General features: G+C 59.7%; 54 protein-coding genes (1 of these 54 cut by a window edge). 36 read left to right on the top strand and 18 right to left on the bottom strand.

Annotation, left to right across the window (positions count from 1 at the left end; translation table 11 throughout):
• From JFT44_RS05305 to JFT44_RS05280, 6 genes are all read right to left on the bottom strand, one after another.
• Nucleotides 1-174, bottom strand: the 5' portion of a protein-coding gene (locus JFT44_RS05305) for an MFS transporter (protein ID WP_057957887.1). Its footprint begins 1143 nt before the window's first position; 174 of the gene's 1317 nt are visible here — the first part of the coding sequence; the start codon lies at nt 172-174; the stop codon falls past the left edge of the window.
• 150 nt (nt 175-324) lie between these two features.
• Nucleotides 325-1473, bottom strand: a complete 1149-nt coding sequence (gene dgoD / locus JFT44_RS05300) for a galactonate dehydratase (RefSeq protein WP_032857121.1) — start codon at nt 1471-1473, stop codon at nt 325-327.
• A 46-nt stretch (nt 1474-1519) separates the two neighbouring features.
• The gene (locus JFT44_RS05295; protein ID WP_057957886.1) at nt 1520-2140 is read right to left on the bottom strand and encodes a 2-dehydro-3-deoxy-6-phosphogalactonate aldolase; all 621 of its coding nucleotides are present in this window, start codon (nt 2138-2140) and stop codon (nt 1520-1522) included.
• 1 nt (nt 2141) lies between these two features.
• Nucleotides 2142-3107, bottom strand: a complete 966-nt coding sequence (locus JFT44_RS05290) for a 2-dehydro-3-deoxygalactonokinase (protein WP_057957885.1) — start codon at nt 3105-3107, stop codon at nt 2142-2144.
• Between the two features lie 163 nt (nt 3108-3270).
• On the bottom strand, nt 3271-3597 hold the full coding sequence (locus JFT44_RS05285; RefSeq protein ID WP_057444830.1) for a DOPA 4,5-dioxygenase family protein: 327 nt from the start codon (nt 3595-3597) through the stop codon (nt 3271-3273).
• 31 nt (nt 3598-3628) lie between these two features.
• A complete protein-coding gene (locus JFT44_RS05280) occupies nt 3629-4579 on the bottom strand; it encodes a choline sulfate utilization transcriptional regulator (protein WP_057439276.1) in 951 nt (316 codons plus the stop codon).
• A gap of 103 nt (nt 4580-4682) precedes the next feature.
• Between JFT44_RS05280 and betC the strand changes: the two genes are divergently transcribed.
• The 3 genes from betC to JFT44_RS05265 all read left to right on the top strand — a co-directional run bounded on the left by betC (nt 4683) and on the right by JFT44_RS05265 (nt 8778).
• A complete protein-coding gene (gene betC, locus JFT44_RS05275; RefSeq protein WP_198830409.1) occupies nt 4683-6197 on the top strand; it encodes a choline-sulfatase in 1515 nt (504 codons plus the stop codon).
• Nucleotides 6198-6216: 19 nt separating this feature from the next.
• On the top strand, nt 6217-7134 hold the full coding sequence (gene choX / locus JFT44_RS05270; RefSeq protein WP_057957883.1) for a choline ABC transporter substrate-binding protein: 918 nt from the start codon (nt 6217-6219) through the stop codon (nt 7132-7134).
• 81 nt (nt 7135-7215) lie between these two features.
• Nucleotides 7216-8778 (top strand): SulP family inorganic anion transporter, encoded by a 1563-nt coding sequence (locus tag JFT44_RS05265; protein ID WP_120731119.1) that lies wholly within the window; start codon nt 7216-7218, stop codon nt 8776-8778.
• A 47-nt stretch (nt 8779-8825) separates the two neighbouring features.
• On the opposite strand, the gene aroE is transcribed toward JFT44_RS05265, so the two are convergent.
• Together aroE and hemF are read right to left on the bottom strand one after the other, a co-directional pair.
• Nucleotides 8826-9650: a shikimate dehydrogenase gene (gene aroE / locus JFT44_RS05260; protein WP_057439279.1), complete on the bottom strand. Its 825-nt coding sequence runs from the start codon at nt 9648-9650 to the stop codon at nt 8826-8828.
• Complete coding sequence (gene hemF / locus JFT44_RS05255; protein ID WP_198830408.1) at nt 9650-10582, bottom strand: oxygen-dependent coproporphyrinogen oxidase; 933 nt, start codon at nt 10580-10582, stop codon at nt 9650-9652. The genes aroE and hemF overlap by 1 nt, the downstream gene beginning before the upstream one ends.
• Before the next feature lie 159 nt (nt 10583-10741).
• Between hemF and JFT44_RS05250 the strand changes: the two genes are divergently transcribed.
• On the top strand, nt 10742-11719 hold the full coding sequence (locus JFT44_RS05250) for an NADPH:quinone reductase (protein WP_057439281.1): 978 nt from the start codon (nt 10742-10744) through the stop codon (nt 11717-11719).
• A 122-nt stretch (nt 11720-11841) separates the two neighbouring features.
• Here JFT44_RS05250 and JFT44_RS05245 read toward each other — a convergent pair whose 3' ends face one another.
• Both JFT44_RS05245 and dprA read right to left on the bottom strand, forming a co-directional pair.
• Entirely contained in the window at nt 11842-12399 is a 558-nt protein-coding gene (locus tag JFT44_RS05245) for an L-threonylcarbamoyladenylate synthase (RefSeq protein WP_057957880.1), read from the bottom strand.
• A gap of 54 nt (nt 12400-12453) precedes the next feature.
• The gene (dprA, locus tag JFT44_RS05240; RefSeq protein ID WP_198799694.1) at nt 12454-13548 is read right to left on the bottom strand and encodes a DNA-processing protein DprA; all 1095 of its coding nucleotides are present in this window, start codon (nt 13546-13548) and stop codon (nt 12454-12456) included.
• Between dprA and JFT44_RS05235 the strand changes: the two genes are divergently transcribed.
• From JFT44_RS05235 to JFT44_RS05210, 6 genes are read left to right on the top strand one after another with little or no spacing between them, the layout of a single operon-like run.
• Nucleotides 13549-13824, top strand: coding sequence for a hypothetical protein (locus JFT44_RS05235; protein ID WP_128593095.1), 276 nt, complete (start codon nt 13549-13551; stop codon nt 13822-13824).
• Nucleotides 13812-14318, top strand: coding sequence for a peptide deformylase (def, locus tag JFT44_RS05230; protein WP_005783383.1), 507 nt, complete (start codon nt 13812-13814; stop codon nt 14316-14318). Before JFT44_RS05235 ends, def begins: the two co-directional genes overlap by 13 nt.
• A gap of 57 nt (nt 14319-14375) precedes the next feature.
• Nucleotides 14376-15326: a methionyl-tRNA formyltransferase gene (gene fmt / locus JFT44_RS05225; protein WP_198830407.1), complete on the top strand. Its 951-nt coding sequence runs from the start codon at nt 14376-14378 to the stop codon at nt 15324-15326.
• Nucleotides 15326-16636: a 16S rRNA (cytosine(967)-C(5))-methyltransferase RsmB gene (rsmB, locus tag JFT44_RS05220; protein WP_198830406.1), complete on the top strand. Its 1311-nt coding sequence runs from the start codon at nt 15326-15328 to the stop codon at nt 16634-16636. Before fmt ends, rsmB begins: the two co-directional genes overlap by 1 nt.
• Before the next feature lie 23 nt (nt 16637-16659).
• The gene (gene trkA, locus JFT44_RS05215) at nt 16660-18033 is read left to right on the top strand and encodes a Trk system potassium transporter TrkA (RefSeq protein ID WP_057957876.1); all 1374 of its coding nucleotides are present in this window, start codon (nt 16660-16662) and stop codon (nt 18031-18033) included.
• Between the two features lie 18 nt (nt 18034-18051).
• Nucleotides 18052-18363 carry a tetratricopeptide repeat protein gene (locus JFT44_RS05210; RefSeq protein ID WP_057439283.1) on the top strand — a complete coding sequence of 104 codons (312 nt, stop codon included), beginning with the start codon at nt 18052-18054 and terminating at the stop codon, nt 18361-18363.
• 136 nt (nt 18364-18499) lie between these two features.
• On the opposite strand, the gene JFT44_RS05205 is transcribed toward JFT44_RS05210, so the two are convergent.
• Complete coding sequence (locus tag JFT44_RS05205) at nt 18500-19387, bottom strand: lysophospholipid acyltransferase (RefSeq protein WP_198830405.1); 888 nt, start codon at nt 19385-19387, stop codon at nt 18500-18502.
• Between the two features lie 40 nt (nt 19388-19427).
• On the bottom strand, nt 19428-19985 hold the full coding sequence (locus tag JFT44_RS05200) for a DNA-3-methyladenine glycosylase I (protein ID WP_169960447.1): 558 nt from the start codon (nt 19983-19985) through the stop codon (nt 19428-19430).
• A gap of 81 nt (nt 19986-20066) precedes the next feature.
• On the opposite strand from JFT44_RS05200, the gene glyQ reads away from it, so the two are divergent.
• The 4 genes from glyQ to JFT44_RS05180 all read left to right on the top strand — a co-directional run bounded on the left by glyQ (nt 20067) and on the right by JFT44_RS05180 (nt 24463).
• The gene (gene glyQ, locus JFT44_RS05195) at nt 20067-21020 is read left to right on the top strand and encodes a glycine--tRNA ligase subunit alpha (RefSeq protein ID WP_003213601.1); all 954 of its coding nucleotides are present in this window, start codon (nt 20067-20069) and stop codon (nt 21018-21020) included.
• Nucleotides 21017-23071 (top strand): glycine--tRNA ligase subunit beta, encoded by a 2055-nt coding sequence (gene glyS, locus JFT44_RS05190; RefSeq protein ID WP_057439286.1) that lies wholly within the window; start codon nt 21017-21019, stop codon nt 23069-23071. The genes glyQ and glyS overlap by 4 nt, the downstream gene beginning before the upstream one ends.
• Complete coding sequence (gene gmhB, locus JFT44_RS05185; protein WP_169960480.1) at nt 23071-23610, top strand: D-glycero-beta-D-manno-heptose 1,7-bisphosphate 7-phosphatase; 540 nt, start codon at nt 23071-23073, stop codon at nt 23608-23610. The genes glyS and gmhB overlap by 1 nt, the downstream gene beginning before the upstream one ends.
• Before the next feature lie 82 nt (nt 23611-23692).
• Complete coding sequence (locus tag JFT44_RS05180) at nt 23693-24463, top strand: 1-acyl-sn-glycerol-3-phosphate acyltransferase (protein WP_057957875.1); 771 nt, start codon at nt 23693-23695, stop codon at nt 24461-24463.
• Between the two features lie 155 nt (nt 24464-24618).
• On the opposite strand, the gene JFT44_RS05175 is transcribed toward JFT44_RS05180, so the two are convergent.
• Nucleotides 24619-26937, bottom strand: a complete 2319-nt coding sequence (locus JFT44_RS05175) for a CHASE2 domain-containing protein (RefSeq protein WP_120731109.1) — start codon at nt 26935-26937, stop codon at nt 24619-24621.
• A 6-nt stretch (nt 26938-26943) separates the two neighbouring features.
• A complete protein-coding gene (locus tag JFT44_RS05170) occupies nt 26944-27924 on the bottom strand; it encodes a FecR domain-containing protein (RefSeq protein WP_374067160.1) in 981 nt (326 codons plus the stop codon).
• Between the two features lie 852 nt (nt 27925-28776).
• Between JFT44_RS05170 and JFT44_RS05165 the strand changes: the two genes are divergently transcribed.
• Nucleotides 28777-29496, top strand: a complete 720-nt coding sequence (locus tag JFT44_RS05165; RefSeq protein ID WP_057957872.1) for a response regulator transcription factor — start codon at nt 28777-28779, stop codon at nt 29494-29496.
• A gap of 99 nt (nt 29497-29595) precedes the next feature.
• On the opposite strand, the gene gyrB is transcribed toward JFT44_RS05165, so the two are convergent.
• The 4 genes from gyrB to dnaA are packed head-to-tail and all read right to left on the bottom strand — an operon-like array spanning nt 29596 to nt 35838.
• Nucleotides 29596-32013 (bottom strand): DNA topoisomerase (ATP-hydrolyzing) subunit B, encoded by a 2418-nt coding sequence (gene gyrB, locus JFT44_RS05160; RefSeq protein ID WP_057957871.1) that lies wholly within the window; start codon nt 32011-32013, stop codon nt 29596-29598.
• Between the two features lie 4 nt (nt 32014-32017).
• Nucleotides 32018-33121, bottom strand: a complete 1104-nt coding sequence (recF, locus tag JFT44_RS05155; protein WP_029290195.1) for a DNA replication/repair protein RecF — start codon at nt 33119-33121, stop codon at nt 32018-32020.
• 20 nt (nt 33122-33141) lie between these two features.
• Nucleotides 33142-34245: a DNA polymerase III subunit beta gene (gene dnaN, locus JFT44_RS05150; protein WP_057439291.1), complete on the bottom strand. Its 1104-nt coding sequence runs from the start codon at nt 34243-34245 to the stop codon at nt 33142-33144.
• A 39-nt stretch (nt 34246-34284) separates the two neighbouring features.
• Nucleotides 34285-35838: a chromosomal replication initiator protein DnaA gene (dnaA, locus tag JFT44_RS05145; RefSeq protein WP_198830404.1), complete on the bottom strand. Its 1554-nt coding sequence runs from the start codon at nt 35836-35838 to the stop codon at nt 34285-34287.
• Nucleotides 35839-36423: 585 nt separating this feature from the next.
• Here dnaA and rpmH point away from each other — a divergent pair.
• The 21 genes from rpmH to glmS all read left to right on the top strand — a co-directional run bounded on the left by rpmH (nt 36424) and on the right by glmS (nt 56717).
• Nucleotides 36424-36558, top strand: a complete 135-nt coding sequence (rpmH, locus tag JFT44_RS05140; protein WP_003213577.1) for a 50S ribosomal protein L34 — start codon at nt 36424-36426, stop codon at nt 36556-36558.
• Nucleotides 36559-36574: 16 nt separating this feature from the next.
• Nucleotides 36575-36979 (top strand): ribonuclease P protein component, encoded by a 405-nt coding sequence (rnpA, locus tag JFT44_RS05135; protein WP_029290189.1) that lies wholly within the window; start codon nt 36575-36577, stop codon nt 36977-36979.
• A complete protein-coding gene (gene yidD, locus JFT44_RS05130) occupies nt 36972-37217 on the top strand; it encodes a membrane protein insertion efficiency factor YidD (RefSeq protein WP_010465488.1) in 246 nt (81 codons plus the stop codon). The genes rnpA and yidD overlap by 8 nt, the downstream gene beginning before the upstream one ends.
• A gap of 2 nt (nt 37218-37219) precedes the next feature.
• Complete coding sequence (gene yidC / locus JFT44_RS05125; RefSeq protein WP_057439292.1) at nt 37220-38902, top strand: membrane protein insertase YidC; 1683 nt, start codon at nt 37220-37222, stop codon at nt 38900-38902.
• 79 nt (nt 38903-38981) lie between these two features.
• A complete protein-coding gene (gene mnmE / locus JFT44_RS05120; RefSeq protein ID WP_057439293.1) occupies nt 38982-40352 on the top strand; it encodes a tRNA uridine-5-carboxymethylaminomethyl(34) synthesis GTPase MnmE in 1371 nt (456 codons plus the stop codon).
• A 552-nt stretch (nt 40353-40904) separates the two neighbouring features.
• On the top strand, nt 40905-42797 hold the full coding sequence (mnmG, locus tag JFT44_RS05115; RefSeq protein WP_057961240.1) for a tRNA uridine-5-carboxymethylaminomethyl(34) synthesis enzyme MnmG: 1893 nt from the start codon (nt 40905-40907) through the stop codon (nt 42795-42797).
• Entirely contained in the window at nt 42794-43438 is a 645-nt protein-coding gene (gene rsmG, locus JFT44_RS05110; protein WP_057961236.1) for a 16S rRNA (guanine(527)-N(7))-methyltransferase RsmG, read from the top strand. The genes mnmG and rsmG overlap by 4 nt, the downstream gene beginning before the upstream one ends.
• A gap of 18 nt (nt 43439-43456) precedes the next feature.
• A complete protein-coding gene (locus JFT44_RS05105; RefSeq protein WP_005792605.1) occupies nt 43457-44254 on the top strand; it encodes a ParA family protein in 798 nt (265 codons plus the stop codon).
• 9 nt (nt 44255-44263) lie between these two features.
• Entirely contained in the window at nt 44264-45136 is an 873-nt protein-coding gene (locus tag JFT44_RS05100; RefSeq protein ID WP_057439295.1) for a ParB/RepB/Spo0J family partition protein, read from the top strand.
• A 148-nt stretch (nt 45137-45284) separates the two neighbouring features.
• Complete coding sequence (locus JFT44_RS05095) at nt 45285-45692, top strand: F0F1 ATP synthase subunit I (RefSeq protein WP_010565865.1); 408 nt, start codon at nt 45285-45287, stop codon at nt 45690-45692.
• Between the two features lie 16 nt (nt 45693-45708).
• Nucleotides 45709-46578, top strand: coding sequence for a F0F1 ATP synthase subunit A (atpB, locus tag JFT44_RS05090; RefSeq protein WP_049710820.1), 870 nt, complete (start codon nt 45709-45711; stop codon nt 46576-46578).
• A 133-nt stretch (nt 46579-46711) separates the two neighbouring features.
• Nucleotides 46712-46969 carry a F0F1 ATP synthase subunit C gene (gene atpE / locus JFT44_RS05085; RefSeq protein WP_002555987.1) on the top strand — a complete coding sequence of 86 codons (258 nt, stop codon included), beginning with the start codon at nt 46712-46714 and terminating at the stop codon, nt 46967-46969.
• 56 nt (nt 46970-47025) lie between these two features.
• The gene (locus JFT44_RS05080) at nt 47026-47496 is read left to right on the top strand and encodes a F0F1 ATP synthase subunit B (RefSeq protein WP_008439543.1); all 471 of its coding nucleotides are present in this window, start codon (nt 47026-47028) and stop codon (nt 47494-47496) included.
• 12 nt (nt 47497-47508) lie between these two features.
• Nucleotides 47509-48045, top strand: a complete 537-nt coding sequence (locus JFT44_RS05075; protein WP_057439298.1) for a F0F1 ATP synthase subunit delta — start codon at nt 47509-47511, stop codon at nt 48043-48045.
• Between the two features lie 21 nt (nt 48046-48066).
• A complete protein-coding gene (atpA, locus tag JFT44_RS05070) occupies nt 48067-49611 on the top strand; it encodes a F0F1 ATP synthase subunit alpha (RefSeq protein ID WP_029290137.1) in 1545 nt (514 codons plus the stop codon).
• Between the two features lie 50 nt (nt 49612-49661).
• Nucleotides 49662-50522, top strand: coding sequence for a F0F1 ATP synthase subunit gamma (gene atpG, locus JFT44_RS05065; protein ID WP_057439299.1), 861 nt, complete (start codon nt 49662-49664; stop codon nt 50520-50522).
• 27 nt (nt 50523-50549) lie between these two features.
• Nucleotides 50550-51926, top strand: a complete 1377-nt coding sequence (gene atpD / locus JFT44_RS05060; RefSeq protein WP_015886645.1) for a F0F1 ATP synthase subunit beta — start codon at nt 50550-50552, stop codon at nt 51924-51926.
• A 44-nt stretch (nt 51927-51970) separates the two neighbouring features.
• Nucleotides 51971-52387 (top strand): F0F1 ATP synthase subunit epsilon, encoded by a 417-nt coding sequence (locus tag JFT44_RS05055; RefSeq protein WP_057439300.1) that lies wholly within the window; start codon nt 51971-51973, stop codon nt 52385-52387.
• 123 nt (nt 52388-52510) lie between these two features.
• Nucleotides 52511-53878, top strand: a complete 1368-nt coding sequence (gene glmU / locus JFT44_RS05050; protein WP_198830403.1) for a bifunctional UDP-N-acetylglucosamine diphosphorylase/glucosamine-1-phosphate N-acetyltransferase GlmU — start codon at nt 52511-52513, stop codon at nt 53876-53878.
• Between the two features lie 228 nt (nt 53879-54106).
• Nucleotides 54107-54874, top strand: a complete 768-nt coding sequence (locus JFT44_RS05045) for a DeoR/GlpR family DNA-binding transcription regulator (RefSeq protein WP_029290123.1) — start codon at nt 54107-54109, stop codon at nt 54872-54874.
• Between the two features lie 10 nt (nt 54875-54884).
• On the top strand, nt 54885-56717 hold the full coding sequence (gene glmS, locus JFT44_RS05040; RefSeq protein ID WP_057961234.1) for a glutamine--fructose-6-phosphate transaminase (isomerizing): 1833 nt from the start codon (nt 54885-54887) through the stop codon (nt 56715-56717).
• Nucleotides 56718-57268 lie beyond the last annotated feature (551 nt).

Genomic DNA, 57268 nt, shown 5'->3' with positions numbered 1-57268 from the left:
GACATGCACCGGGTCGATGCCCAGCTCACTGGTCAGGGCTGGCGCGGCAATCGACAGGTTGCTGCGGTCCAGGTAGTTGATCACCACCGTGATAAACAGCAGGACCATGATGAAGTAACGCTTGCGGCTGGGCGTGACTAAAGACGCCTGCCCGGTGAGGGTTTCAGGGTGCATGGGGGAGCCTCTTATTATGTTTATTGAGGTCGGTTAACGGCTACCGGGTTGAAAGTGGGAGCTGGCTTGCCTGCGATGGCGGCGGAACATTTAAGATTGCTATCGCAGGCAAGCCAGCTCCCACACTGACCACGTGCCATCAGGTGAAAATCACCACTCGGCAAAACTGCCATCGGCATGCCGCCAGATCGGGTTGCGCCAGCGGTGACCAATGGCCGCGCGCTCGATCACGTATTCCTCGTTGATCTCAATCCCCAGGCCCGGCCCGTTGGGGATCTTCACGAAGCCTTGGTCGTAATCGAAAACTCCCGGATCGCGCACGTAGTCGAGCAGGTCATTGCTCTCGTTGTAGTGAATGCCCAGGCTTTGCTCCTGGATAAACGCGTTGTAACAAACCGCGTCCAGTTGCAGGCACGCCGCCAGGGCAATCGGCCCCAGCGGGCAGTGCAGGGCCAGGGCCACGTCGTAGGCTTCGGCCATGTTGGCGATCTTGCGGGTTTCGGTGATGCCGCCGGCATGGGACGCATCCGGCTGGATGATGTCGACGTAGCCTTCGCTGAGCACGCGCTTGAAATCCCAGCGTGAGAACAGCCGCTCACCCAAGGCAATCGGGGTGCTGGTCAGGGGCGCCAGCTCCTTGAGCGCTTCGTAGTTTTCGCTGAGCACCGGTTCTTCGATAAACATCAACTTGTACGGGTCCAGCTCTTTCATCAGCACCTTGGCCATGGGCTTGTGCACGCGGCCATGGAAGTCCACGCCGATGCCGACATTCGGGCCGACCGCATCGCGCACGGCGGCGACGTTGGCCAGGGCCTGGTCGACCTTGTCGAAGGTGTCGAGAAACTGCAGCTCCTCGGTGCCATTCATCTTCACCGCCGTAAACCCACGGGCCACGGCTTCCTTGGCCGCACGGGCGGTGTCAGCCGGACGGTCGCCGCCGATCCACGAATAGACACGGATCTTGTCCCGCACCTGGCCGCCCAGCAGGTCGCTGACCGACACCCCGAGGGCCTTGCCCTTGATGTCCCACAAGGCCTGGTCGATGCCGGCCAGGGCGCTCATATGAATCGCACCGCCCCGGTAGAAGCCGCCGCGATACAGCACGGTCCAGATATCTTCGATATTGCGTGGGTCTTTGCCGATCAAATAGTCGGACAGCTCCTCGACCGCGGCCGCCACGGTGTGGGCGCGGCCTTCAACCACGGGCTCGCCCCAACCGGTCACGCCCTGGTCGGTTTCCACTTTGAGGAAGCACCAGCGCGGCGGCACGATAAAGGTGGTCAGTTTGGTGATTTTCATCTGCTTATCTCTCTTGTCGGATGCAGCGCCTGGGCGCCAGGCACACTCAGTTCAAGGCGTTCCAGGCAGCGACATACGCCTGGGCACGACTCGCCACCTGCTCGACACTCATGCCGGGCTTGAACAGCCCGGAGCCCAGGCCAAAGCCCTTGACCCCGGCGTCGACGAACACTTGCATGTTGTCCGGGGTAATCCCGCCCACCGGCAGCAGGACCGTGCCGGCCGGCAGCACCGCCAGCCAGGCCTTGACCACCGCCGGGCCCATTTGCTCGGCCGGGAACAGCTTCAGCACATCGGCACCTTCGGCCAGGGCGGCGAAAGCTTCGGTGGGCGTCGCGACCCCGGGCGACAGGTACAGGCCAGCGGCTTTTGCGGCGCGCAGCACCTTGGCATCACTGTGGGGCATGACGATCACCTGGCCACCCGCCGCCTTCACCCGCTCCACCTGCTCGGGCGTCAGCACGGTGCCGGCACCGATCAGGCAATCGGCGGGCAACGTCTCACGCAGGGTGCGGATGCTGGTGTAGGGATCGGGCGAGTTGAGTGGCACTTCGATCACCCGGAACCCGGCCTGGTACAGCACCTGGCCGACAGCTGCGGCCTCATCCGGGCGCAGGCCCCGCAGGATCGCGATCAAACCGTTTTGAGTGAGTGCTTGCTTGAGCATGTCAGGCCTCGATTGCAGGTTGAATGAGCCCGGCGGCCAGTGCCAGTTGCCACAGGCCGCGCTGAGTTGCTTCTTGCGCGAGGCTGACGTGGCTGAAACCACACAGGGCGAGGGCGCGCTGGTAACGGGCGCAGAGGGCGTTGGCGCCGACCAGGATGATCGGCGGGGTGCGTGCACGGTCGGGCAAGCCGGCCAGTTCATGGCCGATCAGCAGGCCGGACAGGTAGTCGGGTTGCTGCTCAGGGGTCAGTTCAGCGGTCAACCCGAGGGTGCGCGCGCTGAACAGGGTCGACAGCACCCCACGCTGACCATCCGCTGAAAGCGCCACGTGCACGCCTCGATCAAACGCTTGGGCCTGGAACTGCCCGGCGCTCTTTTGCGTACGCCCCAGAATGCTGTGCGTGCTCAGCACCGCGAACAGTTCACCGGTCATGAAGGTGTCAAAGTGGGTGATGCGGCCTTCGACCACCTCGACCCATTTGGAATGGCTGCCGGGCAGGCCGATCAATAACTCAGCGCAGGCTGGCAGGCTTTGCAGCACGCCGAGCACCTGGGTTTCTTCGCCGCGCATCACGTTGGGCAAGCCAACCTGCTCGATCACGCCGGGCACGATATGCACATCGACACCGCGCAGGCTGCGTACCTTGTGCAGGGCCTGGCCGAGGCTGGCGACGTCGACCGGCGTCTTGCGATAGGCCGCTTCGCCCCAGCCCTGGGCGCTGCCGACCATGCCGCAGGCAATCACCGGCAGATCGGGCTGGGCAGCCAGCCAGTCGCCACAGGCGTCATCAAACGCCAGTTCAAACCCATCGCAGCAGTGAACGCCGGCAATCAACCGTGGTTCGCTGGGCAAATGCATGATCCCCGACGCCAGCGAGCGCTGTTCGAGGACCTGGCCACCGGGGCCGAGCTTATAAGCACGAAGGGAACTGGTACCCCAATCGAGCGCGATCAATTGCGCCGGCATCGTTTCACCTGGAATGTGACAGATGGCCGACTATAAACCTAAGGCTTGAAATATCTCAATATATAAATATCAATCCCATATAGTGGAACAAGATAAAGAAAATCCCCACGCCCCCGTACTTTTCATCGCACAGGAACGCGAGGATTCAGCTGACAGCAACTGGTTAAAAAATCGACAGATCCAACGGGCGCATGGCCCCCATCCAGATCGCGTAGTCGGTGTGGTCCTTCAGGTCATCGCCGGTATCCGGGTGCAGAAACACCACCAACCCATTGCGATTGAGCGCCAGCCACGGCAGCGCCACGCCGATGTACTGCGGGTCGAACGCCAGCTGGCAGCTCCAATCCGGGTGCGGGCCCACCGGGCGCTCATGCATGCGCCCCATGCGCAGCGGGAAGATGGCCGCCGCGTCTTCACACAGCGTGCGCGCCTGGTCGATCGTACTGGCGTCGAAGTAGATATGGGCGTGGTAGCCCTTGATACGTTGCATGACAGGCTCCGGACTCGTTGATCGGCCGATCCTAGACCGCAATCGACGGCAGGGCCAGCCCGGCCAGGGGCTGCGCGCTGCTGGCCTGCTCCGCCGCCAGCCACTCGACAAACCGTTCGATCAACTGCCCGCGGCGCTTGCGCTGGGGCAACACCACGTAATATCCAAAGCGCGAGATCACCGTGTCGCCAATCGGCCGGCACAGCCACTTCTGCTCCAGCAGGTTATCCACCAGATGGCGCCAGCCGATGGCCACGCCCTGGCCGGCAATCGCCGCCTGGATCAGCAGGGTGTAATTGTCGAAACGCAGCGGCCCTGGGGTTGGTGCGGCGGTGATCCCCAGCTCGCGAAACACCCCGTTCCAGTCGAACCACTGGCTGTTGTTTTCCTGGCGCAGGTGCAACAGCGGCAGTTCCTGCAGGCTTTGTAACGACAGTGGTGCAGTGCGGCCCCTGAGCAGTTGCGGGCTGCACACCGGGAACACTTCCTCGTTGAACAACCACTGGCTGTGGCCCTGGCGAAAACGCCCATCGCCAAACAACACCGCCACATCGATATCACTGCGCAAGGTCGCGTGGTTGCGCTCGCTGGTGACCAGGCTCACATCCACCTGTGGGTTGGCTTCGTGAAAGCGATGCAGACGTGGCATCAGCCAATAGGCAGCGAAGGCGAAGTCAGTCGCCACTTGCAACACTTCGTGCTGGTCCTGCTCTGTGATCGCGCCCAGGCCCGTATCAATGCTCTGCAACCCGGCCTGAACATGTTCGAACAGCAGCATGCCCGCGTCCGTCAGTTCGATGCCACGGTAGATGCGATCAAACAGGCGCACCGCCAGTTGTTCTTCCAGGCGCTTGATCTGCTGGCTGACAGCCGGCTGGGTGGTGCCCAGCTCCATGGCCGCCGCGGTGAAGCTGCGATGACGGGCGGCGGCTTCAAAGGCCCGCAACAGATCCAGCGACAGGTTACCCAGGGCTTTATACATAAGCGGTACTTATCCTAGACATTGCTTTTCATGGGCTTTACCACGGTTTCCATGGCCTGCATGCTCAATCGCATAAACACTGACTATGGAATGCCGAGAGACCATGAAGCGCAAGAACATTCTTTTCATCATGGCCGATCAAATGGCCGCGCCGTTGCTTCCGTTCTACGGTCCTTCGCCGATCAAACTGCCCAACCTGAGCCGCCTCGCCGCCCAGGGCGTGGTGTTCGACGCTGCATACTGCAACAGCCCGCTGTGCGCGCCGTCGCGCTTTACCCTGGTCAGCGGCCAGTTGCCGAGCAAGATCGGCGCCTACGACAACGCGGCGGATTTCCCCGCCGACGTCCCGACTTACGCCCACTACCTGCGCCGCCTCGGCTATCGCACGGCGCTGTCGGGCAAGATGCATTTCTGCGGGCCCGACCAGTTGCACGGCTATGAAGAGCGCCTCACCAGCGATATCTACCCCGCCGACTACGGCTGGGCGGTGAACTGGGATGAGCCCGACGTGCGCCCTACCTGGTATCACAATATGTCGTCGGTGCTGCAAGCCGGCCCGTGTGTGCGTACCAACCAGCTGGATTTCGACGAAGAGGTGGTGTTCAAGGCCCAGCAGTACCTGTTCGACCATATTCGCGAGGACGGCGACCAGCCGTTCTGCCTCACGGTGTCCATGACCCACCCCCACGACCCGTACACCATTCCCAAACCGTTCTGGGATCTGTACGACGGCAGTGACATCCCTATGCCTACAACCCCGGCCCAGACCGAGCTGGACCCCCATTCCCAGCGCCTGCTCAAGGTCTACGACCTGTGGGACAAACCGCTGCCTGTGGATAAGATCCGCGATGCACGGCGCGCCTACTTCGGTGCCTGCAGCTACATCGACAGCAATGTCGGCAAACTCCTGCAAACCCTGCAGGACACTGGCCTGGCCGAGGACACCATCATTGTGTTCTCCGGCGACCACGGCGACATGCTCGGCGAGCGCGGGCTCTGGTACAAAATGCACTGGTTTGAAATGGCCGCACGGGTGCCGCTGCTGGTCTGTGCGCCGGGGCAATTCCAGGCCGGGCGGGTGAGTGCGGCGGTGTCCACTGCCGACCTGTTGCCGACCCTGGTGGAGCTGGCCGGCGGTGAGCTCGACGCCAGCCTGCCCCTGGATGGCCGCTCGCTGGTCCCGCACTTGCAAGGGCAGGGCGGGCATGACGAGGTGTTCGGCGAATACATGGCCGAAGGCACCATCGGCCCGCTGATGATGATTCGCCGGGGCGCCTACAAATTCATCTACAGCGAGGACGATCCTTGCCTGCTGTTCGATGTACACAACGACCCCCGTGAGCAGGAAGAACTCAGCCAGTCGCCGGCCCACCGTGCGCTGTTCGACGCCTTCCTGGTCGAGGCGCGAGCCAAATGGGACATGCCCGCGATCCACCAGCAAGTGCTCGCCAGCCAGCGCCGCCGGCGCCTGGTATACGAGGCGCTGACGCTGGGCAAACTCAAGAGCTGGGATCACCAGCCGCTGGTAGACGCCAGCCAGCAGTACATGCGCAACCATATCGACCTCGACGATCTGGAGCGCAAGGCACGTTATCCACAACCCTGCCAAAACCAATAAATCCAGTGAGGGGAAGGCCATGAAAAAGTTATCCACAGCCGTGAGTACCGTACTGTTATTGAGTGCTAGCCAGGTGTACGCCGACGCCCGTTGCGAGACGGTAAAAATGGCCGACCCCGGCTGGAGCGACATTGCCGCCACCAACGCCATCACTGGTTTTTTACTGAGCGGCATGGGTTACAAGGCCAAGGTCGATACCCTGGCGGTGCCGATCACCTTTGGCGGGCTCAAGGACGGCCAGGTGGATGTGTTTATGGGGAACTGGATGCCGGCGCAGCAGGGCTTCTACGACAAGTTCGTGGCCAATGGCGACGTGGTGCAACTGGCGAAAAACCTCGAAGGCACCGAGTTCACCCTCGCGGTGCCGGACTATGTGTGGGAGGCCGGCGTGCGTGACTTTGCCGACCTGAATAAATTCGCCGACAAGTTCGACAAGAAGATCTACGGCATCGGCTCCGGCGCGCCGGCCAACCTGTCGCTGCAAGAGATCATCAAGAAAAACGACTTCGACCTCGGCCAGTGGAAGCTGATCGAATCCAGTGAGCAGGCGATGCTCGCCGAGGTGTCCAGGGCGGTGAAGCGCGAGCGTTTCGTCACCTTCCTCGGCTGGACACCGCACCCGATGAACGTGCAGTTGAAGATGCGCTACCTCAAGGGCGGCGAAAAATACTTCGGCGACACCGGCAGCGTGTACACCCTGACCCGCAAGGGTTATGCACAAGCCTGCCCGAATGTGGCGAAACTGCTGACCAACCTGACGTTTACCCAGGACATGGAGAACAGCATCATGGCCGAGGTGGCGAACAACAAGGTCAGCAATGCCGACGCGGCGAAGGCATGGATCAAGGCCAATCCGGCGGTGCTGGAGCAGTGGCTGGAGGGGGTCAAAACCCTGGATGGCCAGGAGGCATTGGCGGCGGTCAAGGCCAGGCTTTAGCAGCGCCCACACAAGCCAGCGCCCACAGGGCAGTGTTTGTGCTGATACCCTGACTCAAACTTTTTTGACCTGAGCTGCCCAATGCCCCGGCCCCATACACTCTTCCCCTTCCTGCGCTGGCTGCCGCGCCAGACCCGCGCCAGCGTCGGCCGGGATGCGCTGGTCGGCCTCAGCGGCGCGGTGCTGGCCTTGCCGCAATCCATCGCCTACGCCCTGATCGCCGGCCTGCCCCCCGAATACGGCTTGTATGCGGCAATCATCCCGGTGCTGATTGCCTGCCTGTGGGGTTCGTCCTGGCATTTGATCTGCGGTCCGACGGCGGCGATTTCCATTGTGCTCTACGCCAGCATCAGCCCGCTGGCGGTGCCGGGCTCGCAGGACTACATCACCCTGATTCTGTTACTGACCTTGCTTGCCGGCGTATTCCAATGGCTATTGGGCATACTGCGCTTTGGCGCGCTGGTCAATTTCGTCTCCCATTCCGTCGTCCTCGGCTTCACCCTCGGCGCGGCAGTGGTCATCGCCCTGGGCCAGTTGCCAAACCTGCTGGGGCTCGACCTGCCCAGCCAGGCCACGGCTATCAACAGCCTGCTGGCGCTGATCGACCACGGCGGCGAGTGGGATCGCCCGTCACTGGCCCTTGGCCTGGGCACCTTGCTGGTGGGCGTGCTGCTTAAATACTGCGTACCGCGCTGGCCGAACTTGTTGATTGCTCTGGCCCTGGGCAGCCTGGCGACGTGGGTGTGGCCGGCGATGTTCGGGCATGTGGCGCGGGTCAGCTCATTTGTTGGCCAACTGCCGCCGTTCAGCCCGTTGCCGCTGGACCTGGACATGATCCTGCGCCTGCTACCCAGTGCCGTGGCGGTGGGCATGCTGGGGTTGGTGACCAGCCTGTCGATTGCCCGCTCGCTGTCGGCGCGCTCGCAACAACTGCTCGACGCCAATCAGGAAGTACGTGCCCAAGGGTTATCCAATATCGTCGGCGGATTTTTCTCCGGCTACCTGTCGGCCGGTTCCTTCACCCGCTCGGGCCTGAGTTACGAGGCGGGCGCCTGTTCGCCGCTGGCGGGGGTGTTTTCGGCGTTATGGGTGGCACTGTTTGCGCTGTTTGGCGCGGCGTTGATTGCGCATATCCCGATCCCGAGTATGGCCGCCAGCATTCTGCTGATCTGCTGGGGCCTGGTGGACCATCGTGGCATCCGCGCACTGTGGCGGGTCAGCCGTGCCGAGTGTGTGGTGATGGGCCTGACCTGCCTGGCTACCTTGCTGCTGGAGCTGCAAACGGCAATCTATGCCGGCGTGCTGGCATCGTTGTTCTTCTACCTCAAGCGCACCTCACAGCCACGGGTCCAGCAATGGCGCGATGGGGAAGACGATGTGCTGCGGGTCGGTGGCTCGATCTTCTTTGGCGCCAGCCATTACCTGCAAGTGCGCTTGCAGCGCCTGCAAGGCCTGCGGGTGGTGATCGAGGCGCAGCAGATCAACTTTATCGACTATTCCGGGGTGGAGATGCTGCACCAGGAGGCGCGGCGATTGCGGGGCCTGGGGCGCAGCCTGACGTTGCGTCGGGCGCGGCCGCAAGTGGTGGAGGAGTTGAGGAAGCTGGAGGGGGCCGACAAGTGCCCGATCCTTTTCGAAGACTGACACGGTCAAAAACTGTAGGAGCTGGCTGGCCAGCTCCTACATTAGAATCAGTTAGCCGCCAGTTGTTTGCGCAGTTCAGCCAGCACCGGCGCCGAATCCGGCCGCACCCCGCGCCACAGGTAGAAGGCTTCCGCCGCCTGCTCCACCAGCATGCCCAAGCCATCCATTGCCACCGCCGCACCGTGTTCAGTGGCCCAGCGGCAGAATGCGGTCGGCTCCTTGGCGTACATCATGTCGTAGCAAAAGGTCTTGCCCGGTTCGACCAGGCTGCCGGCAATCGGCGGTACATCGCCTGACAGGCTGGCCGAAGTGGCGTTGATGATCAGGTCCACCGGTTCACTCAGCCAATCGAAACCGCTGGCAGACACCGGCCCCAGGTCATCGAACAGTTCGGCCAGCCGCTCGGCTTTTTCCACGGTGCGGTTGGCGATAACCAGCGAGGCCGGCTGTTGCGCCAGCAGTGGTTCCAGGGCGCCGCGTACCGCGCCGCCGGCACCGAGCAGCAGGATGCGCTTGCCCGCCAGGCTCAGGCCGGCGTTGACGGTCAAGTCGCGCACCAGGCCGGCGCCATCGGTGTTGTCGCCCAACAGACTGCCATCGGCCAGCTTGCTCAGGGTATTCACCGCGCCTGCGCGCTGCGCACGCTCGGTCAGGGCGTTGGCCAGGCGGTAGGCCTCTTCCTTGAATGGCACGGTGACGTTGGCACCGCGCCCTTGCAGGAAAAATTCACGGGCACAGCCGGTGAAATCCTCGAGCGGCGCCAGCAGCGTGTTGTAGTCCAGCGCCTGGCCGGTCTGCTCGGCAAACAGGCGATGAATCAGCGGCGACTTGCTGTGGCCGATGGGGTTGCCGAACACCACATAACGATCCATCAGCTGGCCGCCTTGGGCGCAGCAAGGCCGAGCCAGTCACGGTCTTGCAGGAAGTAGTCGGTCAGGCGTGCTTCTTCGCTGCCGGCAATAGCCTTCCAGTCATAGCTCCAGCGCACTTGCGGTGGCAGCGACATCAGGATCGACTCGGTACGCCCGCCCGATTGCAGGCCGAACAGCGTGCCACGGTCGTAGACCAGGTTGAATTCCACGTAGCGCCCACGGCGGAATTCCTGGAACTGGCGCTGCTGCTCGGTGTAGGCCATCGCCTGGCGACGCTGGACGATCGGCAGGTAAGCGTCGATGTAGGCGTCGCCAATGGCGCGGATAAAGGCGAAGCAGGTGTCGAAGTCCCACTCGTTCAAGTCATCGAAGAACAGGCCGCCAATGCCCCGGGGCTCGTTGCGGTGCTTGATGTGGAAGTAGCTGTCGCACCAGGCCTTGTAGCGCGGGTAAACGTCCGCGCCAAATGGCGCACAGGCCAGCTCGGCCACGCGGTGCCAGTGGATGCAGTCTTCTTCGTTGGCGTAGTAGGGCGTCAGGTCGAAGCCGCCACCGAACCACCACACCGGCTCTTCGCCTTCTTTCTCGGCGATGAAAAATCGCACGTTGGCGTGGGACGTCGGCACATGGGGGTTATGCGGGTGGATCACCAGGGACACGCCGAGGGCCTCAAAACCGCGACCGGCGAGCTCCGGGCGGTGGGCACTGGCGGACGGTGGCAGGCCGCTGCCGAACACGTGGGAAAAGTTGACGCCGCCTTTTTCGATCACGCTCCCGTTCTCGATTACCCGCGTGCGGCCACCGCCGCCGGCTGGGCGCGTCCAGGCGTCTTCGATAAAGCGCGTATCGGCCTCGAAGGTTTCCAGGGCGCTGCAAATGCGGTCTTGCAGGTCGAGCAGGTAGGCTTTTACAGCCTCGGTGCGGGTAGTCATGGCATCACCTTGAATCGGGCAAAGCTACGCGAGGCCATTGGGCGTCGGCGGCAAAGGGCGCACAGGATACCACCGCGCCGGGCGCTGCCACAGTTGACGAAGATCAAGCATAAGAGTCCGATAGGAGCCTTTGGCGAAACAGACTTGAGGAGAGAGCAGATGGCCAAACGTATCCAGTTCAGCGCCCATGGCGGCCCCGAAGTACTTGAGTATGTGGACTACACGCCAGCGGAACCAGGCCCACAGCAGGTCCGGGTGCGGAACAAGGCCATTGGCCTGAACTTCATCGACACCTATTACCGCAGCGGCTTGTACGCACCGCCGGCCCTGCCCTCGGGCCTGGGCGCAGAAGGCGCGGGCGTGGTGGATGCGGTGGGCAGCGAAGTCAGCCAGTTCAAGGTCGGCGACCGCGTGGCCTACGGCAGCGGCCCGCTGGGTGCGTACAGCGAGCTGCATGTGTTGCCGGCGGCCAACCTGGTGCACCTGCCGGACGCCATCAGCTTCGAGCAAGCCGCCGGCGCCATGCTCAAGGGCCTGACCGTGCAGTACCTGCTGCGCCAGACCTATGAGTTGAAAGGCGGCGAAACTATCCTGTTCCACGCCGCTGCCGGTGGCGTCGGCTCCCTGGCCTGCCAATGGGCCAAGGCCCTGGGCGTGAAGCTGATCGGAACGGTCAGTTCGCCGGAAAAAGCCGCCCTGGCCAAATCCCTCGGCGCCTGGGAAACCATCGACTACAGCCAGGAAAATGTCCCACAGCGGGTGCTGGAACTGACCGACGGCAAGAAGTGCCCGGTGGTGTACGACGGCGTCGGCAAGGACACCTGGCTCGCCTCGCTGGACAGCGTCGCGCCCCGTGGCCTGCTGGTGAGTTTCGGCAATGCGTCGGGCGCGGTGGAGGGGGTGAACCTGGGTATTCTGGCCGCCAAAGGCTCGCTGTATGTCACCCGGCCAACACTGGCGACCTACGCCAATACGCCACAGAACCTGCAGGCCATGGCTGACGATCTGTTTGGCATGATCGAAAGCGGCAAGGTGCGCATTGATATCAACCAGCGGTATTCCCTGGCGGACGCGGCGAAGGCGCAGGTGGAGTTGTCGGGGCGGCGGACGACGGGGTCGACCATTCTGTTGCCATAGGATCTCGGTGGTTTGGCAGACCGCTATCGCGGGCAAGCCCGCTCCCACATTCGAGCGCATTCCCATGCTGGAAATCGGTCGAATGTGGGAGCGAGCTTGCTCGCGATAGCCACGCCTGGGTCTCAGGACGGGCGCCGAACCTCGCCCGTCGCCAGATCCCGAATCAAACTAGGGTTCTTGCGCCCACCCAGGCGCCCACCCAGCACCAGGTCTACCTGCCCCCGGAAATACTGCTCTACCCGGATCCGCGTGCGCGCCGCCGGCCGGCCCTGGGGGTTGGCCGAGGTGGAGATCAGTGGCCCCACCAGCGAACACAAATCCCGCACCAGCGGGTGATCAGTGACCCGCAACGCTACCGTGTCGTGCTTACCGGTAATCCATTCAGGCAGCAGGTCCTGGTGGGGGACCAGCCAGGTGTTGGGCCCCGGCCAGGTACTGGCCATGCGGTCGATCCAGGTGTCCGGGAAGTCTTCGAATAGAAAATCGAATTGCCGGATATTGTCGGCGACCAGGATCAAGCCCTTATCCACCGAGCGGCCCTTGATCGCCAGCAGGCGATCTACCGCTTCTTCGTTCCACGGGTCGCAGCCCAGGCCCCACACAGCCTCGGTCGGATAGGCAATCACCGCGCCAGCGCGAACTTCTCGTGCGGCTTGTTGCACACGCCACCTGTTGACCATTACTCACTCTCCGGACTAAAGCTCTGCGCAGTTTACCGATCTTCGTAACAAAACCTAACTGCGCGCGAGCCAGCGGCCGCTTTCACAGATCACCCGGCCCTCCAGCTCCAGTTCGGTAAGGCTCACCAACACCTGGGACAGGCTTTGCCCGCTGGCAATGGCCAAACTTTCACTGGTCTGGGGCGCCGCGTGCAGCAGCGCCACCAGCGGGTGGGTCACCGCCACCGGCGCGGGCCGCGACAACGCCTGCCAGCCGCGCAACCCTTCAAGAATGTGTTCGATGGTTTCCACCAACACCGCACCGTCACGGATCAACTGATGGCAGCCCCGGGCCCCCGGATGATGAATCGAGCCCGGTATCGCATACACCTCGCGCCCCTGCTCGGCGGCCAGCCGCGCGGTAATCAGCGAGCCGCTGGCCACGCTGGCTTCCACCACCAGCACGCCCAGGGACAGACCACTGATAATGCGGTTGCGTCGTGGGAAGTTTCCAGCCTGGGGGCCGGCGTCCAGCGGAAACTCGGAAACCACCGCGCTGCCCTGGGCAATCATCGCCTCGGCGAGCCGGCGGTGGCGCTGTGGATAAAAATTTTCCAGGCCGGTGCCCAGCACCCCGATAGTCTGCCCCCCGACATCTAATGCCGCCTGGTGGGCCGCCCCATCAATTCCCAGGGCCAACCCACTGGTGATGACAAAACCGGCGCTCGCCAGGTTGCGGGAAAAGGCTGCCGCCGTGTCCATTCCGGGGCGCGAAGCGCGTCGGCTGCCGACCATGGCCAACTGCGGTTTTTCCAGGATCGCGGGCGTGCCGGCCACGAACAACAACGGCGGCGCATCGTCCAGTTCGGCCAGCAAGGCTGGGTAGTCGGGCTGGTCCCACATCAACAAATGCTGGGCCGGGCGCTCTAGCCAGGCCAATGCGGCGCTGGCGCCATCGCGCACTTGCGCACTGCGCCGGGCTTCGGCGCAGGCCGCCGGCACTCCCAGGGAGCGCCAGGCACTGGCTGGCGCGCCGATAGCTTTTGAGGCGCAGCCAAAGGCCTCGATCAATGTTTTAAAACGCCTTGGCCCCAACTCCGGCATACGGTGCAAACGTAGGCGGGCTTCGAGCTCGGCAGGGGAAATATCCGGGGTATGAATGACTGACATATGATCATCCTTGATCAGGAACAAGCTGTGGATAACTCTGTTGGTAACTTCTTTAGCAGGCTAATTATTGCAACTGGTTATTGCCGCCCAACCGGGCCGCCTGTTTTGAAGACGAGTAGCGATTTCCTCATGGGGGCAATCTCCTTTATTATGTGGGTTCGCGTGAAATGCCTGGCCTTCGCGGCCTGCGAGCGTTTCACACCGGCCGTGCGGGTGTCCCGACGCCGATTTGCCTTTACCTCACATGTGCAGCAATTACGCTTATGGCTATTTTGAACATCCTCGAATTCCCGGACTCGCGCCTGCGCACTATCGCCAAACCGGTGGCCGTAGTGGACGACAAGGTTCGTCAGTTGGTCGATGACATGTTTGAAACAATGTATGAAGCACCGGGCATCGGCCTCGCCGCGACCCAGGTCAACGTGCACCTGCGCGTGGTGGTCATGGACCTGTCCGAAGACCGCAGCGAACCGAGGGTGTACATCAACCCGGAGTTCGAGCCGCTGACCGACGAGATGGGCGAATACCAGGAAGGCTGCCTGTCGGTGCCGGAGTTCTACGAGAACGTCGAGCGCCCGCTGCGCGTCAAGATCAAGGCCCTGGACCGCGATGGCAAACCCTTCGAGCTGATTGCCGAAGGCCTGTTGGCGGTGTGCATCCAGCATGAGTGCGACCACCTCAACGGCAAGCTGTTTGTCGATTACCTGTCCACGCTCAAACGCGACCGGATCAAGAAGAAACTGGAAAAGAAGCATCGCCAGCAAGCTTGATTCCCTTCTTTCAAAGGCTTGCTCCGGCAAGCCTTTTTCTTTTGTGAGACGTTTCCCATGACCGAGCCACTGCGCATCGTTTTTGCCGGCACCCCTGAATTTGCCGCCGAACACCTCAAGGCCCTGCTTGCCAGCCCTTATGAAATCGTCGCGGTGTACACCCAGCCGGATCGCCCGGCCGGCCGTGGGCAAAAACTGATGCCCAGCCCGGTCAAGCAGCTTGCCCTGGAACACGGCATTGTCGTGCTGCAACCGCCAACCCTGCGCAATGCCGAGGCCCAGGCTGAACTGGCCGCGCTGCAGCCGGACCTGCTGGTGGTGGTGGCCTACGGCCTGATCCTCCCCCAGGCGGTGCTGGATATCCCGCGCCTGGGCTGCATCAACAGCCATGCCTCGCTGCTGCCGCGCTGGCGCGGTGCGGCGCCGATCCAGCGCGCGGTGCAAGCCGGTGACGCCGAAAGCGGCGTGACCGTGATGCGCATGGAAGCCGGCCTGGACACCGGGCCGATGCTGCTCAAGGTCACCACGCCCATCACCGCACAGGACACCGGCGGCAGCCTGCACGACCGCCTGGCGGAGATGGGCCCGCCTGCGGTGGTAGAGGCGATTGCCGGTCTCGCTGCTGGCACCTTGCAGGGTGAAGCGCAGGACGACAGCCTCGCCACCTACGCCCACAAGCTGAACAAGGACGAAGCACGCATCGACTGGAGCCGCCCGGCCGTGGAGCTGGAGCGCCTGGTACGCGCCTTCAACCCGTGGCCGATCTGCCACAGCACCCTCAATGGCGAAGCCTTGAAAGTCCTCGCCGCCACCCTGACCGAAGGCAGCGGCGCCCCCGGTGAAATCATCGGCGCCAGCAAGGAAGGCCTGCTGGTGGCCTGCGGCGAACAGGCACTGTGTCTGACCCGTCTGCAATTGCCCGGTGGCAAGGCGCTGAACTTCAGTGATTTGTTCAACAGCCGTCGTGAGAAATTTGCCCCCGGCATCATCCTCGGAGTGGACGCTTGATGAACCCGCGTTTGGCCGCCGCCAAGGCCCTGGCCGCCGTGCTCAACGGCAAGGCTTCCCTGAACAGCTCGTTGCCGGTGCAACTGGATAAAGTCGAAGACCGTGATCGCGGCTTCACCCAGGACCTGGCCTTTGGCACCGCCCGCTGGCAGCCGCGTCTGTCGGCGCTGGCGGCCAAGCTGCTGCAAAAGCCGTTCAAGGCCGCCGATGCCGACGTCGAGGCGTTGCTGCTGGTGGGGCTGTACCAATTGCTCTACAGCCGGGTGCCGGCCCACGCCGCCATCGGCGAAACCGTAGGCTGCGCCGACAAGCTGAAAAAGCCCTGGGCCAAGGCCTTGCTCAATGCCGTGCTGCGCCGCGCCCAGCGCGAAAGCGAGGGGTTGCTGGCCGAGCTCGAACACGACCCGGTAGTGCGCACTGCGCACCCGCGCTGGCTGCAAAAATCCCTCAAGGCGTTCTGGCCAGAGCAGTGGGAAGCCATCTGCGCTGCCAACAATGCCCACCCGCCAATGATTCTGCGGGTCAATCGTAGCCATCACAGCCGCGATGCCTATCTCCAATTACTGGCAGAGGCCGGCATCAATGCCAGCGCCTGTGTGTACAGCCAGGACGGCATCGTGCTGGAGACCGCAGGCGATGTGCGCAGCCTGCCAGGCTTTGCCGAAGGCTGGATCAGCGTGCAGGACGAAGCCGCGCAACTGGCCGCCGACCTGCTTGACCTGACGCCGGGCCAACGGGTGCTGGACGCCTGCTGCGCGCCGGGCGGCAAGACCTGTCACATCATGGAAGTCGAGCCCGGCCTGGCCGGCGTCGTCGCCGTCGACTTGGAAGCCAAGCGCCTGGTACGCGTGCGCGAAAATCTTGCGCGCCTGGGCCTGGACGCCGAGCTGATTGCCGCCGATGGGCGCGACACCGCCACCTGGTGGGATGGCAAGCCGTTCCAGCGCATCCTGCTGGACGCGCCATGTTCCGCCACCGGTGTGATCCGCCGCCATCCGGATATCAAGCTGACCCGCCAACCCGACGACATCGCCGCCCTGGCTGTGCTGCAAGGCGAGTTGCTGGACGCGTTGTGGCCGACGCTGGAGGTCGGTGGCATCCTGCTCTACGCCACCTGCTCGACGTTGCCGACCGAAAACACCGAAGTGATCGAAGCCTTCCTCGCCCGCACCAGCGGCGCGCGGGAGTTGGACATTGCCACCACCGCCGGCATCAAGCAGTCCCACGGCCGCCAGTTGCTCGCGCAGGAAGGCGGGCACGATGGCTTCTATTACGCCAAGCTGATCAAGATTGCCGCTGCACGCGGTTGAATGATTTTTAAGGGAGTGACCGGATGAAGATCATCATCCTCGGCGCAGGGCAGGTCGGCGGTACGCTGGCCGAGCACCTGGCCAGTGAAGCCAACGACATTACTGTGGTCGACACCGACGCCGAACGCCTGCGTGGCCTGGGTGACCGCCTGGATATCCGCACGGTCCAGGGCCGCGCCTCGTTCCCCACTGTGTTGCGTCAGGCCGGTGCCGACGATGCCGACATGCTGGTGGCGGTGACCAACAGTGACGAGACCAACATGGTCGCCTGCCAGGTCGCTCACACCCTGTTCCACACCCCGACCAAGATCGCCCGGGTGCGTGAAGCGGCCTACCTGACCCGCGCCGGGCTGTTCGACAACGACGCGATTCCGGTGGACGTGCTGATCAGCCCGGAGCAGGTGGTCACCCACTACATCAAGCGCCTGATCGAAATCCCCGGTGCGCTGCAGGTGATCGACTTTGCCGAAGGCAAGGCGCAACTGGTGGCGGTCAAGGCCTACTACGGCGGGCCGCTGGTGGGCCAGCAACTGCGCCAGCTGCGCGAACATATGCCGAATGTGGAAACCCGCGTAGCCGCGATTTTCCGCCGCGACCGGCCGATCCTGCCCCAGGGCGACACGGTGATCGAAGCCGACGACGAAGTCTTCTTCATCGCCGCCAAGGCCAATATCCGTGCCGTGATGAGCGAAATGCGCCGGCTCGACGAGAGCTACAAGCGCATTGTCATCGCCGGCGGCGGGCAGATTGGCGAACGCCTGGCCGAGGCCATCGAAAGCCGCTACCAGGTGAAGATCATCGAGATGAACGCGGCGCGCTGCCGCTACTTGTCCGATACCCTCGACAGCACCGTGGTGCTGCAAGGCAGTGCGTCGGATCGTGACCTGCTGATGGAAGAAAATATCGCCGACGCGGATATCTTCCTGGCCCTGACCAACGATGACGAGGCCAACATCATGTCATCGCTGCTGGCCAAGCGGCTGGGGGCGAAGAAGGTGATGACCATCATCAACAACCCGGCCTATGTGGACCTGATCCAGGGTGGCGACATCGACATTGCCATCAGCCCGCAACTGGCCACCATCGGCACTTTGCTGGCCCACGTGCGGCGCGGCGATATCGTCAGCGTGCACTCATTGCGCCGCGGCGCGGCGGAAGCCATCGAGGCGATTGCCCATGGTGATTCCAAGTCGAGCAAGGTGATCGGCCGGGCGATTCGCGATATCGGTTTGCCACCGGGCACCACCATTGGCGCGATCATCCGCGATGAAGAAGTGATCATCGCCCATGACGACACGGTGATCGCCACGGGTGACCATGTGATTCTGTTCCTGGTGGATAAAAAACATATCCGCGATGTGGAGAAGCTGTTCCACGTGGGGTTGAGCTTTTTCTGATCTGACGGAGAGACCGACATGCTCGAATCCCTGGAAAAAATGCTCGCCAAGGGTGTGGATAACTCGCTGCTGCGCTTTGGCTTGGGCAAGGGTTACCTGGACCTGAAAGACAACGCCAAGGCGGCCGAGCATTTGCAGAGGTGCGTCGGGTTTGACCCGAAGTATTCGGCGGCGTGGAAGCTGCTGGGCAAGGCACACGCTGCGCTGGGCGATAAAAGCGCAGCACGCCAGGCATGGGAGCAGGGGATTACAGCGGCCCAGGCCCACGGCGACAAGCAGGCCGAGAAAGAGATGACGGTGTTCCTGAAGAAACTCGACCGCCAAGCCTGAATGGAGATCACAAATGTGGGAGCGGGCTTGCTCGCGAATGCGGTGTATCAGCTACACATTCAGTGACTGAGACTCTGCATTCGCGAGCAAGCCCGCTCCCACATTGGTTTTGCATCGACCTTGAGTCAGTCGCGAATCAGTACCAACGCGCCTCGCCTGGCGGGCGTTTCTTGAAGCGCTTCATGCTCCACATGTACTGGCTCGGGTAGGCGCCGATATAACGCTCCACCACCTTGCTCATCGCCGCGCAGGAGGTGGCCGTGTCGGTGCTGTACATGTCTTCCGGCGCCGCTTCCAGGATCACTTTGTAGCCCGAGCCGTCCGGCAGCCGCAGGGCATGCAGGAACACACCCACCGCCTTATGGCCGGCGAGCATGTTCGGCACGAACTTGCTGGTCAGCGCCTGGGTGGCGAAGAACGGTACGAAAATCCCGGCCGATTCCGCCGGCTCCGGATCTGCAGGAATCCCCACCTGGCCGCCCTTGCGCACTTCCTTGATCACGCTGAGGATGCCTTCCTTGGTCGACGCCGCCACTCGGTTGCCCAGTTGCACGCGTTGCTTGCGCAGCAGGTCATCCACTGCCTTGAGCTTGGGCGGGCGGTAGAAAATGATCGGTTTGCACTGGCTGCAATAGAAGTGGTTCAACACTTCCCAGTTGCCCAGGTGGCTGGTGATGCCGACCACGCCTTTGCCCGAGGCCAAGGCTTGCTGCAGCACTTCCAGGCCTTCGACTTCGCGCACCAGGTCGATGGAGCGCTGGGCCGGCCAGATCCAGGCGCAGGCGCTTTCGGTCAGGGACTTGCCGATATCCATCAGGCTCTGGCCCACCAGGCGCTCACGCTCGGCCGGGTCCATGTCCGGGAAACACTTGGAGAGGTTGATCCGCACCGTGTCGCGGGAGCGGTTGGGGGTTTTCCACATGATCCAGCCAATCGCCGAACCCACGGCTTGCACAGCGCGCCAGGGCAGCAGGGCAAACAATCGCAGAGCGCCTACCAGCAAGGCGCCTTTTAACTTTTCCACAGGTCACTCCTGATCGTGTGTGGTGCGCAAAGCGGCCATTCTAACCGGCGTTGACCAAGTCCGCGTAACGGTCGCAGTCCTGGGTGTGGTCCATGACCATGCCTGAGGCCTGCATGAACGCGTAGCAGATGGTCGGCCCGACGAACGTAAAACCGGCTTTCTTGAGGGCTTTGCTCATGGCTTCGGCCTCTGGCGTAATCGCCGGGACCTGGCTGCGATCCTTGAAATGATTGACCTTGGGCACGCCGCCGACAAACGACCAGAGCAACCCCACCGGATCCTCCAGCGCCAGCCAGGCCGCGGCATTGCGCCGGGTGGCATTGAGTTTCAAGCGGTTGCGCACAATGCCTGGGTCGAGCATCAACTGCTCGATCTCGGCATCGCTCAACTGCGCCAGGCGCGTTGGATCAAAACCGAACAAGACCTTTCGATAATGCTCGCGTTTGCGTAAAACGGTGATCCAGGACAGGCCCGCCTGGAACCCTTCGAGCAAAAGCAACTCGAACAAACCCTGCGCATCGCGCAGCGGCGTTCCCCACTCTTGATCGTGATAAGCCATGTACAGCGGATCTTCAGAACACCAAAAGCAGCGTGGCATAAGGCTCCAGGGAGTGGTGGCGGGGCCGAATCGGGTATACTCCCGCCCTTTAAATCGCAGCCCAAGTAACAGGTGAATTTTGTGAGCCAGCCTACGCCAGCCGTGCGTACCTTCCAAGACTTGATCCTCGCCCTCCAGCAATACTGGGCCGAGCAAGGTTGTGTGGTACTTCAGCCCTACGATATGGAAGTAGGCGCCGGCACTTTCCACACCGCAACATTCCTGCGGGCCATCGGCCCGGAAACCTGGAACGCCGCTTATGTGCAGCCCAGTCGTCGCCCGACTGACGGCCGCTACGGCGAAAACCCCAACCGCCTGCAGCACTACTATCAGTTCCAGGTCGTCCTCAAGCCAAACCCGGACAACTTCCAGGAGCTGTACCTGGGCTCGCTGAAACATGTCGGCCTGGACCCGTTGGTCCACGACATTCGTTTCGTCGAAGACAACTGGGAATCGCCAACGCTCGGCGCCTGGGGCCTGGGCTGGGAAGTCTGGCTCAACGGCATGGAAGTCACGCAGTTTACTTACTTCCAGCAAGCGGGCGGCATCGAGTGCTACCCGGTGACCGGCGAGATCACTTACGGTCTCGAGCGCCTGGCCATGTACCTGCAAGGCGTGGACTCGGTCTACGACCTGGTGTGGGCTGACGGCCCGTTCGGCAAAGTGACCTACGGCGATGTGTTCCACCAGAACGAAGTGGAGCAGTCGACCTACAACTTCGAACACGCCAACGTCGAGAAGCTGTTCGAACTGTTCGACTTCTACGAAAGCGAAGCCAAGCGCCTGATCGAACTGGATCAGCCGCTGCCGTTGCCGAGCTACGAAATGGTCCTGAAGGCATCCCACACCTTCAACCTGCTGGACGCCCGCCGTGCCATCTCGGTAACCGCGCGCCAGCAATACATCCTGCGTGTACGCACCCTGGCGCGTTCCGTCGCCCAAGCCTACCTGCTGGCTCGCGCCAAGCTGGGCTTCCCGATGGCAACCCCGGACCTGCGTGATGAAGTGTTGGCTAAGCTGGAGGCTGCACAATGAGTGCTCAAGATTTCCTGGTTGAACTGGGCACCGAAGAGCTGCCACCCAAGGCCCTGAACACCCTGGCCGATGCATTTTTGGCCGGTATCGAAAAAGGCCTGCAGACTGCCGGCCTGAAGTTTGAAGCCAAGAAGGTCTACGCCGCGCCACGTCGCCTGGCGGTATTGCTGACCGCGCTGGAAACCCAGCAGCCGGACCGCAACATCAACCTCGACGGCCCGCCACGCCAGGCCGCTTTCGATGCCGAAGGCAACCCGACCCAGGCAGCCCTTGGTTTTGCCAAGAAGTGTGGCGTCGAGCTGAGCGAGATCGACCAGAGCGGCCCGAAACTGCGTTTCAGCCAGGTCATCAAGGGCAAGCCAACCGCCAGCCTGTTGCCGACCATCGTTGAAGATTCCCTCAATGACCTGCCGATCCCCAAGCGCATGCGCTGGGGTGCACGCAAGGAAGAATTCGTACGTCCGACCCAATGGTTGGTGATGCTGCTCGGTGATCAAGTCATCGACTGCACTATCCTGGCCCAGAAGGCCGGCCGCGACTCCCGTGGCCACCGCTTCCACCACCCGGAAAACGTGCGCATCACTTCGCCGGCCAACTACCTCAACGACCTGCGTGCAGCCTATGTGCTGGCGGATGCCAACGAGCGTCGCGAGCTGATCAGCAAGCGCACCGAAGAGCTGGCCCGCCTGCAGGAAGGCACGGCCATCGTGCCGCCAAGCCTGCTCGACGAAGTGACCGCGCTGGTTGAATGGCCGGTACCGCTGGTGTGCTCGTTCGAAGAGCGCTTCCTCGATGTGCCGCAAGAAGCCCTGATCACCACCATGCAGGACAACCAGAAGTATTTCTGCCTGCTGGATGTGGACGGCAAGTTGCTGCCGCGCTTTATCACCGTGGCCAACATCGAGAGCAAGGACCCGCAGCAGATCATCGCCGGTAACGAGAAAGTCGTGCGCCCGCGCCTGACTGACGCCGAGTTCTTCTTCAAGCAAGACAAGAAGCAGAAGCTCGAAGACTTCAACCTGCGCCTGCAGAACGTGGTGTTCCAAGAGAAGCTGGGCAGCGTCTACGACAAGGCTGTGCGGGTTTCCAAGCTGGCGGCCTATATCGCGCCACGCATTGGCGGCGACGCTACCCTGGCGGCACGTGCGGGCCTGCTGTGCAAATGCGACCTGGCTACCGAGATGGTCGGCGAGTTCCCGGAAATGCAAGGCGTTGCCGGTTACTACTACGCGCTCAATGACGGCGAGCCTGAAGACGTCGCCCTGGCCCTGAACGAGCAGTACATGCCGCGCGGTGCTGGCGCCGAGCTGCCGACCACCCTGACCGGTGCCGCGGTGGCCATCGCTGACAAGCTGGACACCCTGGTCGGTATCTTCGGCATCGGCATGTTGCCGACCGGCAGCAAAGACCCGTATGCCCTGCGCCGTGCGGCCCTGGGCGTGCTGCGCATCCTGATCGACAAGCAGTTGGACCTCGACCTGACCCAGGCCGTGGTATTTGCCGTCGGCCAGTTTGGTAGCAAGGTCAAGCAAGCCGGCCTGGCCGAGCAAGTGCTGGAGTTCGTATTCGACCGTCTGCGTGCGCGCTATGAAGACGAAGGCGTGGACGTTTCCGTCTACCTGTCGGTACGTGCCCTGCAACCAGGCTCGGCACTGGACTTCGACCAGCGTGTGCAAGCCGTACAAGCGTTCCGCAAGCTGCCGGAAGCCGACGCCCTGGCCGCCGTGAACAAGCGCGTGTCGAACCTGCTGAGCAAGGCCGAAGGCCTGGGCAATGCGGATGTCGACCCTGGCCTGTTTGCCGATGCCAAGGAGTTCTCGCTGAACTCGGCTATCGCCAAGGCAGAAAACGCCGTGAAGCCGCTGATCGCCGAGCGCAACTACGCCGAAGCACTGGCGCGCCTGGCCACCTTGCGTGAGCCGGTGGATGCGTTCTTCGAAGCGGTGATGATCAATGCCGAAGATGCCAGCGTGCGGAAAAACCGCTACGCCATGCTGGCGCGCCTGCGCGGCTTGTTCGTCAATATCGCTGACATTTCGACGCTGAGCTGATCATGTTGAAACTGCTGATTCTCGATCGGGACGGGGTGATCAACTACGACTCCGACGCTTACATCAAGTCGGTGGAGGAGTGGATCCCACTGCCCGGCTCGATCGAGGCCATCGCGCAGTTGAGCAAGGCCGGCTGGACGGTAGCCATTGCTACCAACCAGTCCGGCATTGCCCGCGGCTACTACGACATCGCCACCCTGGACGCCATGCATGCGCGCCTGCGCGCGTTGGTGGCGGAGCAGGGCGGTGAGGTGGGGCTGGTGGTGTACTGCCCCCACGGGCCGGATGAGGGCTGCGATTGCCGCAAACCCAAGCCTGGCATGTTGAAAATCATTTCAGAACATTACAAGGTGCCCCTGGCTGGGATATGGTTCGTCGGGGACAGTCTCGGTGACCTGGAGGCGGCCAAAGCCGTCGACTCTCAGCCAGTTTTGGTAAAGACCGGGAAAGGCGACAAGACCCAGGCGAAAAACCTGCCGGTAGGCACCTTGATTTTTGACGATCTGGCGGCGGTTGCCGCAGAACTTATCAACAACTAGTCGCCCTCGACTTCCTGACCAAGGATTGTTCGGGAGTGCACTTTTAACAGGCGGGCGTTGTCCCGCAACGGTAAATGCTGCCATGTCGATTTTGCAGGCCATCAGAACCTTCTTCTTTTACCTGCTGCTGGGCACCAGTTCGTTTCTCTGGTGCACCCTGAGCTTTTTTATTGCGCCCTTTTTGCCGTTCAAGGCGCGCTATCGCTTTATCAACGTCTATTGGTGCCGCTGTGCGTTGTGGCTGAGCAAGGTGTTTCTGGGCATCCGTTTCGAGGTCAAGGGTGCCGAGAATGTCCCGGACCAGCCCTGCGTGATCCTGTCGAACCACCAGAGCACTTGGGAGACGTTCTTCCTTTCTGCGTATTTCTCGCCCCTGAGCCAGGTGCTCAAGCGTGAGTTGCTGTTCGTGCCGTTCTTTGGCTGGGCCATGGCCATGCTGCGACCGATTGCCATCGACCGCGACAACCCCAAGGCCGCGCTCAAGCATGTGGCGAAGAAGGGTGACGAGCTGCTCAAGGATGGGGTGTGGGTACTGATCTTCCCGGAAGGCACCCGCGTGCCCTTTGGCACTGTAGGCAAGTTCTCCCGAGGCGGTACGGCATTGGCGGTCAACGCCAACCTGCCAGTGCTGCCGATTGCTCACAATGCCGGCAAGTTCTGGCCCAAGGAAGGCTGGGCCAAGCGTAAAGGCACCATCACCGTGGTGATCGGCGAACCGATGTATGCCGAAGGGGAAGGACCGCGTGCAATCGCGGCACTCAATGACCGCGCTGCCGCCTGGAATGAAGCGCAGCAACGGGCCATGGGTTCGCTGCCGCCAGTGCCAGTTGCAGAAGACCAGCCGGTGACCTGACGTTCTGTGGATAACCTGTGTACGGTTTGTTGGCAAAGTGCGTTTTTTAGCTTGTAGGCTTATGATTTTATTACATATTTCTTAAGCTAATAAAACACCGAAAAACGTGCATAAGTTTTTTCGACCGTTGAAGACCGGCCCTCGTGGCCGGTTTTTTATGCACAGCCGTTTGACTCTTCCCACAACGGCAGTCGCAGACTGAAAACCGTGCCTTGACCGACCACACTCTCACAGTCGATCCGGCCGCCATGGCGGTCCACTACCGCCTTGACCATGCTCAGTCCCAACCCCAACCCTTCGCTGCCCTGGGCCGAAACAAACCGCCGGTATTGGCTGAACAGTTCAGGAAGCTCCTCGGCCGCGATACCGGAGCCCTGATCCTGGATGTGACAGGTCAGCCATTGCTCGTTGCGTTCGAGGCGCACCGTCACCGTGGTGCCGGCTGGGCTGTACTTGATCGCATTCTCCATCAGGTTGAACAAGGCACGGGTGAGTAACGATTGATCCGCCAGGACCATTTCCTCACCGGCCGCGTCCAGGTCATGGACCAATTGGATATTTTTCAATTGGGCCAGCAGCACCACCTGGTCAAATGCGTCGAGCACCAGCATGGCAAACAGGCTGGGCTCCAACTGATAACCATCGGACTCGGCCTTGGCCAATTGAACGAACGATTCGGTCAAATTCAATGCGCGTCGCACTTGCTGTTCGATCTGGGTAAATACCAGCGCAACGTCTGAGGCTTCATGGCGCTGCACATCCAGCAACGCGAGGATTGCCGAATGGGGTGCACGCAAGTCGTGGGAGAGAAACCGCAGCAGGGTTTCGCGCTGCTGCTGGGCGTCGCGTTCGATACTCAGGTCGGTCAGGCTCAACAGCCAACCCAGTGCCACATCACCGTCAGCGGGTAACAGCGGGGCCAGTTCCAGGCGCAGGCTGCGTTGCTGAATATCGCGGAACTCGACAATTTCCAGGGCCGACAGCGGCGGGCGTACCTGCCCCTGCAGCGGTGGATAGCCCAATGCCGTCAATTGCTCCAGCAGGTTCTCGGCAATCAGCTCGTTGCCAAACACATCACGGGCGATCCGATTGGCCAGCAGGATCTCTCCCGCGGGATCGGTAATCAGCGTAGCCACGGGCAGGCATTCCAGGCCATCGGCCATAAAGCGCCGGGTATCGCGGGTACGGCTGACGGCTTGCTCCAGGGCCACGATACGCCCCTGCAACACGTCCCCCTTGCTGACAGCGGCACGACGACGCTCCGGCAGCACCTTGGGCTCGCTGTCGAGGCGCGCCAGTTCCCAGCCGAAGTAGGCAAGGATTACGCTCAGGCGGCGCCAGTTCCAGACCAGATAGCCCAGCAGCATGCCGATCAGCGTGGCCGCTGGCGACCACCAGAGCCCCAGGCGCAACATGCCCCAGGAAGCGAGGAGGGCACCTCCCATGCAGCCCAGGGTCAGCCACAGGGCATAACGCGGGCGCAACAACAGCAGGCCCAACAGTAAGGCCACCCACGAGGTGGACAGCAGGGTGGCCAACCAGCCAGGCAAGACGGTAATGCTGCGATCCTGCAGCAGCCCGTTGAGGATATTGGCCTGGATCTCGACGCCCGGTGTGGTGCCGACACTGGCCGAAAGCGGCGTCACATAGCGATCACCCATGCCCGGCGCGGTCGCTCCCACCAGGATGATCCGATCACGCAGCAATTGAGCCGGGACCTCGCCACGCAGAACGCTGACGTACGGCACGCTGGGAAAGCCGTGGTCGGCGGCGATAAACGGAATGCGGATGGCGTTGTCCCGCTGCCAATCGGTTGCATCAGAAGATACTGACAGCCCCGGCATATCCGCAGGCTGGCCAGTCAGCTCGAAGGCCAGCCACGCCAACTGCGGGACCAATTGCCCCGGCGGCCCCTCACGCAAGTAAAGGCTGCGCACAATGCCGTCGCTATCAGCTTCCACGTTGATATGACCGACCCCCCTGGCACAATCACGCAGGGGCTGCACGGGGAGGATTTGCGTGAGGGGTTGCCCCAGGCGCGGCGTGCCTTCGCGAATCAACGGCAGCAGGACATTGCCGGCATTGCAGATGGCCTGGGCCAGGCGTTGATCATTGGCAGGCTCGCGCGCAGGTTCGCTGAAGATTACATCGAGCAGGATCCCGGCGGGTTTGGCGGCACTCAGTCGGTCAATCAGGTCAGCATGCAGGTGGCGCGACCACGGCCATTGGCCAAGCGCCTTGAGACTCATGTCATCAATGGTCACCAGCAGAATGCGTGAGTCCACCGGCAACGGCGTCAGACGCCGCAGGCTGTCATACAGCAGGTTATTGAAGGAAAGCCCAGGGCTCAGGGACAGCAGGGCCGTCATTGGTAGCAGCAGCAGGCTGATCCACAGCCATTCCCGGACCAACCCATTGAACAGGCGTTGGGCCTGGGTCGGCTGACGTTGTTCAGCCCGGCGCCACCACTTCACCGCGTACTACTGCACACGGGTGGCAGGGGGGTAATAGAAGATGTCATAAACGCCTGCCTCTCCTTCCAGTCCTTGTTCATCAAAGGCCGACACGCGCACGTGATAAAACGAGGCCTTGAGTCCAGTGAAGCTCAAGCGCGGTTCACTGGAGAAGTTTTCCTGCTTGATATTCATGAACGTTTTATCGGTGGCCACTTGCGCACGGTAGCGCTGGGCACCCGGTTGCGGGTGCAGGAACAATGTCCAGACCGGCGCATCGCCTTTCTGGCCGTCCTGGCCCATCAGACGCGGGGCGGGCAATAGGTCGATGGTCTTCAACTCGCCCTGCTGCTTGAGCAACACCCCTTGTCGGGCACCGACCTTCAGTTCACCTTCAATCGGGCCCGTCTGCGGTTTTTTCTTGGCCTGTCGGCCCACGGGCAGCGGCTCGGTGCGGCTGGCGGCCACTTGGCCGTTGAGCACCTCTACAACCGATTGCTGATCGTCGTTACGCACACGAAAATGCGTGCCGCGCACGCCGAGCACGCCGACGGGTGTCACGATCTGAAAACGGTCATAGTCGCTGGTACGCTTGAGCACGTAGGCCTCGACCTGGCCTTGTTGCAGGATCACCTGGGGAATCGCCTGTTCTTCCACCAGGTGCAAACGCACCTCCGAGCTGGAAGGCAGGACAATCCGCGAACCATCGCCCAGCAACAGGCTGACAAACGCCGACGGCGAGGTTTTTACGCTTTCCTGTTCATCAATCAGCATGCCTTCTTCCAGCACACTGGGGCGGCCCTTGGCATCCAGCTTCCAGGCTTCACCGTTGAGGTGCTGGACCACTGCCGGCAGCGGTTGTGCCCGGCACATCAGGTTGTCATCAATGTAGGGCGCACGCACAGGTGCAGGCTTGGCCAGAATTTGCGGGCTGTTGATAACCAGCGCCAGGGCCAGGCTTGAGCCCAGCAGGGAAGAAAGGGAATAGTGGCGAGGAAAGAGGGTCATGGCACTCATCAAGGTTCTAGTTCTAAAAGTCCGTCAGACTGTACGTTCAGAAAGCGTCTTGCGGCGGCAGGACCTTGAAGCTTGCCTACGATACCCGATGACGCATCGAACTCGAAAGCCGTAGTAGAAGGGATGAGGCAATAGGAAGGGTGACACATCCCTGTGTCTGCCGGATCGACGATGCCGAACCGGATGTACATCGAAGAAATACTGTCCCTCACATTCCTCCGACAGCAGCCCGTAGCGAACCACGGTCTACAGATAATACGTCCCTGTATCGAGCGCGCTTCCCGCGCACGCCCTTCCTGTGTGTCACTCAGCGAAAGAGAATTTACCTACAAGAGTGGTACATAGGGCGGTAGCGCAATATTTGTTCAGATTCAGAAGATCCAACGTTGGTCCTGGTCGAGCACACTTCCGTGTTGAAAAGCCTGAGGGGCGTCCACCTCTCTGAGCCCAGCGTAACCAAGACCGTCTACGGGCTCGGCGTACACTGAAATTTCGTCAAGTGGCGCAGACTGTGCCGGACTGCACGCATCTACCATTTCCGTCCCAAAACCCGTTGCCGCAACCAGTATCAACATCTTTCCCCACACTCTGACCTTCTGCACGAGACTCACGTGTCCCGACAGTGCATAAAACCTGATTGCCATTGATCCTTTTCCTGAGGGGCTTGAGCCGGTATCTTTCCAGCTGGGTACACGATGTTTAACGGCCTTAGGGCTATCTGATATCAGCGTACCGAGAGATGCGAGGGGCATGAGAAACTGGCCATAATTGTTCAGATTCAATGGTGAACCAGTACGCTCTCCTCAACCGTTGCAATACTCTTCAAGAAGAAAGGACCCTGCCATGCGTGTCGCGATACTGGATGACGAACCTGCCGAATTGCGGCGGGTGGAACAGACACTGCGACAAATCCCAAGTGCCTCGGAGCAGCCATGGACGCTGCATTGCTTCGAGCGCGGCGAAGACCTGCTGCGCCAGTTGCGTCGGGAAACCTTCGACCTCTTGGTGCTCGATTGGCAACTGCCGGACCTGAGTGGTATCGCCATCCTGCGCTGGACCCGTGAACACATGGAAGCCCCGCCTCCCGTGATCATGCTCACCAGCCGCGATGCCGAGAGCGATATCGTCCAGGCGTTGAACAGTGGCGCAGATGACTATGTCAGTAAGCCATTTCGGCCAAACGAACTGAAAGCACGGGTGGGTGCCGTGTTGCGTCGTCACGGCCTGCAGAAATCTGCGGCCACTGAAGTGTTGATCTTCAATGACCTGACCTTCGACGATGCCGAACTGACCGTCACCCGCGCCGGCAGTCCCATCAACCTGACCGAACGGGAATACCGCCTGGCACGCTGTCTGTTTGCCAACCTGGCTCGCCCGCTGTCCCGGGAATACCTCTACGAACGCTTCTGGACCCATGAAGAGATGGTGTCTTCACGACCGTTGGATACCCATATCTATCGGCTGCGGAACAAGCTGGGGCTGACGCCAGAGCGGGGTTGGCAGTTGCTGACCATCTATGGATATGGCTACCGGTTGGAGAGCGTAACCGCAGCTACGGCATAGCCGATGTTCCACGTGGAGCATTTTGGAAGCGCCCGAAATCTGGGCAATAAAAAAGGCCAACGTTAAACGTTGGCCTTTTTTGGTTTCGCAATGGCGTTATCAGAAGTCCAGGTTGGACACTGCCAAGGCATTGCTCTCGATGAAGTCACGACGTGGCTCGACCGCATCACCCATCAGGGTGTTGAAGATCTGGTCCGCGCCAATGGCGTCTTCGATGGTCACACGAAGCATGCGACGCTGGGCTGGGTCCATGGTGGTTTCCCACAGCTGATCCGGGTTCATTTCGCCCAGACCTTTGTATCGCTGGATGGTGTGACGCTTAGTGCTTTCTGCCATCAACCAGTCCAGGGCTTCCTTGAACTCTTTGACCTGTTTCTTGCGTTCGCCACGCTGAATATAAGCGCCGTCGTCCAACAGCGTGCTCAACTGCGCGCCGAGGGTAACCACAGTCTTGTAGTCATTGCTGCCGAAGAAATCGCGGTTGAAGGTGACGTAGTTCGACAGGCCGTGGGAGATCAGTTCGACCTCTGGCAGCCAGACATTACGTTCACGGTCTTCACGCAGGCTGGCTTTGTACACCAGGCCCGACTTCTCGACGGTGCGCAGGCGCACTTCGTACTGGGCCAGCCAATCCTGCATGGCTGCGTGATCGCCCAGCTGTTCCAGGCTCACGGCCGGCAGGTAGATGAAGTGCTCGGTCAGCTCCTGAGGGTACAGGCGCGACAAACGCTTGAGGGTCTTCATCACCATGCGGAAGTCGTTTACCAGGCGCTCCAGCGCCCCACCGGAGATGCCCGGGGCTTCGTCGTTCAAGTGCAGGCTGGCGTCTTCCAGGGCCGACTGCGTCATGTACTCTTCCATGGCGTCGTCGTCTTTGATGTATTGCTCTTGCTTGCCCTTTTTCACTTTGTACAACGGCGGCTGAGCGATGTAGATATAGCCACGCTCGATCAGCTCCGGCAACTGACGGAAGAAGAAGGTCAGCAGCAGGGTGCGGATGTGCGAACCGTCGACGTCAGCATCGGTCATGATGATGATGTTGTGGTAGCGCAGCTTGTCGATGTTGTACTCGTCGCGACCAATGCCACAGCCCAGGGCAGTGATCAAGGTGCCGACTTCCTGAGAGGAAATCATCTTGTCGAAACGGGCTTTCTCAACGTTGAGGATCTTACCCTTCAACGGCAGGATGGCCTGGGTGCGACGGTTGCGACCCTGCTTGGCGGAACCGCCAGCAGAGTCACCTTCCACCAGGTACAGTTCGGAAAGGGCAGGGTCCTTCTCCTGGCAGTCCGCCAGTTTGCCCGGCAGGCCAGCAATATCCAGTGCACCTTTACGGCGGGTCATTTCACGGGCTTTACGCGCCGCTTCACGAGCCCGCGCCGCGTCGATCATCTTGCCGACGACCAGCTTGGCTTCGTTGGGGTTTTCCAGCAGGAAGTCGGAGAAGTATTTGCCCATTTCCTGTTCGACGGCGGTCTTCACTTCAGAAGAAACCAGCTTGTCTTTGGTCTGGGAGCTGAACTTCGGATCCGGAACCTTGACCGAAATAATCGCGGTCAGGCCTTCACGGGCATCGTCACCGGTGGTGGCGACTTTGTGCTTCTTCGCCAAGCCTTCAGCTTCGATGTAGGTGTTCAGGTTACGCGTCAGTGCGGAACGGAAACCCACCAGGTGAGTACCGCCATCGCGCTGAGGAATGTTGTTGGTGAAGCACAACAGGTTCTCGTTGAAGCTGTCGTTCCACTGCAGGGCGATTTCCACGCCGATGCCGTCTTCACGCTGGATGTTGAAGTGGAACACCTGGTTGACCGCAGTCTTGTTGGTGTTCAGGTATTCAACGAACGCACGCAGGCCACCTTCGTACTTGAACAGCTCTTCCTTGCCGCTGCGCTCATCCTTGAGGACGATACCCACACCGGAGTTGAGGAAGGACAGTTCACGAATCCGCTTGGCCAGGATGTCCCAGCTGAAGTGGATATTTTTGAACGTGTCAGCCGAGGGCTTGAAGTGAATCTGGGTACCGGTGGTTTCGCTATCACCGACGATTGCCATCGGTGCCTGAGGCACGCCATGCACGTAGGTCTGTTCCCAGATCTTGCCGCTGCGGCGAACGGTGAGGATCAGTTCTTCCGACAGGGCGTTTACCACCGACACACCTACACCGTGCAAACCGCCGGAGACTTTATAGGAGTTGTCGTCAAACTTACCGCCGGCGTGCAGCACGGTCATGATGACCTCTGCTGCCGATACGCCTTCTTCTTTATGCACATCTACCGGAATGCCGCGACCGTTGTCGCGTACGGTGATGGATTCATCCGGATGGATGATGATACTGATGTCGTCGCAATGACCGGCGAGCGCTTCGTCGATGGAGTTGTCGACCACTTCGAACACCATGTGGTGCAGACCGCTACCATCATCGGTGTCGCCAATGTACATACCGGGACGTTTGCGTACGGCATCCAAACCTTTCAGCACTTTAATGCTGGTCGAGTCGTACGTGTTTTCTTCGCTCATGCCTTCACTCCCGATGGTCGTGGGTCTGGGTGATACGGCCTTGTTCCACGTGGAACAAAGCGACTGGCGTTTCCGTCTGCCAGCCTTCCCTCAATAATTCGTGGTCTACACAGGTAATAAATACCTGGCAGCGTAAGTCTTCCAACAAGCGGCATAGCGCGCGGCGGTGTTGCTCATCCAATTCGGACGGCAAGTCATCCACCAGATAAATACACTGACCGCGCCGGGCCTGGCTAACCAAGTGCCCCTGAGCGATACGCAGCGCGCACACCACCAACTTCTGCTGGCCACGGGACAAGATATCCGCGGCATTATGTGCGCCTAACCTAAGGCGCAAATCAGCCCGTTGTGGTCCTGCCTGGGTGTGGCCAATTTGCTGGTCCCGTTGCAAAGAGGTGGCGAGTACTGCACTCAAGTCACGCTCTTTGTCCCAACCACGGTAGTAACTCAGCGTCAGGCCCTCGAGTTCCAACAACTCACTCAAGGTCTGTTCAAAGACTGGTTTCAAGGCTTTGATATAGGTGCGGCGGTATTCATCTATTTCGTCGCTGGCCAGGCACAGTTCACGGTCCCAGGCCGCTTGCGAAGCGGCGTCAAGTGTACCATGCCGCAGCCATGAGTTCCGCTGCCGCAGGGCCTTCTGCAGGCGCTGCCACGTGGCCATGAACCGCGGTTCCACGTGGAACACTCCCCAATCGAGGAACTGCCGGCGGATTTTTGGTGCACCTTCCAGCAAGCGGAAGCTGTCAGGGTTGATCAATTGCAGGGGCAAGATTTCCGCCAGTTGTGCGGCACTGCGCGCATTCTGCCCATCTATACGGATCTGGAACTCCCCTTGACGATCACGGGATATCCCCAGGCTACTATGCCCGCCTTGCGCCAGTTCAACCTGGCCAAACACGGTGCACGCCAATTGTTCGTACTGAATCACGGGTAACAGGCGGGCGCTGCGAAAGGAACGAGCCAGACCCAGCAAGTGAATGGCTTCCAGCACGCTGGTTTTGCCACTGCCGTTGGCGCCATGGAGGATATTGATGCGGGGGGAGGGGGAGAAGGTCACCGGGTGCAGATTGCGCACCGCGGTGACCGAGACGCGACTGAGGGACATCTAGCTTCTGCTGAGCATGATTACAGGCGCATCGGCATAACAACGTAAGCCGAGTCGTCGTTATCGGATTCTTGCACCAGGGCGCTGCTGTTAGAGTCCGACAGGATCAGACGCACCTGCTCGGTGGTCATCACACCCAGCACGTCCAGCAGGTAGCTCACGTTGAAGCCGATTTCCAGGGAACCGCCGTTGTAGTCGACGCCCACTTCTTCTTCCGCTTCTTCCTGCTCCGGGTTGTTGGCCTGGATTTTCAGCTGGCCGTTGGCCAATTGCAGGCGAATACCCCGGTACTTCTCGTTGGAAAGAATCGCTGTACGGCTGAACGCTTCACGCAGCGCCTGGCGATCACCGATCACCAGCTTGTCGCCACCCTTGGGCAACACGCGCTCGTAGTCCGGGAACTTGCCGTCTACCAGTTTGGAGGTGAAGGTGAACTCGCCCGTGGTGGCACGGATATGGTGCTGGCCCAAGACGATGCTGACGTTACCGTCCGGCTCGGTGAGCAGGCGCGCCAGTTCGAGGATACCTTTGCGCGGCACAATCACCTGGTGGCGGTCCGGCTGGCCGATATCGGCCTTCATCGAACACATTGCCAGGCGGTGACCGTCGGTGGCCACAGCACGGATGATGCCTTCGGAGACTTCCAGCAGCATGCCGTTGAGGTAGTAACGCACGTCCTGCTGGGCCATGGCGAAGCTGGTGCGCTCGATCAAACGGCGCAGGCGGCTTTGCTCCAGGCTGCAGGTCAGCGAACCTGGACCTTCTTCCACCGTCGGGAAGTCATTGGCCGGCAAGGTCGACAGGGTGAAACGACTGCGGCCGGCCTTGACCACCAACTTCTGCTCATCGACCTTGATGTCGATCAGCGCGTCGTTGGGCAGGCTTTTGCAGATATCCATCAGCTTGCGCGCAGGCACGGTGATCTCACCGGGCTCGGCGGGTTCTTCCAGCTGTACACGACCAACCAGTTCGACTTCCAGGTCGGTACCGGTCAACGACAGCTGCTGGCCTTCGACAACCAACAATACGTTGGAAAGTACCGGCAAGGTCTGTCGGCGCTCGACGACGCCTGCGACCAGTTGCAGGGGTTTCAACAGGGCTTCGCGTTGAATGGTGAAATGCATGGTCTAGTCCCTTGCCTTAATAAGCTGCGCTGGTGTTCATCACGTTGTCAGTGTACGCAGCAGGTTCTTGTAGTCCTCGCGAATATCCGCGTCGGATTCCTTAAGTTCGTTGATCTTGCGGCACGCGTGCAAGACCGTGGTGTGGTCGCGACCACCAAACACATCGCCAATTTCCGGCAGGCTGTGGTTGGTCAGCTCCTTGGAGAGCGCCATGGCCACCTGACGGGGACGCGCTACCGAGCGCGAGCGGCGCTTGGACAGCAGGTCGGAAATCTTGATCTTGTAGTACTCGGCCACCGTGCGTTGAATGTTATCCACACTGACCAGCTTGTCTTGTAGCGCCAACAAGTCTTTCAGGGATTCGCGAATCAACTCGATGGTGATGTCGCGACCCATGAAGTGCGAGTGAGCGATGACCCGCTTGAGCGCGCCTTCGAGCTCACGCACGTTGGAGCGAATGCGCTGGGCAATGAAGAACGCCGCGTCGTGAGGCAGATCGACTTTCGCCTGATCGGCTTTCTTCATCAGGATCGCGACCCGGGTTTCCAGTTCCGGCGGCTCTACCGCAACGGTCAGGCCCCAGCCGAAGCGCGATTTGAGGCGCTCTTCCAGACCTTCGATTTCCTTCGGGTACCGGTCACTGGTGAGGATGACCTGCTGGCCACCTTCAAGCAGGGCGTTGAACGTGTGGAAAAACTCTTCCTGGGAACGTTCCTTGCGCGCGAAGAATTGAATGTCATCAATCAGCAGTGCGTCGACGGAGCGGTAGAAGCGTTTGAATTCGTTGATTGCATTGAGTTGCAACGCCTTGACCATGTCGGCCACGAAGCGCTCCGAGTGCAGGTACACGACCTTGGCATTCGGGTTCTTCTTTAATAGGTGGTTACCCACAGCGTGCATCAAGTGCGTCTTACCCAAGCCAACGCCGCCATAAAGGAAGAGCGGGTTGTAACCGTGCTTGGGATTGTCGGCCACCTGCCAGGCCGCAGCGCGGGCCAGCTGGTTGGATTTACCTTCGACGAAGTTTTCAAAGGTAAAGGTGCGGTTCAGGTAGCTGGTGTGCTTGAGCGCGCCTTCGACCTGGACCGTACGCTGTTCGGCGCGTACCGGCGCCTGCTGCGAGCTGGCTCCCGCCATCGGGTCAAAGCTGTCGCGGGACGGCTCTTCACTCATTGGCGCATTTTTTTGCGCCACGGATTTGCTCGGGGCGGGCGCAGCGGGGGCGGGTGCGTGGTTAACCGACGCCGCAGCGGGGGCGGGTGCGTGGTTAACCGACGCCGCAGTGGCCTGGGCGTGCGATGCAGCGGCGGCCAGCGGCGCATTAGGCGCGGCGCGAGGGGCGGAGCTGCGTTTGCTGCCTATTAATAAGGAGAGTGCTGGAGCCATGCCGTTGCCGTGTTCGTCGAACAATTCGAGAACGCGGCTCAGGTACTTCTCGTTGACCCAGTCGAGAACAAAACGATTGGGTGCGTAGACACGCAACTCGTCGCCTTCGGCTTCGACCTGCAGTGGACGGATCCAGGTGTTGAATTGCTGGGCAGGCAGCTCATCGCGCAAAAGCTCCACGCACTGCTGCCAAAGTTCCACTGACACGGATATCCCCTAAGTTGAAAGCCGGTGAGGCAAAAACAGCCGCCATTGTAGCGGCGAGCGGTCCACTTATCCACATGTAGCTTGCTCAGAGGCCGCCAAGAATCAATGCCTTAAGCGTAAAAAAGGCGACAAATGGTCTGTGCATAAGCTCTGTGGATAAGCGCCCCTAAGCTCGTTGTACAAGTGGGGGCGAAAGTCTGTGGGTAACTGGCCTGTGGATAACTACCCATTCCACACACAGCTTATCCGACAGCGCAGCACAGGCAGAGCACCGTTTCTCCCCCGTGTTGTCATTCTCTGTACAGCACGTGGAATATGGCCTCAAGGCAGTTATCCACAGAAGATCGCGTCCCTAGCTTTTATAAGCTTTACAGAAAAGCTTTAAATAACTTCCTTCTTTATTTTTATATCTATGGCATTGCTCGTCAAAGTCGAACCGCCCGGAATCGGTCTTGATGCCCTCAGATATCTAATTGAAGGAATAGCTGGTTGGAAATTGACCTAGAGGCTTGCTTTCTCTAGAATCCCCGGTCTCTTAAAACGGGGGCCATTCCGGCCCGTTGTGGACGAACCAGGTAACACGCCATGAAACGTACTTTCCAACCAAGCACCATCAAACGCGCCCGTACCCACGGTTTCCGTGCTCGCATGGCTACCAAGAACGGCCGTGCTGTCCTGTCGCGTCGCCGCGCCAAAGGTCGTGCGCGTCTGGCAGTTTGATAATCCGGTACTGGTGGTGAGTCAGGACTTCAGTCGGGAAAAGCGTCTGCTAACCCCCCGGCACTTCAAGGCAGTCTTTGACTCCCCCACCGGCAAGGTTCCGGGGAAAAATCTCCTGCTCCTTGCGCGTAACAACGATCTGGATCACCCCCGTCTCGGGTTGGTGATCGGCAAGAAGAGCGTAAAGCTCTCCGTTGAGCGCAATCGCCTCAAGCGTCTGATGCGCGAATCGTTTCGCCTCCACCAGGACACTCTGGTTGGTTGGGATATTGTTATCGTCGCGCGCAAAGGCTTGGGGGACGTAGAAAACCCCGAATTGATTCAGCATTTCGGCAAGCTCTGGAAACGTTTGGCTCGCACCAGCAAGCCGACTCCAGCAGTCAGCCCCGAAACTGTAGGGGTAGACAGCACTGATGCGTAAACTGGCCCTCGTTCCGATCCAGTTTTACCGCTATGCCATTAGTCCGCTGATGGCCAGCCACTGTCGTTTCTACCCCAGTTGTTCCTGCTACGCGTATGAAGCCATAGAAAATCATGGCCTTCTGCGCGGTGGCTGGCTGACCTTTCGTCGTTTAGGTCGCTGTCATCCGTGGAATCCCGGTGGTTATGACCCGGTTCCGCCTATCCCTACCTCCCGTTCTTCTTCGATGGCCGAGTAATCATGGATATTAAACGCACGATCCTGATCGTCGCCCTGGCAATCGTGTCCTACGTTATGGTTCTGAAATGGAACCAGGACTATGGCCAGGCTGCCCTGCCGACTCAGAATGTTGCTACCAATCAGTCTGCTCCTGCTATTGCAGATGCACCGTTGGGTAACAATGCTTCCGCCAGTGCCGATGTACCCAGCGCGAATGCCGATACCAGCACCCCTGTAGATAACGCGGTCATCACCAATAAAGACCTCATCCACGTCAAAACGGATGTACTGGACCTGGCGATCGATCCACAGGGTGGCGATATCGCCCAGCTGAAATTGCCACTGTACCCACGTCGCCAAGACCATCCGGATGTTCCTTTCCAGTTGTTCGACAATGGTGGCGAGCGTGTTTATCTGGCACAAAGCGGCCTGACTGGCACTGATGGTCCTGATGCTCGTGCTACCGGTCGTCCGGTTTATTCGACCGAACAGAAGACTTATCAACTGGCTGATGGCCAAAACCAGTTGAACGTCGACCTGAAATTCAGTCACGACGGCGTCAATTACATCAAGCGCTTCAGCTTCACGCGCGGTTTGTACGATCTGAAAGTCACTTACCTGATCGACAACACCAGCGAAAAGGCCTGGACAGGCAACCTGTTTGCCCAGCTCAAGCGTGATGGCAGCTCCGATCCGTCTTCCAGCACAGCCACCGGCACCGCGACTTACCTGGGCGCCGCCCTGTGGACAAGTAACGAGCCGTACAAAAAAGTGTCGATGAAAGACATCGACAAGGGCGCGCTGAAAGAAACAGTACAAGGTGGTTGGGTAGCCTGGCTGCAACACTACTTTGTAACCGCGTGGATCCCGAACAGGGGCGAAGCCAACCTGGTCCAGACCCGCAAGGACAACCAGGGTAACTACATCATTGGTTTCACTGGCCCGGCGTTGACCGTTGCGCCAGGTGCCAAGGCTGAAACCAGCGCCACCTTGTATGCCGGCCCGAAAAGCCAGGCCGTCCTCAAGGAGTTATCCCCAGGTCTGGAACTGACTGTGGATTACGGCATCCTGTGGTTCATTGCCCAGCCAATCTTCTGGTTGCTGCAACATATCCACAGCATCGTCGGTAACTGGGGCTGGTCGATCATCTTCCTGACCATGCTGATCAAGGGGATTTTCTTCCCGCTGTCGGCCGCCAGCTACAAATCGATGGCCCGTATGCGCGCCGTTGCACCGAAACTGGCTGCGTTGAAAGAGCAACATGGCGATGACCGGCAGAAAATGTCGCAAGCCATGATGGAGCTGTACAAGAAAGAGAAGATCAACCCGCTGGGTGGATGCTTGCCGATTCTGGTGCAGATGCCGGTGTTCCTGTCGCTGTACTGGGTACTCCTGGAAAGCGTGGAAATGCGCCAGGCGCCGTTCATGCTGTGGATAACTGACTTGTCGATCAAAGACCCGTTCTTTATCCTGCCGATCATCATGGGCGCGACCATGTTCATCCAGCAGCGTCTGAACCCAACACCTCCGGATCCGATGCAGGCCAAGGTGATGAAAATGATGCCAATCATCTTCACCTTCTTCTTCCTGTGGTTCCCGGCTGGTCTGGTTCTGTACTGGGTGGTCAACAACGTGTTGTCGATCTCTCAACAGTGGTACATCACACGTAAGATCGAAGCGGCTGCCAAAAAAGCCGAGGCGTAACTTACTCTGTGGATAACCACTCAAGACGCCCCCTCGTGGGGCGTTTTGCATTCTGTCACTTTTGTCTGGGAAACCGCTGATGAGCGCTCCTCGTGAAACCATCGCTGCCGTCGCCACCGCTCAGGGCCGGGGCGGTGTCGGTATCGTTCGAATTTCCGGGCCGCTTGCCGGCATTGCCGCTAAAGCGATCAGTGGCCGTGAGCTCAAACCCCGGTATGCGCATTACGGGCCTTTCTTCGGCGAGGATCTTGAGGTACTGGATGAGGGCCTGGCCCTGTATTTCCCGGGCCCAAACTCGTTCACCGGTGAAGATGTGCTGGAACTGCAGGGACATGGCGGGCCTATCGTCCTCGACATGCTGCTACAGCGTTGCCTGCAGTTGGGCTGCCGTCTTGCACGGCCTGGTGAATTCAGCGAGCGCGCGTTTCTCAATGACAAGCTCGACCTGGCCCAGGCTGAGGCGATTGCCGATTTGATCGAGGCCAGTTCTGCACAGGCTGCGCGCAATGCCCTGCGCTCATTGCAGGGGGCGTTTTCCCTGCGTGTGCATAACCTCACCGAGCAATTGATCAGTTTGCGCATCTATGTCGAGGCGGCGATTGATTTTCCGGAAGAAGAAATCGATTTTCTTGCCGATGGCCATGTCCTGGCCATGCTGGACAAAGTGCGGGACGAGTTATCCACAGTTTTGAAGGAGGCCGGGCAGGGCGCACTGCTGCGCGACGGCATGACCGTGGTGATTGCCGGCCGGCCCAACGCTGGCAAGTCCAGCCTGCTCAATGCCCTGGCAGGGCGTGAGGCGGCGATTGTTACCGAGATTGCAGGTACTACCCGGGATATCCTTCGCGAACATATCCACATTGATGGTATGCCACTGCACGTGGTCGATACCGCCGGTTTGCGTGATACCGATGACCAGGTGGAAAAAATCGGTGTGGAACGGGCGCTCAAGGCTATCGGTGAAGCGGATCGGGTGCTGCTGGTGGTGGATGCCACCGCGCCGGAGGCCGTCGATCCTTTTGCCCTGTGGCCAGAATTCCTTGAACAGCGGCCTGATCCGGCCAAAGTCACGCTGATTCGCAACAAGGCGGACCTCACGGGTGAGGCGATTGCCCTGGAGGTCAGCGAAGATGGCCATGTCACCATCAGCCTCAGCGCCAAGTCTGCCGGTGATGGCCTGGAGCTGCTGCGCGATCACCTCAAGGCCTGCATGGGCTACGAACAGACCTCGGAAAGCAGCTTCAGTGCTCGCCGCAGGCATCTGGAAGCCCTGCGCCATGCCAGTGCCGCCCTTGAGCACGGCCGTGCGCAGTTGACCCTGGCAGGGGCAGGAGAGCTTCTGGCCGAGGATTTGCGTCAGGCACAGCAGCTTCTGGGGGAGATTACCGGGGCATTCAGTTCCGATGACCTGCTCGGCAGGATCTTTTCCAGTTTCTGCATCGGTAAATAGCCCTTCGTTGTTCACAGACAGGCCATTCGTGCCTGTCTGTTTTGTCCGTTTCAGGACACTCCCGCGTATTTTCTGACAATAACCTCGCCCCGAGGTGGCCTTGCCGTGGGCGAAATTTACCGCGGCTGAGGCTTTTCTGTGGATTAAGCCCTGTGAATAACCGCCCCTGTGCCCAGTTGATAACAGGGCTCGAAACCTGAGTAAAAACCCCTCTGTGGATAACCACCTGTTTAATCCACAGGCTTAAAGCACTTATCCAAGGGCCTCCTTGCCACCTAACCACAGACTTTTGAATCTCTGTACACATCGTAAATAAAGGGCTGTAGCAATCTATCCACAGAAAGTAGGCTCAGTAGAAATAAACATAAAAACAAAGATTTAATAAATTTCTCTCTTTTAATTTCTATTATCTGTGATTCATCCACAGCTGGTTAAATTTTGTGCAAAGGGTTCTTTAGGAAGGGCTAAGTCCCTATACTTGCCGCCAAAGCTCTAAAACCAGCTCAACCAATCAATTCCTAATTACCTACATAAGCAGGCACGAGGTGCGTGGTGGATTTCCCTTCCCGTTTTGAAGTGATCGTCATCGGCGGCGGTCATGCCGGTACCGAGGCAGCACTGGCGTCAGCCCGCATGGGGGTCAAAACCCTATTGCTGACGCACAACGTGGAAACCCTCGGTGCCATGAGTTGCAACCCCGCCATTGGTGGGATCGGCAAGAGCCACCTGGTCAAGGAAATCGACGCCCTTGGCGGTGTGATGGCCATGGCTACCGATAAAGGTGGTATTCAATTTCGCGTGCTCAACAGCCGCAAAGGCCCGGCCGTGCGTGCTACTCGGGCACAAGCCGACCGCATTTTGTACAAGGCGGCGGTACGCGAAACCCTGGAAAACCAACCCAACCTGTGGATATTTCAACAGGCAGCGGATGATCTGATCGTCGAGCAGGACCAGGTGCGCGGTGTTGTCACCCAGATGGGTCTGCGTTTCTTCGCAGAATCCGTGGTGCTGACCACGGGGACCTTCCTCGGTGGACTTATCCACATCGGAATGCAGAACTATTCCGGTGGTCGCGCCGGTGATCCGCCGTCGATTGCCCTCGCTCATCGCCTTCGCGAACTGCCACTGCGTGTCGGTCGCCTGAAAACCGGGACCCCACCGCGTATCGACGGGCGTTCTGTGGATTTCTCGGTGATGACCGAACAGGCCGGGGATACGCCTATCCCGGTAATGTCGTTCATGGGTTCCAAGGAGCAGCACCCCAAACAGGTGAGCTGCTGGATTACCCACACCAATGCGCGTACCCACGAAATCATCGCCGCCAACCTCGATCGTTCGCCGATGTATTCCGGGGTGATCGAAGGTATCGGCCCGCGTTACTGCCCGTCGATCGAAGACAAGATCCACCGCTTTGCCGACAAGGAAAGCCACCAGGTCTTCATCGAGCCGGAAGGTTTGACGACCCACGAGCTGTACCCGAACGGGATTTCCACTTCCCTGCCGTTCGACGTGCAAATTCAGATCGTGCAGTCGATTCGCGGCATGGAAAACGCTCATATCGTGCGTCCGGGCTACGCCATCGAGTACGACTACTTTGATCCACGGGACTTGAAATACAGCCTGGAAACCAAGGTGATCGGCGGCCTGTTCTTCGCCGGGCAAATCAACGGCACCACCGGTTACGAAGAAGCCGGCGCCCAGGGTTTGCTGGCCGGGACCAACGCCGCATTGCGCGCCCAGGGCAAAGACAGCTGGTGCCCGCGTCGCGATGAAGCGTACATCGGAGTGTTGGTCGACGACCTGATTACCCTGGGTACTCAGGAACCGTACCGGATGTTCACCTCCCGGGCCGAATATCGCCTGATCCTGCGCGAAGACAACGCCGACCTGCGCCTGACCGAAAAAGGTCGTGAGCTGGGCCTGGTCGATGACGCGCGCTGGGAAGCGTTCTGCAAAAAACGCGAAAGCATCGAACTGGAAGAGCAGCGCCTGAAAAGTACCTGGGTCCGCCCGGGCACGGAGCAGGGCGATGCCATTGCCGAAAAATTCGGCACGCCACTGACCCACGAGTACAACCTGCTGAACCTGCTGTCCCGTCCGGAAATCGACTACGCTGGTCTGGTCAAAGTGACGGGCGGCGGCGCAGAAGATCCTCAGGTAGCCGAGCAGGTCGAAATCAAGACCAAATATGCCGGTTACATTGACCGCCAGCAGGACGAGATCGCTCGTCTGCGCGCCAGTGAAGACACCAAGCTGCCTGTGGATATCGACTACACCGGTATTTCCGGGTTGTCGAAAGAGATTCAAAGCAAGCTGGGGATAACTCGTCCCGAGACCCTGGGCCAGGCCTCCCGTATCCCGGGAGTCACCCCGGCAGCCATTTCGCTGTTGATGATTCATTTGAAAAAACGCGGCGCGGGCCGTCAGTTGGAGCAAAGCGCTTGAGTTCGTTGGTCACCTCACAACACGCCGAAGAGTTATCCACAGGTGCACGCCAGTTGGGTGTGCACTTGACCGAAACCCAGCACGAATTGCTGTTGGGCTACCTGGCCCTGTTGATCAAGTGGAACAAGGCTTACAACCTCACTGCGGTGCGCGATCCCGATGAAATGGTTTCGCGGCATCTGCTCGACAGCTTGAGCGTGATGCCATTTATCGAGAACGGTCGCTGGCTGGACGTTGGCAGTGGTGGCGGTATGCCAGGCATCCCGTTGGCGATCCTGTTTCCCGAGTCGCAAGTGACCTGCCTGGACAGCAACGGCAAGAAAACCCGTTTCCTGACCCAGGTCAAACTCGAACTCAAGCTGGACAACCTGCAAGTTATCCACAGCCGGGTCGAAGCCTTCACGCCTGAACTGCCCTTCAACGGAGTTGTTTCCAGGGCCTTCAGCAGCATGGAGAACTTCAGCAACTGGACCCGCCACCTGGGCGACCTGAACACCCGTTGGCTGGCAATGAAGGGCGTTCATCCAAGCGACGAGCTGTTAGCATTGCCGGCAGACTTCCACCTCGATAGCGAACACGCCTTGGCCGTACCCGGTTGCCAAGGCCAACGCCATCTGCTGATACTGCGCCGCACGGCATGATTGGGAACACAAGCAAGAATGGCTAAGGTATTCGCGATAGCGAACCAGAAAGGTGGCGTGGGTAAAACCACCACCTGCATCAACCTCGCAGCATCCCTGGTCGCTACCAAGCGTCGGGTGCTGTTGATCGACCTCGATCCACAGGGCAACGCCACCATGGGTAGCGGTGTGGATAAACACGGCCTGGAAAACTCGGTCTACGACTTGCTGATAGGCGAGTGCGACCTGGCCCAGGCCATGCACTATTCCGAGCACGGCGGTTATCAGTTGCTGCCGGCCAACCGCGATTTGACCGCGGCGGAAGTGGTGCTGCTGGAAATGCAGATGAAAGAAAGCCGTCTGCGCAGCGCCCTGGCGCCGATCCGCGAGAATTACGATTACATTTTGATCGACTGCCCGCCGTCGCTGTCGATGCTGACGCTCAACGCACTGGTTGCCGCCGATGGGGTGATCATCCCCATGCAGTGCGAGTACTTCGCCCTCGAAGGCTTGAGCGACCTTGTGGATAACATCAAGCGTATCGCTGAGTTGCTCAACCCGAACCTGAAGGTCGAAGGCCTGCTGCGGACCATGTATGACCCGCGCCTGAGCCTGATGAACGATGTGTCGGCGCAGCTCAAGGAACACTTTGGCGACCAGCTTTACGACACAGTGATCCCGCGTAACATCCGCCTGGCCGAAGCGCCAAGCTATGGCATGCCCGCGCTGGCGTACGACAAGTCATCGCGTGGTGCCATTGCCTACCTGGCGCTGGCCGGCGAGATGGTTCGTCGCCAACGTCGCAACTCACGCACCGCTGCAGCCCAGCCAACTTAAGGAATCCCCATGGCCGTCAAGAAACGAGGTCTCGGACGTGGACTGGATGCACTGCTGAGTGGTCCGACTGTCACTTCGCTGGAAGAGCAGGCGGTGCAGGCCGACTCCCGTGAACTGCAGCACCTGCCCCTGGACCTGATCCAGCGTGGCAAGTACCAGCCGCGCCGAGACATGGACCCGCAGGCGCTGGAGGAGTTGGCGAACTCGATCAAGGCCCAGGGCGTGATGCAGCCGATTGTCGTACGCCCCATTGGCGGCGGTCGGTTTGAAATCATCGCCGGTGAACGCCGCTGGCGCGCCAGCCAGCAGGCCGGCCAGGAAACCATCCCGGCGATGGTGCGCGATGTGCCGGATGAAACGGCCATCGCCATGGCACTGATCGAGAATATCCAGCGTGAGGACCTCAATCCGATCGAGGAAGCCATTGCCCTGCAGCGTTTGCAGCAGGAATTCAAGCTGACCCAGCAGGAAGTGGCCGACGCGGTGGGTAAATCCCGTGTCACGGTTTCCAACCTGCTGCGCCTGATCGCGCTTCCGGAAGTGATAAAGACCATGCTGTCCCATGGTGACCTGGAAATGGGTCATGCCCGTGCTTTGCTCGGGTTGCCGGAAAATCAACAGGTTGAAGGGGCGCGACACGTTGTCGCACGAGGTCTCACCGTTCGTCAGACCGAGGCTCTGGTTCGGCAGTGGCTCAGTGGTAAACCTGCACCGGTCGAACCCACCAAAACTGATCCGGATATTGCGCGCCTGGAGCAGCGCCTGGCCGAGCGGCTGGGCTCAGCGGTGCAAATTCGCCACGGCAAGAAGGGTAAAGGGCAATTGGTTATCGGATATAACTCCCTTGATGAGCTTCAGGGCGTTCTTTCCCACATCCGCTGAAACATTTGCTTATGTAGCGCGCAGTCGGAAATCACTACCTGGCAGTTGAATAGGGGCAGAACCGCCCCTATACTCTGCGCGCATTTTGTCGGCACAAATTATGCCAAGTTATTGATTTCCGGCAGCCGACCATTGAGGAGCAAGAGTGATGGAAACCCGCACGCCAAACACGTTGCCGTTCCATCGCTTGGCCGTTTTTCCGGTTTTATTGGCCCAATTTGTCATTTTGCTGATCGCCGCATTGGCGCTTTGGTACTGGCATGGGGTCGTAGCCGGATATTCAGGACTCTGCGGAGGCCTGATAGCCTTGCTGCCCAATATGTATTTTGCTCACAGGGCCTTTCGGTTTTCCGGCGCCCGGGCAGCCCAGGCTATCGTCCGGTCCTTTTATGCCGGCGAGGCAGGGAAACTGATTTTGACGGCAGTGCTGTTTGCACTGACCTTTGCAGGTGTGAAGCCATTGGCGCCGCTAGCTGTATTCGGCGTCTTCGTGTTGACCCAACTGGTCAGCTGGTTCGCTCCCCTGCTGATGAAAACAAGACTTTCGAAACCTTAGGGCGTTTGAGGCAACCATGGCAGAAACAACCGCTTCGGGCTATATCCAGCACCACTTGCAGAACCTGACCTTCGGTCAGCTTCCCAACGGCGGCTGGGGCTTTGCCCACTCCGCAGCAGAGGCCAAAGAAATGGGCTTCTGGGCTTTCCACCTGGATACTCTGGGCTGGTCGGTCGCATTGGGTCTGATCTTCGTCCTGATTTTCCGCATGGCGGCAAAGAAGGCGACTTCCGGTCAGCCAGGTGCTTTGCAGAACTTCGTTGAAGTATTGGTCGAATTCGTCGATGGCAGCGTGAAAGACAGCTTCCATGGCCGTAGCCCGGTGATTGCACCGCTGGCACTGACCATCTTCGTCTGGGTGTTCCTGATGAACGCCGTCGACCTGATCCCGGTCGACTGGATTCCTCAGTTGGCCATCCTGATCTCCGGCGACCCGCACATCCCATTCCGCGCGGTATCGACCACTGACCCTAACGCTACCCTGGGCATGGCCCTGTCGGTATTCGCGTTGATCATTTTCTACAGCATCAAGATCAAGGGCATCGGCGGCTTCATCGGCGAACTGACCCTGCACCCGTTCGGCAGCAAGAACATCTTCGTTCAAGCCCTGCTGATCCCGGTGAACTTCCTGCTGGAATTTGTCACCCTGATCGCCAAGCCGATTTCCCTGGCTCTGCGACTGTTCGGCAACATGTATGCCGGCGAGCTGGTGTTCATCCTGATCGCTGTGATGTTCGGCAGCGGCCTGCTCTGGCTTAGCGGCCTGGGCATTGTTCTGCAGTGGGCGTGGGCTGTGTTCCACATCCTGATCATCACCCTGCAGGCGTTTATCTTCATGATGCTGACCATCGTCTACCTGTCGATGGCGCACGAAGAGAACCATTAAGACCAGTCTCGACTAGTCTGATGTCCTTCCCGGTGAAACGGGAAGGTGGCCCACCAGGGCTATGAAACGATTTGTTTTACCGCTTTAAAATCTAAAAAACCTAAACCATACGACGTAAAAGTCGGGAGGAAAGATGGAAACTGTAGTTGGTCTAACCGCTATCGCTGTTGCACTGTTGATCGGCCTGGGCGCCCTGGGTACTGCCATTGGTTTCGGCCTGTTGGGCGGCAAGTTCCTGGAAGGCGCCGCGCGTCAGCCAGAAATGGTTCCAATGCTGCAGGTTAAAATGTTCATCGTTGCCGGCCTGCTCGACGCCGTGACCATGATCGGTGTTGGTATCGCTCTGTTCTTCACCTTCGCGAACCCCTTCGTTGGTCAACTCGCCGGTTAATCACTCGTTTTTTCGAGTGATTGGTGTGTTGTGCAACGAACGAGCGAGGTATTGGCGTGAACATTAATGCAACCATTATTGGTCAGTCCTTAGCGTTCTTGATTTTTGTTGTTTTCTGCATGAAGTTCGTATGGCCTCCGGTCATCGCGGCTTTGCACGAACGTCAGAAGAAGATCGCGGATGGACTGGACGCTGCCGCACGAGCAGCTCGCGACCTGGAGTTGGCCCAAGATAAAGCGGGTCAGCAACTGCGCGAAGCGAAGGCTCAGGCAGCTGAAATCATTGAGCAAGCCAAGAAACGCGGTAACCAGATTGTTGAAGAGGCTGTTGAAAAAGCCCGTATCGACGCTGACCGTGTGAAGGTTCAGGCTCAGGCCGAGATCGAACAGGAATTGAACGGTGTCAAAGATGCGCTGCGTGCCCAACTGGGTGCTCTGGCCGTCGGCGGTGCTGAGAAGATCCTGGGTGCCACAATCGATCAAAACGCGCACGCGGAGCTGGTAAACAAACTGGCTGCTGAAATTTAAGCGAGGGCGATCATGGCAGAATTGACCACGTTGGCCCGACCTTACGCTAAGGCAGCCTTCGAGCACGCCCAGGCCCACCAGCAGCTGGCCTCTTGGTCAGCCATGCTCGGCCTGGCTGCAGCAGTGTCGCAAGACGACACCATGCAGCGCGTGCTCAAGGCCCCGCGACTGACGAGCGCAGACAAGGCCGCCACGTTTATTGACGTGTGCGGCGACAAGTTTGATGTGAAAGTGCAGAACTTCATCCACGTCGTTGCCGAAAACGACCGTCTCCCGCTTTTGCCGGAGATTGCCGCTCTGTTCGACCTGTACAAGGCCGAGCAAGAGAAGTCGGTAGACGTTGAAGTGACCAGTGCTTTTGCATTGAACCAAGAACAGCAAGACAAACTCGCCAAGGTTCTCAGTGCACGACTCGACCGGGAAGTGCGCCTGCAAGTTGCGGAAGACCCATCCCTTATTGGGGGTGTTGTCATCCGCGCCGGCGACCTGGTTATCGATGGCTCGATTCGCGGCAAACTCGCGAATCTTGCCGAAGCATTGAAATCTTGAGTTTGAAGGGGCAGCAGAGCAATGCAGCAACTCAATCCTTCCGAAATAAGTGAAATTATCAAGGGCCGCATCGACAAGCTCGATGTGACCTCCCAAGCCCGTAACGAAGGCACTGTCGTCAGCGTATCTGACGGCATCGTGCGGATTCACGGTCTGGCCGACGTAATGTACGGCGAGATGATCGAGTTTCCGGGCGGCGTCTACGGTATGGCCCTCAACCTGGAGCAAGACTCCGTAGGTGCCGTTGTATTGGGCGCGTACACCAGTCTGGCCGAAGGCATGAGCGCCAAGTGCACAGGCCGCATCCTGGAAGTTCCGGTTGGTAAGGAACTGCTGGGTCGCGTTGTCGACGCACTGGGTAACCCTGTTGACGGTAAAGGTCCACTGGGCAACACCGAGACCGACGCGGTCGAGAAAGTTGCTCCAGGCGTGATCTGGCGTAAGTCGGTAGACCAGCCTGTACAGACTGGCTACAAGGCTGTCGATGCCATGATCCCAGTCGGCCGTGGCCAGCGTGAGCTGATCATCGGTGACCGTCAGATCGGTAAGACCGCTCTGGCGATCGACGCGATCATCAACCAGAAAGACAGCGGCATTTTCTGCGTCTACGTAGCGATCGGTCAGAAACAATCGACCATCGCCAACGTGGTTCGCAAGCTGGAAGAAAACGGCGCCCTGGCCAACACGATCATCGTGGCTGCCAGTGCTTCGGAATCTCCTGCGCTGCAATTCCTGGCACCGTACTCCGGTTGCACCATGGGTGAATTCTTCCGCGACCGCGGTGAAGACGCGCTGATCGTTTATGACGATCTGTCCAAGCAAGCAGTGGCTTACCGCCAGATTTCCCTGCTGCTGCGCCGTCCACCAGGCCGTGAAGCCTACCCAGGCGACGTGTTCTATCTCCACTCCCGTCTGCTGGAGCGCGCATCCCGCGTTTCCGAAGAGTACGTAGAGAAGTTCACCAACGGCGCAGTGACCGGCAAAACCGGTTCCCTGACCGCACTGCCGATCATCGAAACCCAGGCTGGCGACGTTTCCGCGTTCGTTCCGACCAACGTGATTTCCATCACCGACGGTCAGATCTTCCTGGAATCGGCCATGTTCAACTCCGGGATCCGTCCTGCTGTGAACGCCGGTGTTTCGGTATCCCGTGTGGGTGGTGCCGCTCAGACCAAGATCATCAAGAAGCTCTCCGGTGGTATCCGTACCGCTCTGGCTCAGTACCGTGAACTGGCGGCATTCGCCCAGTTCGCTTCTGACCTGGACGAAGCGACCCGTAAGCAACTTGAGCATGGTCAGCGCGTTACCGAGCTGATGAAGCAGAAGCAATACGCGCCAATGTCGATCGCTGACATGTCGCTGTCGCTGTATGCCGCTGAGCGTGGGTTCCTGACTGACGTCGAAATCGCCAAGGTCGGCAGCTTTGAACAAGCGCTGATTGCTTACTTCAACCGAGATCATGCCGATTTGATGGCCAAGATCAACGTGAAGGGTGACTTCAATGACGAAATCGACGCTGGCCTGAAAGCCGGTATCGAGAAGTTCAAGGCCACCCAAACCTGGTAAGCCGCAGCGGGAGCCGCAAGGCTCCCGCTTGCTAACCTGATAGGTGTTACATGGCAGGCGCAAAAGAGATTCGCAGTAAGATTGCGAGCATCAAAAGCACGCAAAAAATTACCAGCGCCATGGAGAAAGTGGCGGTCAGCAAAATGCGCAAGGCACAAATGCGCATGTCGGCTAGCCGTCCTTATGCGGAGCGTATCCGCCAGGTAATTGGGCATCTGGCCAACGCCAACCCGGAATACCGCCACCCGTTCATGATCGAGCGCGCCGTCAAGCGTGCAGGTTATGTGGTAGTGAGCAGTGACCGTGGTTTGTGCGGTGGTTTGAATACCAACCTGTTCAAGGCCCTGGTCAAGGACATGGCGGTAAACCGCGAAAACGGCGTCGAGATTGATCTGTGTGTTGTTGGTAGCAAGGGTGCGGCCTTTTTCCGCAACTTCGGCGGTAACGTCGTTGCAGCTATCAGCCACCTGGGTGAAGAGCCGTCGATCAATGACTTGATCGGCAGTGTGAAGGTGATGCTGGATGCGTACCTGGAAGGCCGGATCGACCGCCTGTCCGTGGTATCCAACAAGTTCATCAACACCATGACCCAGCAGCCAACCGTGGAGCAATTGATTCCACTGGTGGCGACCCCGGATCAGGAACTCAAGCACCACTGGGACTACCTCTACGAACCAGACGCCAAAGAGCTGCTTGACGGCTTGATGGTGCGCTACGTGGAGTCGCAGGTGTACCAGGCGGTGGTCGAGAACAACGCAGCTGAACAAGCGGCGCGGATGATCGCGATGAAAAACGCTACCGACAACGCCGGTGATCTGATCAGCGATTTGCAGCTGATCTACAACAAGGCGCGTCAGGCTGCGATCACCCAAGAGATCTCGGAAATCGTCGGCGGCGCTGCCGCGGTTTAACGGTTCAAATATTCAGAGGATCCAGCTATGAGTAGCGGACGTATCGTTCAAATCATCGGCGCCGTTATCGACGTGGAATTCCCACGCGACAGCGTACCGAGCATCTACAACGCGCTGAAAGTACAAGGCGCGGAAACTACTCTGGAAGTTCAGCAGCAGCTGGGCGACGGCGTAGTTCGTACCATTGCGATGGGTTCCACCGAAGGCTTGAAGCGCGGTCTGGACGTTGTCGACACTGGCGCTGCCATTTCCGTACCGGTCGGTAAAGCGACCCTGGGCCGGATCATGGACGTACTGGGCAACCCGATTGACGAAGCTGGCCCGATCGATACCGAAGAGCGTTGGGGCATTCACCGCCCAGCACCTTCGTTCGCCGAGCAAGCTGGCGGCAACGACCTGCTGGAAACCGGCATCAAGGTTATCGACCTGGTTTGCCCGTTCGCCAAAGGCGGTAAAGTCGGTCTGTTCGGTGGTGCCGGTGTAGGCAAGACCGTAAACATGATGGAACTGATCCGTAACATCGCCATCGAGCACAGCGGTTATTCCGTGTTCGCCGGTGTGGGTGAGCGTACTCGTGAGGGTAACGACTTCTACCACGAGATGAAGGACTCCAACGTTCTGGACAAAGTGGCACTGGTCTACGGTCAGATGAACGAGCCGCCGGGTAACCGTCTGCGCGTAGCACTGACTGGCCTGACCATGGCCGAGAAGTTCCGTGACGAAGGTAACGACGTTCTGCTGTTCGTCGACAACATCTACCGTTACACCCTGGCCGGTACTGAAGTATCCGCACTGCTGGGCCGTATGCCTTCGGCAGTAGGTTACCAGCCGACCCTGGCTGAAGAGATGGGCGTTCTGCAAGAACGTATCACTTCGACCAAGGAAGGTTCGATCACGTCGATCCAAGCGGTATACGTACCTGCGGATGACTTGACTGACCCGTCGCCAGCGACCACCTTCGCCCACTTGGACGCCACCGTCGTACTGTCCCGTGACATCGCTTCCCTGGGTATCTACCCAGCGGTCGATCCACTCGACTCGACTTCGCGCCAGCTGGACCCGAACGTGATCGGCCAGGAGCACTACGACACCGCTCGCGGCGTTCAGTACGTGCTGCAGCGTTACAAAGAGCTGAAGGACATCATTGCGATCCTGGGTATGGACGAACTGTCGGAAACCGACAAGCAGTTGGTATCCCGCGCTCGTAAGATCCAGCGCTTCTTGTCGCAGCCGTTCTTCGTGGCTGAAGTCTTCACCGGTGCCTCGGGTAAATACGTTTCCCTGAAAGACACCATTGCTGGCTTCAAAGGCATCCTCAACGGTGACTACGACCACCTGCCAGAACAAGCGTTCTACATGGTCGGCGGCATCGAAGAAGCGATCGAGAAAGCCAAGAAACTGTAATCCAGGCGCCCGGAAACGGGCGCTCATCAGGTTGAGGCAATCAGATGGCTATGACAGTCCATTGCGATATCGTCAGCGCGGAAGGGGAAATCTTCTCCGGTCTGGTAGAGATGGTAATTGCACACGGCGAGTTGGGTGACCTGGGTATTGCCTTGGGCCACGCACCGCTGATCACCAGCTTGAAGCCCGGTCCGATTACTCTGACCAAGCAGGGCGGGGAAAAGGAGGTGTTCTACATCTCTGGTGGTTTCCTCGAAGTTCAGCCGAACATGGTCAAGGTTCTTGCCGACACCGTGCAACGTGCTGGCGACCTGGATGAAGCCTCCGCTCAGGAAGCCGTCAAGGCTGCCGAGAAGGCTCTGCACGAAAAAGGTGCGGACTTCGACTACAGCGCTGCTGCTGTACGTCTGGCCGAGGCTGCAGCCCAGCTGCGCACGCTCCAGCAGATCCGCAAGAAGTAAGCGGCCAAGCCGTCATGCTTCATGCGCGATTGATTAAAAAGGGTAGCCTCGGCTACCCTTTTTCTTTTTTTGCAAAACACTTCTTTGGTCTGAAGCCGGACCGCCCAGGATTGGTAGCCATTCATGTCTCTTGAAATCGTCATTCTCGCCGCAGGTCAGGGCACCCGCATGCGTTCTTCCCTGCCCAAAGTGCTGCACCCGGTTGCGGGTAACTCCATGCTCGGCCATGTTATCCACAGCGCCCGGCAACTGGAGCCACAGCGTATTCACGTCGTGATTGGCCACGGGGCCGATGCGGTGCGTGAGCGCCTGGCAGCCGACGACTTGAATTTCGTATTGCAGGATAAGCAACTGGGCACTGGTCATGCCACCGCGCAAGCCGTGCCGTTCATCAAGGCCGACACCGTGCTGATCCTCTACGGGGATGTGCCGCTGATCGAAGTGGAAACCCTGCAGCGCCTGCTCAAGCGCGTGGTACCGGGCCAGATGGGCCTGCTCACCGTCGAGCTGGACGACCCGACCGGCTATGGCCGTATCGTGCGCGATGCCGACGGCAAGGTCGCAGCCATCGTCGAACATAAAGATGCCAGCGAAGCACAACGGGCGATTACTGAAGGCAACACCGGCATCCTTGCGGTACCGGCCGATCGTCTGGCGGACTGGATGGGCCGCCTGTCGAACAACAATGTTCAGGGCGAGTACTACCTGACAGACGTGATTGAAATGGCCGTCAGCGATGGCTTGGTGGTTGCCACCGAGCAGCCCCACGACCCGATGGAAGTGCAGGGCGCCAACGACCGCAAGCAACTGGCAGAACTGGAGCGGCACTACCAACTGCGCGAAGGCCGCCGCCTGATGGCGCAGGGCGTGACGCTGCGTGACCCGGCGCGTTTCGACGTTCGGGGCGAAGTCACCGTGGGCCGTGACGTGCTGATTGATATCAACGTGATCCTCGAGGGCCGCGTGATCATCGAAGACGACGTGGTGATTGGCCCGAACTGCGTGATCAAGGACAGCACCCTGCGCAAAGGCGTGGTGGTCAAGGCCAACAGCCATATCGACGGTGCGGTGATGGGTGAGGCCAGCGATGCGGGGCCATTTGCGCGGTTGCGCCCGGGCAGTGTGCTGGGCGCCAGGGCCCATGTGGGTAACTTTGTTGAGCTGAAAAACGCACGGATGGGCGACGATGCGAAGGCAGGGCACCTGGCCTACCTCGGCGATGCAGTGATTGGGGCCCGCAGCAACATTGGCGCCGGCGCCATTACCTGCAATTACGATGGTGCCAACAAGTATCAGACGACGATTGGTGAGGACGTCTTTATCGGCTCCAATAATTCACTGGTTGCGCCCGTCACCATTGGCGATGGTTCAAACACCGCGGCAGGCTCAACCATCAATCAGGATGTGGATAAGTCGCAATTGGCAGTAGCCCGCGCCCGCCAACGCAACATCGACGGCTGGAAACGCCCGGTCAAAATCAAAAAGACTTGAGTTATCCACAACCTCATTAGCAACGCCATTCCATTGTGGGAGCGGGCTTGCTCGCGAAGACGGAGTGTCAGTCACTGAACGTGTATCTGATGCACCGCCTTCGCGAGCAAGCCCGCTCCCACATTGGATCTATGTTGTTTTCCAAAAAGTGCACCCGCCGCTTGACGATTTCCCGTCAATAGGTTTTGATTGCCTTCGTTATCTTTCGAAACGAAACTTATCATCACCATGTCGAAGCGAAATACACCACAACGACGCCACAATATCCTCACCTTGCTCAACGAGCAGGGCGAAGTGAGCGTGGATGAATTGGCCAAACGTTTCGAAACTTCCGAAGTGACCATCCGCAAGGACTTGGCCGCGCTGGAAAGCAACGGCTTGCTGCTGCGTCGCTACGGTGGTGCCATCACCATGCCCCAGGAACTGGTCGGCGATCCTGCCCAACCGATTTCTGTGCATAAGCGCGCCATCGCCCGTGCGGCGGTCAAGCGCTTGCGTGAACACGCACGGATCATTATCGACAGTGGCAGCACCACCGCCGCGATGATCCCGGAGCTGGGCCATCAGCCCGGCCTGGTGGTGATGACCAACTCCCTGCATGTGGCCAGTGCCCTGAGTGAGTTGGAGCATGAGCCGGTGCTGTTGATGACCGGCGGCACCTGGGACCCGCACTCGGACTCGTTCCAGGGGCAGGTCGCCGAACAAGTGCTGCGTTCCTATGACTTCGACCAACTGTTTATAGGCGCTGACGGCATCGACCTGCAGCGCGGTACCACCACCTTCAATGAATTGCTGGGCCTGAGCCGAGTGATGGCCGAAGTCGCCCGTGAAGTGGTGGTGATGGTCGAATCCGACAAGATCGGCCGCAAGATCCCCAACCTGGAACTGCCCTGGAGCAGCGTCCATACCCTTATTACCGATGATCGCCTGCCGCTTGAGGCCCGCGACCAGATTCAAGCCCGCGGCATTACGCTGATTTGCGCGGCAGTCATCTAGGAGAGAAACCATGTGTGGAATTGTAGGCGCAGTCGCTGAACGAAACGTTACCGCCATTTTGCTCGAAGGCCTCAAGCGCCTGGAATACCGTGGCTACGACAGTGCCGGCGTGGCGGTCTTCAGCAACGCGGGCAAGCTGGAGCGCATGCGTCGCCCGGGCAAAGTCAGCGAACTGGAACAGGCCCTGGCCGGTGAGCCCCTGGCGGGCCGTCTGGGCATCGCCCACACCCGCTGGGCGACCCACGGTGCACCGTGCGAGCGCAATGCCCACCCACACTTTTCCGGTGATATTGCGGTGGTGCACAACGGCATCATCGAAAACCACGAAGTGCTACGTGAACAACTCAAGGGCCTGGGCTACGTCTTTACCTCGGACACCGACACCGAAGTCATCGCCCACCTGCTCAACCACAAGCTCAAGGACCACAGTGACCTGACCACCGCCCTCAAGGCCACGGTCAAGGAACTGCATGGCGCCTACGGCCTGGCTGTGATCAGCGCCAGCCAACCGGACCGTGTGGTTGCCGCTCGTAGTGGCAGCCCATTGGTGATTGGTCTGGGCCTGGGGGAGAACTTCCTCGCCTCTGATCAACTGGCCTTGCGTCAGGTCACCGACCGCTTCATGTACCTGGAAGAAGGCGATATCGCCGACATCCGCCGTGAAAGCGTGGCGATCTGGGACGTCGACGGCAACTCCGTCGAGCGCGAAGCTGTGCAGTACCGCGACGGCGCCGAAGCTGCCGACAAGGGTGAGTTCCGCCACTTCATGCTCAAGGAAATCCACGAGCAACCGGCCGTGGTGCAACGCACCCTGGAAGGCCGTCTTGGCGACAAGCAAGTCCTGGTTAACGCCTTCGGCCCGCAAGCCGCCGAGCTGTTCGCCAAAGTGCGCAATGTGCAGATCGTCGCCTGTGGCACCAGCTACCACGCCGGCATGGTCGCCCGTTACTGGCTGGAAGAACTGGCCGGCATCCCGTGCCAGGTCGAAGTAGCCAGTGAGTTCCGCTACCGCAAGGTGGTGGTTCAGCCCGATACCCTGTTCGTCACCATTTCCCAATCCGGCGAGACCGCCGACACCCTGGCGGCCCTGCGCAATGCCAAAGAGCTGGGATACCTGGCGAGCCTGGCGATCTGCAACGTCAGCATCAGCTCCCTGGTGCGTGAGTCCGACCTGACCCTGCTGACCCAGGCCGGCCGCGAAATCGGTGTAGCCTCCACCAAGGCCTTCACCACCCAATTGGTGGGCCTGCTGCTGTTGACCCTGTCCCTTGGCCAGGTGCGCGGCACATTGGCTGCAGGTGTGGAAGCCATCCTGGTAGAAGAACTGCGTCGCCTGCCCACCCGCCTGGGCGAAGCACTGGCCATGGACAGCACCGTAGAGAAAGTCGCCGAACTGTTTGCCGACAAGAACCACACCCTGTTCCTCGGCCGTGGCGCGCAATACCCAGTGGCAATGGAAGGCTCCCTGAAACTCAAGGAAATCTCCTATATCCACGCTGAAGCCTACCCTGCCGGCGAGCTGAAGCACGGCCCATTGGCCCTGGTGGACGACGACATGCCTGTGGTCACCGTGGCGCCGAACAATGAACTGTTGGAAAAGCTCAAGTCCAACCTGCAGGAAGTACGCGCCCGTGGTGGTCAACTGATCGTGTTCGCCGACGAAAAGGCCGGTATGACCAACGGCGAAGGCACCCATGTGATCAACATGCCGCACATCCACGACACCCTGTCGCCGATCCTCTACACCATCCCGCTGCAGTTGCTGTCGTACTACGTGGCGGTGCTCAAGGGCACGGACGTTGACCAGCCGCGTAACTTGGCCAAGTCGGTGACGGTCGAGTAACGTTTAGCGGTCACGAGAAAGGGTTGAAGCTACGAGATAAAGTCTGTCGGAATGAAATAAAGTTTGTCGCTGGCGCCTCCTGCCCCCCGGTTGAGCAGCCAGCGACGCTTTCCTGCTTGCCTCCTTGCTCTCGACGCCGCTCTAGGTTTTATCGAAAAAATGATCTTAGCTATTCAGCCTGAGGAGACTGTGCGTTCCTTTATGGAAAAACTCCTCGCCCAAATGCAGGGGGGAATTAGTTGCTATGGCTTGAACAAGATGCTTAATAGGCATACTAACTACCCGTTAAAGGAGGTTTTTAAGAGTGTTCAAGATGTCTCCTACTATAGGGTTGAATACATAGGTCATTCGAGGTGCTACGACTTAAATAGAACCCCAACAGGTTTTGTCCTGTTTGTGTTGCCGAAGATATTGAACGCTTAGGGTTTTCCTTCTGGCGACGTGCTCACTGTTGTGAGACTGAAAGTCTGCGCTGATCACGGGAAAAGTTGCTACGAAGTTGCTAGCGCCAATCAGCCGTTCAGGGGGATGTCTCAGCGGCTTTGGCGTAA

The sequence above is a fragment of the Pseudomonas sp. MF5691 genome, assembly GCF_016405645.1.
Taxonomy (GTDB): Bacteria; Pseudomonadota; Gammaproteobacteria; order Pseudomonadales; family Pseudomonadaceae; genus Aquipseudomonas; species Aquipseudomonas shahriarae.
The sequence above is the reverse complement of the archived record's forward strand: the minus strand, read 5'-3'. Positions and strand labels throughout refer to the sequence as shown.

What these genes read in the sequence shown, in the direction of transcription:
- dgoD (WP_032857121.1), bottom strand. Translation starts at nt 1,473, where the DNA reads ATGAAAATCACCAAACTGACCACCTTTATCGTGCCGCCGCGCTGGTGC.
- JFT44_RS05295 (WP_057957886.1), bottom strand. Translation starts at nt 2,140, where the DNA reads ATGCTCAAGCAAGCACTCACTCAAAACGGTTTGATCGCGATCCTGCGG.
- JFT44_RS05290 (WP_057957885.1), bottom strand. Translation starts at nt 3,107, where the DNA reads ATGCCGGCGCAATTGATCGCGCTCGATTGGGGTACCAGTTCCCTTCGT.
- JFT44_RS05285 (WP_057444830.1), bottom strand. Translation starts at nt 3,597, where the DNA reads ATGCAACGTATCAAGGGCTACCACGCCCATATCTACTTCGACGCCAGT.
- JFT44_RS05280 (WP_057439276.1), bottom strand. Translation starts at nt 4,579, where the DNA reads ATGTATAAAGCCCTGGGTAACCTGTCGCTGGATCTGTTGCGGGCCTTT.
- betC (WP_198830409.1), top strand. Translation starts at nt 4,683, where the DNA reads ATGAAGCGCAAGAACATTCTTTTCATCATGGCCGATCAAATGGCCGCG.
- choX (WP_057957883.1), top strand. Translation starts at nt 6,217, where the DNA reads ATGAAAAAGTTATCCACAGCCGTGAGTACCGTACTGTTATTGAGTGCT.
- JFT44_RS05265 (WP_120731119.1), top strand. Translation starts at nt 7,216, where the DNA reads ATGCCCCGGCCCCATACACTCTTCCCCTTCCTGCGCTGGCTGCCGCGC.
- aroE (WP_057439279.1), bottom strand. Translation starts at nt 9,650, where the DNA reads ATGGATCGTTATGTGGTGTTCGGCAACCCCATCGGCCACAGCAAGTCG.
- hemF (WP_198830408.1), bottom strand. Translation starts at nt 10,582, where the DNA reads ATGACTACCCGCACCGAGGCTGTAAAAGCCTACCTGCTCGACCTGCAA.
- JFT44_RS05250 (WP_057439281.1), top strand. Translation starts at nt 10,742, where the DNA reads ATGGCCAAACGTATCCAGTTCAGCGCCCATGGCGGCCCCGAAGTACTT.
- JFT44_RS05245 (WP_057957880.1), bottom strand. Translation starts at nt 12,399, where the DNA reads ATGGTCAACAGGTGGCGTGTGCAACAAGCCGCACGAGAAGTTCGCGCT.
- dprA (WP_198799694.1), bottom strand. Translation starts at nt 13,548, where the DNA reads ATGTCAGTCATTCATACCCCGGATATTTCCCCTGCCGAGCTCGAAGCC.
- JFT44_RS05235 (WP_128593095.1), top strand. Translation starts at nt 13,549, where the DNA reads ATGATCATCCTTGATCAGGAACAAGCTGTGGATAACTCTGTTGGTAAC.
- def (WP_005783383.1), top strand. Translation starts at nt 13,812, where the DNA reads ATGGCTATTTTGAACATCCTCGAATTCCCGGACTCGCGCCTGCGCACT.
- fmt (WP_198830407.1), top strand. Translation starts at nt 14,376, where the DNA reads ATGACCGAGCCACTGCGCATCGTTTTTGCCGGCACCCCTGAATTTGCC.
- rsmB (WP_198830406.1), top strand. Translation starts at nt 15,326, where the DNA reads ATGAACCCGCGTTTGGCCGCCGCCAAGGCCCTGGCCGCCGTGCTCAAC.
- trkA (WP_057957876.1), top strand. Translation starts at nt 16,660, where the DNA reads ATGAAGATCATCATCCTCGGCGCAGGGCAGGTCGGCGGTACGCTGGCC.
- JFT44_RS05210 (WP_057439283.1), top strand. Translation starts at nt 18,052, where the DNA reads ATGCTCGAATCCCTGGAAAAAATGCTCGCCAAGGGTGTGGATAACTCG.
- JFT44_RS05200 (WP_169960447.1), bottom strand. Translation starts at nt 19,985, where the DNA reads ATGCCACGCTGCTTTTGGTGTTCTGAAGATCCGCTGTACATGGCTTAT.
- glyS (WP_057439286.1), top strand. Translation starts at nt 21,017, where the DNA reads ATGAGTGCTCAAGATTTCCTGGTTGAACTGGGCACCGAAGAGCTGCCA.
- JFT44_RS05180 (WP_057957875.1), top strand. Translation starts at nt 23,693, where the DNA reads ATGTCGATTTTGCAGGCCATCAGAACCTTCTTCTTTTACCTGCTGCTG.
- JFT44_RS05170 (WP_374067160.1), bottom strand. Translation starts at nt 27,924, where the DNA reads ATGACCCTCTTTCCTCGCCACTATTCCCTTTCTTCCCTGCTGGGCTCA.
- JFT44_RS05165 (WP_057957872.1), top strand. Translation starts at nt 28,777, where the DNA reads ATGCGTGTCGCGATACTGGATGACGAACCTGCCGAATTGCGGCGGGTG.
- gyrB (WP_057957871.1), bottom strand. Translation starts at nt 32,013, where the DNA reads ATGAGCGAAGAAAACACGTACGACTCGACCAGCATTAAAGTGCTGAAA.
- recF (WP_029290195.1), bottom strand. Translation starts at nt 33,121, where the DNA reads ATGTCCCTCAGTCGCGTCTCGGTCACCGCGGTGCGCAATCTGCACCCG.
- dnaN (WP_057439291.1), bottom strand. Translation starts at nt 34,245, where the DNA reads ATGCATTTCACCATTCAACGCGAAGCCCTGTTGAAACCCCTGCAACTG.
- rpmH (WP_003213577.1), top strand. Translation starts at nt 36,424, where the DNA reads ATGAAACGTACTTTCCAACCAAGCACCATCAAACGCGCCCGTACCCAC.
- yidD (WP_010465488.1), top strand. Translation starts at nt 36,972, where the DNA reads ATGCGTAAACTGGCCCTCGTTCCGATCCAGTTTTACCGCTATGCCATT.
- yidC (WP_057439292.1), top strand. Translation starts at nt 37,220, where the DNA reads ATGGATATTAAACGCACGATCCTGATCGTCGCCCTGGCAATCGTGTCC.
- mnmE (WP_057439293.1), top strand. Translation starts at nt 38,982, where the DNA reads ATGAGCGCTCCTCGTGAAACCATCGCTGCCGTCGCCACCGCTCAGGGC.
- JFT44_RS05105 (WP_005792605.1), top strand. Translation starts at nt 43,457, where the DNA reads ATGGCTAAGGTATTCGCGATAGCGAACCAGAAAGGTGGCGTGGGTAAA.
- JFT44_RS05100 (WP_057439295.1), top strand. Translation starts at nt 44,264, where the DNA reads ATGGCCGTCAAGAAACGAGGTCTCGGACGTGGACTGGATGCACTGCTG.
- JFT44_RS05095 (WP_010565865.1), top strand. Translation starts at nt 45,285, where the DNA reads ATGGAAACCCGCACGCCAAACACGTTGCCGTTCCATCGCTTGGCCGTT.
- atpB (WP_049710820.1), top strand. Translation starts at nt 45,709, where the DNA reads ATGGCAGAAACAACCGCTTCGGGCTATATCCAGCACCACTTGCAGAAC.
- atpE (WP_002555987.1), top strand. Translation starts at nt 46,712, where the DNA reads ATGGAAACTGTAGTTGGTCTAACCGCTATCGCTGTTGCACTGTTGATC.
- JFT44_RS05075 (WP_057439298.1), top strand. Translation starts at nt 47,509, where the DNA reads ATGGCAGAATTGACCACGTTGGCCCGACCTTACGCTAAGGCAGCCTTC.
- atpA (WP_029290137.1), top strand. Translation starts at nt 48,067, where the DNA reads ATGCAGCAACTCAATCCTTCCGAAATAAGTGAAATTATCAAGGGCCGC.
- atpG (WP_057439299.1), top strand. Translation starts at nt 49,662, where the DNA reads ATGGCAGGCGCAAAAGAGATTCGCAGTAAGATTGCGAGCATCAAAAGC.
- atpD (WP_015886645.1), top strand. Translation starts at nt 50,550, where the DNA reads ATGAGTAGCGGACGTATCGTTCAAATCATCGGCGCCGTTATCGACGTG.
- JFT44_RS05055 (WP_057439300.1), top strand. Translation starts at nt 51,971, where the DNA reads ATGGCTATGACAGTCCATTGCGATATCGTCAGCGCGGAAGGGGAAATC.
- glmU (WP_198830403.1), top strand. Translation starts at nt 52,511, where the DNA reads ATGTCTCTTGAAATCGTCATTCTCGCCGCAGGTCAGGGCACCCGCATG.
- JFT44_RS05045 (WP_029290123.1), top strand. Translation starts at nt 54,107, where the DNA reads ATGTCGAAGCGAAATACACCACAACGACGCCACAATATCCTCACCTTG.
- glmS (WP_057961234.1), top strand. Translation starts at nt 54,885, where the DNA reads ATGTGTGGAATTGTAGGCGCAGTCGCTGAACGAAACGTTACCGCCATT.